The 56724-nt window shown below is 59.4% G+C and carries 54 protein-coding genes and 1 riboswitch (2 of these 55 only partly in view); of the genes, 33 read left to right on the top strand and 21 right to left on the bottom strand.

The features are described from left to right. Both HYZ49_09545 and lexA read right to left on the bottom strand, forming a co-directional pair. A protein-coding gene (locus tag HYZ49_09545; GenBank protein ID MBI3242523.1) for a hypothetical protein crosses the window boundary here: on the bottom strand, positions 1-239 show its 5' end (the start). Its footprint begins 418 nt before the window's first position; the window shows 239 of its 657 coding nt (coding positions 1-239); the start codon lies at positions 237-239; its stop codon lies beyond the left edge, outside the window. A gap of 92 nt (positions 240-331) precedes the next feature. Continuing rightward, a riboswitch (cyclic di-GMP riboswitch) is annotated at positions 332-420 on the bottom strand. Between the two features lie 86 nt (positions 421-506). Continuing rightward, positions 507-1163 carry a transcriptional repressor LexA gene (lexA, locus tag HYZ49_09540; GenBank protein MBI3242522.1) on the bottom strand — a complete coding sequence of 219 codons (657 nt, stop codon included), beginning with the start codon at positions 1161-1163 and terminating at the stop codon, positions 507-509. A 136-nt stretch (positions 1164-1299) separates the two neighbouring features. Here lexA and HYZ49_09535 point away from each other — a divergent pair, with 136 nt between their 5' ends. The 3 genes from HYZ49_09535 to HYZ49_09525 are packed head-to-tail and all read left to right on the top strand — an operon-like array spanning position 1300 to position 2629. Next, complete coding sequence (locus HYZ49_09535; protein MBI3242521.1) at positions 1300-1857, top strand: DNA-3-methyladenine glycosylase I; 558 nt, start codon at positions 1300-1302, stop codon at positions 1855-1857. Then, positions 1857-2162, top strand: a complete 306-nt coding sequence (locus HYZ49_09530; GenBank protein MBI3242520.1) for a hypothetical protein — start codon at positions 1857-1859, stop codon at positions 2160-2162. The genes HYZ49_09535 and HYZ49_09530 overlap by 1 nt, the downstream gene beginning before the upstream one ends. Positions 2163-2170: 8 nt before the next feature. Further along, positions 2171-2629, top strand: a complete 459-nt coding sequence (locus HYZ49_09525) for a hypothetical protein (GenBank protein ID MBI3242519.1) — start codon at positions 2171-2173, stop codon at positions 2627-2629. A 65-nt stretch (positions 2630-2694) separates the two neighbouring features. Here HYZ49_09525 and HYZ49_09520 read toward each other — a convergent pair whose 3' ends face one another. The 3 genes from HYZ49_09520 to HYZ49_09510 are packed head-to-tail and all read right to left on the bottom strand — an operon-like array spanning position 2695 to position 6184. After that, a complete protein-coding gene (locus HYZ49_09520; GenBank protein MBI3242518.1) occupies positions 2695-4128 on the bottom strand; it encodes a PDZ domain-containing protein in 1434 nt (477 codons plus the stop codon). Then, positions 4118-4996 (bottom strand): homocysteine S-methyltransferase family protein, encoded by an 879-nt coding sequence (locus HYZ49_09515; protein MBI3242517.1) that lies wholly within the window; start codon positions 4994-4996, stop codon positions 4118-4120. The genes HYZ49_09520 and HYZ49_09515 overlap by 11 nt, the downstream gene beginning before the upstream one ends. A gap of 42 nt (positions 4997-5038) precedes the next feature. Then, positions 5039-6184, bottom strand: a complete 1146-nt coding sequence (locus HYZ49_09510; GenBank protein ID MBI3242516.1) for a L,D-transpeptidase — start codon at positions 6182-6184, stop codon at positions 5039-5041. A gap of 52 nt (positions 6185-6236) precedes the next feature. On the opposite strand from HYZ49_09510, the gene HYZ49_09505 reads away from it, so the two are divergent. From HYZ49_09505 to HYZ49_09490, 4 genes are all read left to right on the top strand, one after another. Further along, a complete protein-coding gene (locus tag HYZ49_09505) occupies positions 6237-6500 on the top strand; it encodes a hypothetical protein (protein MBI3242515.1) in 264 nt (87 codons plus the stop codon). Positions 6501-6677: 177 nt separating this feature from the next. After that, positions 6678-7508 carry a hypothetical protein gene (locus HYZ49_09500; protein MBI3242514.1) on the top strand — a complete coding sequence of 277 codons (831 nt, stop codon included), beginning with the start codon at positions 6678-6680 and terminating at the stop codon, positions 7506-7508. Continuing rightward, positions 7508-8596 carry a hypothetical protein gene (locus HYZ49_09495; GenBank protein ID MBI3242513.1) on the top strand — a complete coding sequence of 363 codons (1089 nt, stop codon included), beginning with the start codon at positions 7508-7510 and terminating at the stop codon, positions 8594-8596. Before HYZ49_09500 ends, HYZ49_09495 begins: the two co-directional genes overlap by 1 nt. A gap of 68 nt (positions 8597-8664) precedes the next feature. Beyond that, a complete protein-coding gene (locus tag HYZ49_09490) occupies positions 8665-8883 on the top strand; it encodes a hypothetical protein (protein MBI3242512.1) in 219 nt (72 codons plus the stop codon). A gap of 248 nt (positions 8884-9131) precedes the next feature. Here HYZ49_09490 and typA read toward each other — a convergent pair whose 3' ends face one another. Next, positions 9132-10979, bottom strand: coding sequence for a translational GTPase TypA (gene typA / locus HYZ49_09485; GenBank protein MBI3242511.1), 1848 nt, complete (start codon positions 10977-10979; stop codon positions 9132-9134). Positions 10980-11316: 337 nt separating this feature from the next. Here typA and HYZ49_09480 point away from each other — a divergent pair, with 337 nt between their 5' ends. Next, on the top strand, positions 11317-11529 hold the full coding sequence (locus HYZ49_09480) for a cold-shock protein (protein MBI3242510.1): 213 nt from the start codon (positions 11317-11319) through the stop codon (positions 11527-11529). A 170-nt stretch (positions 11530-11699) separates the two neighbouring features. Here the strand turns inward: HYZ49_09480 and HYZ49_09475 are convergent, their stop codons facing one another. After that, positions 11700-13073: a hypothetical protein gene (locus tag HYZ49_09475; protein ID MBI3242509.1), complete on the bottom strand. Its 1374-nt coding sequence runs from the start codon at positions 13071-13073 to the stop codon at positions 11700-11702. A 44-nt stretch (positions 13074-13117) separates the two neighbouring features. On the opposite strand from HYZ49_09475, the gene HYZ49_09470 reads away from it, so the two are divergent. From HYZ49_09470 to HYZ49_09440, 7 genes are all read left to right on the top strand, one after another. Continuing rightward, positions 13118-13531: an acyl-CoA thioesterase gene (locus HYZ49_09470; protein ID MBI3242508.1), complete on the top strand. Its 414-nt coding sequence runs from the start codon at positions 13118-13120 to the stop codon at positions 13529-13531. 77 nt (positions 13532-13608) lie between these two features. After that, entirely contained in the window at positions 13609-15030 is a 1422-nt protein-coding gene (locus tag HYZ49_09465) for a cysteine--tRNA ligase (protein MBI3242507.1), read from the top strand. Positions 15031-15099: 69 nt separating this feature from the next. After that, positions 15100-15909, top strand: a complete 810-nt coding sequence (locus HYZ49_09460) for a histidinol-phosphatase HisJ family protein (protein ID MBI3242506.1) — start codon at positions 15100-15102, stop codon at positions 15907-15909. 22 nt (positions 15910-15931) lie between these two features. Further along, the gene (locus HYZ49_09455; GenBank protein MBI3242505.1) at positions 15932-16603 is read left to right on the top strand and encodes a dienelactone hydrolase family protein; all 672 of its coding nucleotides are present in this window, start codon (positions 15932-15934) and stop codon (positions 16601-16603) included. A 96-nt stretch (positions 16604-16699) separates the two neighbouring features. Further along, entirely contained in the window at positions 16700-17446 is a 747-nt protein-coding gene (gene lipB, locus HYZ49_09450; protein MBI3242504.1) for a lipoyl(octanoyl) transferase LipB, read from the top strand. Positions 17447-17459: 13 nt separating this feature from the next. Beyond that, positions 17460-18656 carry an acyl-CoA dehydrogenase family protein gene (locus HYZ49_09445; protein MBI3242503.1) on the top strand — a complete coding sequence of 399 codons (1197 nt, stop codon included), beginning with the start codon at positions 17460-17462 and terminating at the stop codon, positions 18654-18656. Next, on the top strand, positions 18634-19740 hold the full coding sequence (locus HYZ49_09440; protein MBI3242502.1) for a phosphotransferase family protein: 1107 nt from the start codon (positions 18634-18636) through the stop codon (positions 19738-19740). Before HYZ49_09445 ends, HYZ49_09440 begins: the two co-directional genes overlap by 23 nt. Positions 19741-19746: 6 nt before the next feature. Here the strand turns inward: HYZ49_09440 and HYZ49_09435 are convergent, their stop codons facing one another. Then, positions 19747-20730 (bottom strand): aldo/keto reductase, encoded by a 984-nt coding sequence (locus HYZ49_09435; protein MBI3242501.1) that lies wholly within the window; start codon positions 20728-20730, stop codon positions 19747-19749. Positions 20731-20832: 102 nt separating this feature from the next. Here HYZ49_09435 and HYZ49_09430 point away from each other — a divergent pair, with 102 nt between their 5' ends. The 5 genes from HYZ49_09430 to HYZ49_09410 all read left to right on the top strand — a co-directional run bounded on the left by HYZ49_09430 (position 20833) and on the right by HYZ49_09410 (position 24745). Next, positions 20833-21477: a Uma2 family endonuclease gene (locus HYZ49_09430; protein ID MBI3242500.1), complete on the top strand. Its 645-nt coding sequence runs from the start codon at positions 20833-20835 to the stop codon at positions 21475-21477. Further along, complete coding sequence (gene lipA, locus HYZ49_09425) at positions 21477-22430, top strand: lipoyl synthase (protein ID MBI3242499.1); 954 nt, start codon at positions 21477-21479, stop codon at positions 22428-22430. Before HYZ49_09430 ends, lipA begins: the two co-directional genes overlap by 1 nt. 91 nt (positions 22431-22521) lie before the next feature. Further along, entirely contained in the window at positions 22522-23508 is a 987-nt protein-coding gene (locus HYZ49_09420; GenBank protein MBI3242498.1) for a Gfo/Idh/MocA family oxidoreductase, read from the top strand. Between the two features lie 2 nt (positions 23509-23510). Next, positions 23511-23873: a response regulator gene (locus HYZ49_09415; protein MBI3242497.1), complete on the top strand. Its 363-nt coding sequence runs from the start codon at positions 23511-23513 to the stop codon at positions 23871-23873. A gap of 17 nt (positions 23874-23890) precedes the next feature. Further along, entirely contained in the window at positions 23891-24745 is an 855-nt protein-coding gene (locus tag HYZ49_09410) for a GNAT family N-acetyltransferase (GenBank protein ID MBI3242496.1), read from the top strand. Here HYZ49_09410 and mutY read toward each other — a convergent pair. From mutY to HYZ49_09360, 10 genes are all read right to left on the bottom strand, one after another. After that, positions 24663-25823 carry an A/G-specific adenine glycosylase gene (gene mutY, locus HYZ49_09405; GenBank protein MBI3242495.1) on the bottom strand — a complete coding sequence of 387 codons (1161 nt, stop codon included), beginning with the start codon at positions 25821-25823 and terminating at the stop codon, positions 24663-24665. The two genes, HYZ49_09410 and mutY, sit on opposite strands and share 83 nt — an antisense overlap. 69 nt (positions 25824-25892) lie before the next feature. Further along, the gene (gene fdhD / locus HYZ49_09400) at positions 25893-26696 is read right to left on the bottom strand and encodes a formate dehydrogenase accessory sulfurtransferase FdhD (GenBank protein MBI3242494.1); all 804 of its coding nucleotides are present in this window, start codon (positions 26694-26696) and stop codon (positions 25893-25895) included. Between the two features lie 6 nt (positions 26697-26702). Then, positions 26703-27827, bottom strand: coding sequence for an Mrp/NBP35 family ATP-binding protein (locus HYZ49_09395; protein MBI3242493.1), 1125 nt, complete (start codon positions 27825-27827; stop codon positions 26703-26705). Between the two features lie 82 nt (positions 27828-27909). Further along, positions 27910-28914: a formate dehydrogenase accessory protein FdhE gene (locus HYZ49_09390; GenBank protein MBI3242492.1), complete on the bottom strand. Its 1005-nt coding sequence runs from the start codon at positions 28912-28914 to the stop codon at positions 27910-27912. After that, positions 28914-29201 carry a hypothetical protein gene (locus HYZ49_09385; GenBank protein ID MBI3242491.1) on the bottom strand — a complete coding sequence of 96 codons (288 nt, stop codon included), beginning with the start codon at positions 29199-29201 and terminating at the stop codon, positions 28914-28916. Before HYZ49_09385 ends, HYZ49_09390 begins: the two co-directional genes overlap by 1 nt. Positions 29202-29417: 216 nt before the next feature. Next, complete coding sequence (locus HYZ49_09380; GenBank protein MBI3242490.1) at positions 29418-30071, bottom strand: DUF4386 family protein; 654 nt, start codon at positions 30069-30071, stop codon at positions 29418-29420. A 358-nt stretch (positions 30072-30429) separates the two neighbouring features. Further along, positions 30430-31341: a polysulfide reductase NrfD gene (gene nrfD, locus HYZ49_09375; GenBank protein MBI3242489.1), complete on the bottom strand. Its 912-nt coding sequence runs from the start codon at positions 31339-31341 to the stop codon at positions 30430-30432. 2 nt (positions 31342-31343) lie between these two features. Next, positions 31344-32231 (bottom strand): 4Fe-4S dicluster domain-containing protein, encoded by an 888-nt coding sequence (locus HYZ49_09370; GenBank protein ID MBI3242488.1) that lies wholly within the window; start codon positions 32229-32231, stop codon positions 31344-31346. Next, on the bottom strand, positions 32149-35460 hold the full coding sequence (gene fdnG, locus HYZ49_09365) for a formate dehydrogenase-N subunit alpha (GenBank protein ID MBI3242487.1): 3312 nt from the start codon (positions 35458-35460) through the stop codon (positions 32149-32151). Before fdnG ends, HYZ49_09370 begins: the two co-directional genes overlap by 83 nt. Before the next feature lie 186 nt (positions 35461-35646). Continuing rightward, positions 35647-36231, bottom strand: a complete 585-nt coding sequence (locus HYZ49_09360) for a cupin domain-containing protein (GenBank protein MBI3242486.1) — start codon at positions 36229-36231, stop codon at positions 35647-35649. A 584-nt stretch (positions 36232-36815) separates the two neighbouring features. Here HYZ49_09360 and HYZ49_09355 point away from each other — a divergent pair. The 3 genes from HYZ49_09355 to HYZ49_09345 are packed head-to-tail and all read left to right on the top strand — an operon-like array spanning position 36816 to position 38357. Continuing rightward, on the top strand, positions 36816-37607 hold the full coding sequence (locus HYZ49_09355) for an NTP transferase domain-containing protein (protein ID MBI3242485.1): 792 nt from the start codon (positions 36816-36818) through the stop codon (positions 37605-37607). Next, positions 37604-38119: a phosphatase PAP2 family protein gene (locus tag HYZ49_09350; GenBank protein MBI3242484.1), complete on the top strand. Its 516-nt coding sequence runs from the start codon at positions 37604-37606 to the stop codon at positions 38117-38119. Before HYZ49_09355 ends, HYZ49_09350 begins: the two co-directional genes overlap by 4 nt. A 13-nt stretch (positions 38120-38132) precedes the next feature. Continuing rightward, positions 38133-38357 (top strand): hypothetical protein, encoded by a 225-nt coding sequence (locus tag HYZ49_09345; GenBank protein ID MBI3242483.1) that lies wholly within the window; start codon positions 38133-38135, stop codon positions 38355-38357. A gap of 241 nt (positions 38358-38598) precedes the next feature. Here the strand turns inward: HYZ49_09345 and HYZ49_09340 are convergent, their stop codons facing one another. Beyond that, complete coding sequence (locus HYZ49_09340; GenBank protein MBI3242482.1) at positions 38599-39093, bottom strand: NYN domain-containing protein; 495 nt, start codon at positions 39091-39093, stop codon at positions 38599-38601. 56 nt (positions 39094-39149) lie between these two features. Between HYZ49_09340 and HYZ49_09335 the strand changes: the two genes are divergently transcribed. Continuing rightward, positions 39150-39908, top strand: a complete 759-nt coding sequence (locus tag HYZ49_09335; GenBank protein ID MBI3242481.1) for a LysM peptidoglycan-binding domain-containing protein — start codon at positions 39150-39152, stop codon at positions 39906-39908. Between the two features lie 91 nt (positions 39909-39999). Here the strand turns inward: HYZ49_09335 and tatA are convergent, their stop codons facing one another. After that, positions 40000-40185 carry a twin-arginine translocase TatA/TatE family subunit gene (tatA, locus tag HYZ49_09330; GenBank protein ID MBI3242480.1) on the bottom strand — a complete coding sequence of 62 codons (186 nt, stop codon included), beginning with the start codon at positions 40183-40185 and terminating at the stop codon, positions 40000-40002. A 150-nt stretch (positions 40186-40335) separates the two neighbouring features. On the opposite strand from tatA, the gene dnaX reads away from it, so the two are divergent. From dnaX to HYZ49_09285, 9 genes are all read left to right on the top strand, one after another. Then, entirely contained in the window at positions 40336-41877 is a 1542-nt protein-coding gene (gene dnaX, locus HYZ49_09325) for a DNA polymerase III subunit gamma/tau (protein ID MBI3242479.1), read from the top strand. Positions 41878-41952: 75 nt separating this feature from the next. Continuing rightward, positions 41953-42297 carry a YbaB/EbfC family nucleoid-associated protein gene (locus HYZ49_09320; GenBank protein MBI3242478.1) on the top strand — a complete coding sequence of 115 codons (345 nt, stop codon included), beginning with the start codon at positions 41953-41955 and terminating at the stop codon, positions 42295-42297. A gap of 86 nt (positions 42298-42383) precedes the next feature. Beyond that, entirely contained in the window at positions 42384-43007 is a 624-nt protein-coding gene (gene recR, locus HYZ49_09315) for a recombination protein RecR (GenBank protein MBI3242477.1), read from the top strand. 3 nt (positions 43008-43010) lie between these two features. Further along, positions 43011-43868, top strand: a complete 858-nt coding sequence (locus HYZ49_09310; protein MBI3242476.1) for an alpha/beta hydrolase — start codon at positions 43011-43013, stop codon at positions 43866-43868. 114 nt (positions 43869-43982) lie between these two features. Then, complete coding sequence (locus HYZ49_09305; GenBank protein ID MBI3242475.1) at positions 43983-45110, top strand: acyl-CoA dehydrogenase; 1128 nt, start codon at positions 43983-43985, stop codon at positions 45108-45110. An 8-nt stretch (positions 45111-45118) separates the two neighbouring features. Beyond that, complete coding sequence (locus HYZ49_09300; protein MBI3242474.1) at positions 45119-47197, top strand: hypothetical protein; 2079 nt, start codon at positions 45119-45121, stop codon at positions 47195-47197. After that, positions 47194-48225, top strand: a complete 1032-nt coding sequence (locus HYZ49_09295) for a zinc-binding dehydrogenase (protein MBI3242473.1) — start codon at positions 47194-47196, stop codon at positions 48223-48225. The genes HYZ49_09300 and HYZ49_09295 overlap by 4 nt, the downstream gene beginning before the upstream one ends. Before the next feature lie 67 nt (positions 48226-48292). Then, a complete protein-coding gene (locus tag HYZ49_09290; protein MBI3242472.1) occupies positions 48293-48676 on the top strand; it encodes a hypothetical protein in 384 nt (127 codons plus the stop codon). Between the two features lie 81 nt (positions 48677-48757). Further along, positions 48758-50302: an acyl-CoA carboxylase subunit beta gene (locus tag HYZ49_09285; protein MBI3242471.1), complete on the top strand. Its 1545-nt coding sequence runs from the start codon at positions 48758-48760 to the stop codon at positions 50300-50302. Between the two features lie 232 nt (positions 50303-50534). Here the strand turns inward: HYZ49_09285 and HYZ49_09280 are convergent, their stop codons facing one another. Further along, on the bottom strand, positions 50535-56724 hold the 3' portion of the coding sequence (locus tag HYZ49_09280) for a cadherin-like domain-containing protein (protein MBI3242470.1). 170 nt of this gene lie beyond the right edge of the window; only the last 6190 of its 6360 coding nucleotides appear in the window; the start codon falls outside the window, past its right edge — the gene reads right to left on this strand; it ends in the stop codon at positions 50535-50537.

Below are 56724 nucleotides of genomic sequence, written 5' to 3'. Positions count from 1 at the left end.
GGCGAGAGTAGCGCGCCGACAGCGTGAATGATCTCCAGCCGCGAAGTGACCGTGCCGCCGTAACGCTCGACGATGCCGCTGAGGCGATCAATATTGCCGCCCTGGACGATGTAGGATTGCGGGCTGGCCGAAGCAAGCGCGGGCGCGCGGGAGGGCGCGGCCAGCAACGCTGCGATGAGAGACAGGGCAATCATCGTTGATGCGATGCGTTTGAAATAACGAGAATGGTTTTTTGTCATGTAACCTCTCTTTCGAGCGCCAGGCACGATGTTTGGAAAATAAAACGGGCCTGGAATTTCCAGGCCCGTTGGAGCAAACAGCGCGTTTTCTCTTCGGAGGCCTGGCGGTCATAACCGCTTTCGCGGTGTTAGACCCATAGCTTTGCGTCTCCAGTTTTCACTGGATTTGCCTTTATCGGAGTTTATTCAGTTTTTACACTGAGCTTAGACTATCACTAACCCAAGTACTGTGATATAAGAATTCGGTACCAGTGCCAGCTCTTTGAGCTACTTCATCTGCCTTAGCACCAGCACCACTTTGCCTTGCACTTGCACGTTCCTCGGATCGGCGTAGATGGGGCCCATTGTCGGGTTGGCGGGTTGCAGGCGGACACGACCGTTTTCGAGATAGAAGTGCTTGAGCGTCGTCTCTTCACGATCATTCAGCCACACGGCCACCATTTCGCCGTTGCGGGCCTGCTCTTGCTTTCGCATCACCACAATATCGCCGTCGTTCACCATCGCGTCAATCATCGAGTCGCCGCGCACTTGCAGGGCGAACAGATTTTCCGGGTCTTTGACCAGGCCGCGCGTGATCTCAATGGCTTCGTCCGGGGCGAATGAAGTGGCGGCGCCCGGCACTGGCACGGGCTGGCTGGCAAAGATACGGCCCACCAGCGGGATTCGGACGACGGGGCCGACGACGTTGCTTAGCACCGCCTCGGCGGCTTCCACCAGCCGCAGGCCGCGCGACACTTTAAGATCGCGGTTGAGATAGCCGTCCTTCTCCAACTTGTTCAGGTTGTAGTTGACGACTGAGGTGGACGAGATGCCCACCTTTTCGCCGATTTGGCGGATGGTGGGTGGGTAGCCGTACTGGCGCTGAAATTCCCGAATAAAATCCAGGATGTCGCGCTGTCGTTCCGAAAGTTTGCCTTTAGCCATGTTACTCTCCAATCTCCAGACCGGATGGTCTATTGTTGATGCTCAGATTATATGCGAACGCAAGTTCTAAGTCAACCGGCAAATTTTAAGGCAGGGGTTGTTGACAGGCAGGCGAGATAGAACTAAAGTTCTAGCCATGAAAAGGTGCGCCTGGCCCGGCCAAAACCAGCTAATGATTGACTACCACGATACCGAGTGGGGCGTTCCCGTCCATGACGACCGGAGACTCTTTGAGTTCCTGATTTTGGAGGGGGCGCAGGCCGGTCTGACCTGGCAGACCATCCTCAACAAGCGCGAAAACTACCGCCGGGCGTTTGATGGGTTCGACCCTGTAAAAGTGGCGGCTTATACTGAGGCTGACGTGGCCCGCCTGCTGGCCGACCCAGGCATCGTCCGCAACAAACTCAAGGTGCGGGCCGCCATTAGCAACGCCCGCGCCTTCCTCGAAGTCCAGCGCGAGTTCGGCTCGTTCGACAAGTACATTTGGGGTTTTGTCGGCGGCCAACCCATCAAAAACAGTTTCAAGTCCTTGTCCGAGATTCCGCCCAAGACCCAAGAGTCGGACGCGATGAGCAAAGACCTCCTCAAGCGCGGTTTCAAGTTCGTCGGCTCGACAATTTGCTATGCCTTTATGCAGGCGGCGGGCCTGGTGAATGATCACGCGGTGGATTGCTTTCGCTACGATGCAGTCTGATGGATAAGAATACCTTTGTCGTGATTCGAAGGCGCGGCCCCGCCTGGGTCGCAGGCAAAACCATGCGCGAGCAAGAGGGCTGGCCCGAACACGCGCAGTTTATGAACCAACTGGCCGCCGAGGGCTTTGTTCTGCTTGGCGGGCCGCTGGCCGATACTGGTGAAATCCTGCTGATCGTCGAAGCCGAGAGCGAGGCTGAAGTCCGCGAAAGGCTCTATGATGATTCCTGGAGCGTCTCTGGCTTGTTGGTGGTTCAGAGTGTTCGACTCTGGAATATTCTTTTGGTCTCTCAACAGAAGCAATAGGAGAAGCTATGGACGACTCGCTCGTTGACACTTGGAACATCCACTGCCGCATCAACCTCTACCTGCTCGAAGCGATTCCTTCGGAAGCATTGGAAGACACGGCAGGCGGCAAGGGCCGGAGCGTGGGCGCGATGTTTACCCATGTTCACAACACGCGCTTGATGTGGTTGGAGTTGACGCCTGACTTGTCGAAAGGGCTGACGAAGATTCCGAAAGAGAAAACGGGCGACAAGAAGCTGTTGAAGAAGTCGTTGGAAGCGTCGGGCCAGGCGATGGCGAAACTAATAGAGGCGGGCGCGCAGGCGGGAAAAATCAAAGGCTTCAAGCCGCATCCAACCGCGTTCGTCGGTTATGCCATTGCCCACGAGTCCTATCATCATGGCGAGATTGGAGTCGCCCTGAGCCAGTCCGGCCACCCGCTGGACAAGAAAGTGGCTTATGGAATGTGGGAGTGGGGGGTGAGATGAGGACAACGGATTTGACGAATTCAAAGGATCAATCGCTATCCGTGTAATTCGTTGAATCCGTTGTCTTATTTATGCCCCAGCAATTCCACCGCCGCCGTCACCGCCGGATCATTTTCAAACGTAAACGTGTCCCAGTCGGCGAAGGCTTCCACGTCGGGCACAATGCCGGTTTGCTCCCAAAATTCATGCGACACGGGCGGGTCGAATCGTTCCTGCGCAATCCAGGCCCGCGAGCCATCTTCAAAGTCGTAGCCGTACATGGTCTCCACGTTGCCTAGCGTCGTCTGGCCGACAATTTTCGCCCGCCCGATGTCTCGCAGAATGCCGGAAAAAATTTCGCCAAAGCTCACGGTGTCCTCACCCACCAACACCACCAGCGGCACGGTCTGCGAGTTGTGAATGGGATTAGAAGCGACGTTGAACGAGCGCGAGTCATTGCGGCTTGCAAATTCACCCAGCTTGCCGGACGTGAAGTAACTCAAAATGGGTTCAACCACCAAACTTGATCCGCCGCCGTTCATCCGGTTGTCCAGAATCAATCCATCAAGATCGCCAAAATCCTGCAGGGCCTGCTCCACCTGGCCGGGAATGGTCTCGTCGAAGAAGGTGGGCAGGAAGATGTAGCCGATGCGCGAGCCGTCGGTCGTGTTCACCAGTTTGGCGTCAATGGGCTGAGGGTCGGTGATGCGATAACGAATGAATGCCAGGTCTCGCGGCGACTGCCCCGGCGACTCCACCGACAACACTACCGCCGAACATTCGGGGCCGCGCACCCACTGCGGATGCGCCTCGCCGTCCTGCGCAATCGGCGAGCCATCTACAGCCAGAATGCTGTCGTGGGCCTTTAACCCGCCGCGCTCTGCCGACGAGTTTGGAAAGACGGCCAGCACCGTCACCCGCCCCTTTTCAGGAAGCGACTGCACCAGGATTCCAATTCCCACATAATCCAACGCCCCTGACAAATCCGCGTTTGAGGCCGCGACTTCTGCCGGCGACTCAAAATGCGAATGTTCGTCGCCCAGATCGGCAATCATCGCATTCATTTCAATATAAAACGTCTCGGTGTTCAGCCCGGCTTCCACTTTGGCCCGATAGTTGTTGACGATGCCGGGCCAGTCCTTGCCGTTGTAATCGGGATAGACGTACACGCGCTCGATAGTGCCTACCAGCTTTTCAAAGATTCGTTTTTGCTCATCGGTCGAAATCTCCGGGTTGCCCGCCACCAGCGGGGTGGCCGTTGGCTCGGCCACAGTGGTGGCCGGTGGAACGGTGGCCGGTGGGACGTTTTGACAGCCGGGCGGCGTGTAGAGAATCGGTGGCGCGCCTTCAATGTCAATTGGCGTAAGCGGAGTCTCGGTGATAACCGGAATCGTCGGGGCGTCCGTCACTGCCGGGGGCGGCGCGAGAGTCGGCTCAACCGGAGTGAAGGCGCGGGTGAGGGTGTTGCACGACAGAGTGAGGAGCAGAAGGGCAACGAGTGATAAACGTCTAACTGGCATTGGCGATTCTCCGAATGTGTTCAGGCGTGGTTCCACAACATCCTCCGATAATGTTCGCTTTCCATTCTCTGGCGTAGTTGGCGTAAGCGTCCGGCTCGATGGCGTCGGTGCAAACCCAGTTGCCGTCGGCGTCGGCATAGCCGATGTTGCCGTAAGCGATCAACGGCAGGTCGGTGGCCGAGCGTAACTCTTTGAGGCAGTCGGCGATGACGGGTGTGGCTGTGCAATTCACGCCAACGGCGGCCACGCCGAGCGGGGTCATCACCTGCGCCGCCGCTGTGAGCGACTCGCCGGAGAGCAAACGCCCGTCTGCGCCGCACACAAAGCTGACGATAGTTGGCAGGCCGGTGATGACGGCCAGCCTGGCCGCAATCGCTGCCTCACGGATCGTGTTCATGGTTTCGATGAGCAGAAGGTCAACCCCGGCTTCGACGAGATGATGGACGCGCTCGGAATGTTCGGCCCGGCACTCGGCCTCCGGCGGCACAAGTTGTGGCTGGTAACAGTCCTCAAGCGGGGCAATGGAGCCGGCAATGTAGGACGATTTGCCCGCTTCGCGTCGTCCTACTGCCTCTTTTGCCACTGCCACCGCTCGCTGAGTCAGTTCGCGCGCTTGATCATGATAGGCGCTTTTCGCCAGCGCCCGGCGATGCGCGCGAAAGGTATTCGCGGTGATGATGTCGGCCCCGGCGTTGAGATAGTCGAGATGAACCTGGCGCAGAACGTCGGCGGCAGAGTCGGCCAGCAGGGCGTTGGCCGACCACAGCGGCAGGCCAATGTCCACACCCCGGCGATCCAGTTCGGTGCCGGTTGCCCCGTCGAGAATCAGAGGGGTGGATTGGGAAAGTTGGGAAAGGAAGGAAATCAAAGGGTTGGAGATTAGAGAATTGGAGAATTGGAGGTTGGAGATTCAGGGGCCGCCGCCGGCGGGCAGGTTGGTGGGCGTTTGGCCGCTGGGGTCGTAGACGAAAACGCTGGTGCCAAGCTCGGCCCAGTTGTAGAGCCAGAACGAGTCGATGGGTGAGAGGTTGACACAGCCGTGCGATTTGCGGAAGCCGTAGCCGTCGTGCCAGTATGCGCCGTGCAGGGCGATGGACTGATCGAAATACATCGTCCAGGGCACATCTTCGAGAAAATAGAAATCAGATTTGTCGGCGGCGTACGCGCCGCTCATCTTGGTGCTCTCCAGCTTGCTGTAAATTTGGAAGAGGCCGGGGCGGGTAGGCCATGCGCCCAGGCCGCTGGAGACGAGTGAGGCGTACACCATCTGCTCGCCTTCGTAAACGGACATCGTCTGCTCAAACAGGTTGACGGCTATCCACTTGCCGGTCACGCCCTCCGGCGGCCCGATGACTTCGACGACGGACAGGTTGCGCTGTTCCACCCACTGGTCATTGCCCACCAGATACCAGTCGTACTCGCCCGCGCGCCTTTTGCCGTAAATCTGGACGAGGTCGTAACGGTTGAGAACGGGGGCTTCAGGATTCTTCTGGCCGTTCGGAGTGAGGCGCGGCTGGAACTTGCGCACGACCCAGGCGAAGGGGCGCTGGGGTTGTTCGGCCAGCAGAAAGCCTTGATAATCGGATGGCGAGACCAGCGACAGGTCGGCCCGGCGCATGTATTCATCGCTGTTGATGCGGATGAACTCTTCGCCGTTGTATTCAACCGTCTTGCCAATGCTAACGTAGATGAAGCCTTTGCGGATGGCGCGTTTCACGACGCCCGCCGCCGCATCTTCCGGCCTGGCGAACACGGGCGCATCGGCAACCGTGACTCTGGCGTAAGCGCGGGTGATGGGCGGTTGGGCTGGCTCGAAGAAGGCGACTTCGAGCGCAGGCAGTTGGGCCGGCAGTTCGTAACGCTGGCGCAGTTCGGCCCGCCCGCCGGGGCCTTCCAGCGGGCACTGGCCCATGTGCGCCAACTGATACCCAGCCACGCACAGGTCGCTTTGGTCTTCGAGGGAAGACACGGGTGACGGCGCGTCCTCGGCCTTCGCCATTGGCGTGAGGGCGAAGAGCAGAACATATAAGACAATGCCGATGAGAGTGCGGCGCATGGCAGGATTATACACCGCTGAGGAAAACGGCAAGTGAGGCTGCGGCATTCGTGTGCACGTAAAACATGTCGGCCACGAATTGAAGATGCTCGGGGCGGGTTGCCCGCTTCGCGTCCGCACCACTCCGGCAGATTTGGCCCCGACAACCTTTGATGCTGTTGGCGAATTGTTGCGCCCACTACTGGCAACGGATTTTGTAACGGATGTAACGGATAGCGCGTCCATCCGCTACATCCGTTACCTCATCCGTTGCCGATTTCGCCAACAGTATCAATCTTTGCGCGCACACGGCATTCCAGGCAATCGCTGTTGTTGACAGGAAACAGGAGTGGCGTACACTTTAGCCATGATTGGCTGTTTGCGGCACATAGGTTTTTCATGCCGCAGCGGCCATAAAAATTTACGGGCGCACCGGTCATAACACTTTTAAGGGCGGTGCGGTTTAAAATAGAGTTGGCCCGCAGTTCATTACTTTCAACTCACAGGTTGAGCTATGTTCAATTTCCTGAGCTATGCCGGAGCTATCGAACGATTGATGAGCGAGTGGTATTCCTACTCGAGGGAAGCGCTACAGCAATCAACGGATTTAGGGTTTGCGCGGGAGCACTTCGTGAAGGATGTTTTATCAAGCTTTCTTCCAAAGAACATAGTTATAGGAAGCGGAGAGATCATCGATGGCCGAGGGCAAAGGTCAGGTCAACAAGACGTGATCATCTATCGCGGGGATTTCCCTGTTATCACCAGCTTGACGCCGGTCAACACCTATTTGGCTGAAGGGGTTATCGCCGTCATTGAAGTGAAGTCGAATCTCTCAACTGGTGAACCAATAAGCTTATTCTCGGCATTTAGAAGTTCTCAGAAGGTATTATTGCTTCAGAAAGGAGCCGGGATAGTCAATGGCACTGATGCTGAGGTGAGAAAACTTCAAAAACTGAGTAGCATAAGGGCGTACGTTGTTGGGTATGCTGGCTGGAAGGACACGAATGTGTTTCTTGAGCACTTCCGCAATGCTGGTAATCAGGTTGGTTGGGACAATGCACCGCATCTGATATACCAACCTGGACTATGTCTATTACAAAATGACGGCTTAATGGATTTCGGTAATGATGATGGTTCAACAAGGTTTTTCTTACACGACGAAGGGTATGCGTTTTCAGTGCTTTTACATCACCTCTTGAAAGTCATAATGTTCAACACCAACGGCTTGGTCGTTCAAGCTCAAGGGATCGATGCATCCATGCGTTACTACTTGGATCCGTATTTCAACTTCAACCCGCCATTGAAATTCACTAAACTCCGACTACAGGTTTCAGGAGATGCGTAGTGGATTTGTCGAGCATACCAGATTGCGGCCCAACAACCGCATGGAGCCGATTTGCTCCGCTGGCGCTCCGCAAACGGCTGATGTGTACCCGTTGGGCGCGCAGACTTAATTCGGCGGGTCAGTATCAATTCAAGTGTGACACGATGACAATAACTGGAGCAATCGCCCCCAATTTTCATGAAGGTACTCGCTCTGAATACTTGGCACAGTACATCTTCTCGGCGTTTGGCACTTCCACTCCTGTCCCGCATCCCGAGGATGCCGGAATCGATTTGTACTGTACGCTCGGCACCCGGATTGGGCATAGACTGCATGTGCAGAACTATTACTTTGTGCAGGTGAAAAGTGAGAAACGCGAAATTGGATATGAGGACTCGAAATCAGTGGAATGGTTGCTCAGCCACAAGTATCCTTTGTTAATATGCCTCATTGACAAAAAAGCCAATTCAGTTCAGGTGTATCAAACCCTGAGCATAACGACATGTTCCGCCAAGATTGGGATTAAGTCTCTCACGCTAGTTCCTGATTCCGATGAGCATCTGTTTGATGTCTTCCAGCCAGCAGAAAGTATGGAAGTGCCCCTTGGAAGGCCAATATTAGATTTCACTTCAGACAAAATGGCCGATCAACAGTGGGTTAATAACGCCATGGCTGTGATCAAGTCATGGGTCGAACTTGACCAGTACAATATTGACCAGAAGGCACTCGGCGTTCCTTTCTTCGTTGTTCCTGTCGGTTATAGGACTAATGAGCCATTAGAGCCTGCCACAAAGTTTATTGGAGCATCCCATGATCTTGGAGCAAGCTCTGAACAGCAAGCTAGACTTTCCGATGCTACCTTTAAGACACTTTCCTTCTTCGCCTTCCACTCGGCTATACTGAACGAAAGCAAGACTTTCCAACTCATCTACGATTTGACACTACAGCTCATGTCACGATACAGAATGACCGATACTTGGGGTATCCGGCTATTAGTGCTGGCTTTGAACACTGGGGCAGAGAAATTTGGCCTGCCGCACATTGGTATGCGAGAATCGAGCGGACAAGATATCGAGATACCCACAATCGAGATCCGCCCCGCAACGTAATCCTTCTAGCCTGGATCGAAAAGGGCCGCGAACTGTTTTGTGCCAATCCATCCATAGAGGCAAGAGCAATGAGCGCACAACCCAAGAGAAGCAGCGATCCCGAATGGCGAATCACACAGCACGATACACTAGGCTCGGTGGTAGTCTCACAGTTAGGCACTGTACTATTTCAAATCGACTCAGCAACGGGTGTCATGCAGTTTTGGGATAAAAAAGCGAAGCGCACAATATCAGTTAATATCGATGAGTTGAGAAAAGTTATCGGCAAACAAGATTCAAAAGAATAGCGCCACAGCGGTATATGATTTTGGCGCATGGTCACGTCGCCCAAGTTTCGGGCGGCAGGGAGATCACCCTCCCCGCCGCCGATTCAGAATCGTGCGTGAGACTCGTTTCGCGGCCTCACACGGCTCCTCAGTCATCGGGTCTTTGTCATAGATACCTAACCCTGCGCTGGTTGCCCCGCCTTTCGTACTCCTTCGTATGACTTCCTGGATCAAAAAAGGGGCAGACACACAGGTCTGCCCCTACAAAACTACGCCGTCTCGGCTTCCAACTCCTCTTTCGCCTTCTTCGAAAGCTTGCCACGCTCGTCGGCGCTGAGGATACGCTTGCGGATGCGGATGTTTTGCGGCGTGACTTCGAGCAGTTCGTCCTCGGCGATGTACTCGATGCACTCGTCGAGGCTCATCTTGCGGGCCGGGGTCAGGCTCACTAGAATTTCGGCGCGGGCGGCGCGCACGTTGGTCAATTGCTTCTTCTTGGCAATGTTGACGCTGAGGTCGCCGGGCCGCTGGTGCTGGCCGATGACCATGCCTTCGTACACTTCGGTGCCGGGTTCGATGAACAGGTAGCCGCGCTCTTCGGCGTTGCGGATGGCGAAGGCGGTGGCTGTGCCGGTCTCCCAGGCCACGAGCGAGCCTTGTGAGCGTTCGGGGATGGAGCCGGCCATAGGCAGGTAATCGTGAAAGAGGGTGTTCATCACGCCCATGCCCTGAGTGGCGGTGAGAAACTGCTGGCGGAAACCGAGCAGGCCGCGGGTGGGCACAACGTAGGTGAGATAAACCGAGCCGTCGCCGCCGTTGACCATGTTGATCATCTGGCCGCGCCGGTTGCCTAACATCTCGATGACGGTTCCGGTGTGGGCCTCCGCCACTTCCACATGAACTTCCTCAAAGGGTTCCAGCGTCTCACCCGCTTCCCCTTTGCGGAAAATCACTTCCGGCTTCGACACTTGAAACTCATAACCTTCGCGGCGCATTGTCTCAATCAAAATGCCCAGGTGCAGTTCGCCCCGCCCGGAGACGAGGAAGGTGTCGGCCTTATCCGTTTCTTCGACGCGCAGGGCGACGTTGTTCTTGAGTTCGTCGAAGAGGCGCTCGCGGATTTTGCGCGAGGTGCCCCACGTGCCTTCGCGTCCGGCGAACGGGGAGGTGCTCACGCCAAAGGTCATGCGCACCGTGGGAGCCTCCACCCGAATCGGCGGCAGGCCAACCGGATTTTCCGGGTCGGCGATGGTTTCGCCGATGCCAATAGCCTCGATCCCGGCCAGGGCGATGATCTCCCCGGCCTCGGCGGCTTCCACTTCCACTCTCTGCAATCCCTGAAAGACAAACAGGTAGCGGACTTTCGACATCGTCACCTGCCCGTGCAAGTCAATACGGGCAATCTCTTGCCCCAGTTGAATGCGCCCGGCAAAAATGCGGCCCACGGCGATGATGCCTTTGTAGTCGTCGTAGCTCTGGTTGGCGACGAGCAATTGCAGGGGCGATTCGGCATCCACTTCCGGCGGCGGGATGTGTTCGAGGATGGCGTCGTATAACGGCTGGTAGTCCGGCCCCAGTTCCGGGGTGAGGCCGGCCTGCTGGCTGAGGGCGTTGGTGTAGACGATGGGGAAGCTGGCCTGTTCTTCGCTGGCCCCGAGTTCGATGAAAAGGTCGAAGGTTTTGTTGAGGGTGTCAGCCGGGGTGGCGTCTTTGCGATCCACTTTGTTGATGACGACGATGGCCTTGTGGCCCATTTCCAGCGCCTTGCGCAGGACGAACCGGGTTTGCGGCATGGGGCCTTCGGCGGCGTCCACCACCAGCAAAACCCCGTCCACCATGCCCATCACCCGCTCGACTTCGCCGCCAAAATCGGCGTGTCCGGGGGTGTCCATGATGTTGATCTTGATACCGTTGTAGACGACGGCGGTGTTCTTGGCCAGGATGGTCATCCCGCGCTCGCGCTCCAGGTCGTTCGAGTCCATGACCCGCTCGGCCACCTGCTGGTTGTTGCGGAAGGTGTGGGCCTGCCGAAGCAGGCCGTCCACCAGGGTGGTTTTGCCGTGGTCAACGTGGGCGATGATGGCGATGTTGCGGAGGTTGGTGCGTTTTGTGAGCATAGCTTCAATCATCAATAACCAATAACCAGTAATTAGTTATTGGTTACTGGTTATTGCAAACAAAAACCCCGGCGGTGGTGCAGGCCGAGGTTGAGACTCGATAGTGCTAGGGAGATGATACCACGAAGGAGGCAGGGCGTAAAGATTTGGACTGATGGCCTAGTTGACGGTTTTTTTTCAGCATAGTAAAATCGCGGCCAATTAGGATGCAGTAAGTTCTCGGAGGTCTCACTTTTGATGGTCTGGGCGGGTCGTTGCTCAGGCCATTTTTCGTGAGCAAAGCGAGGGACGCTAGCGCCTAACAACCCTATTTTTTGTGCCATAGGAGGCAAGTCCAATGTCAGACGAACGTATTACCGGTACCGTGAAGTGGTTCAATGCCACCAAGGGCTACGGCTTCATTGCCCATGATGGCGGCGAGGACGTGTTTGTCCACTATTCGGCCATCGAAATGGAAGGCTACCGCAAGCTCAAAGAAGGCCAGATGGTAGAGTTTTCCATTGAGAAAGGCCCCAAGGGTTTGCAAGCCGCGAACGTGACTCTCAAATAACGCTCTCTCCAACAAACCAAACGCCTCTGCCAAGACCCGGCAGGGGCGTTTTTTTAACTCCGTTCCCGCTTGAGCACCGTTGTGGAAGAACATCACAACAGGGGAGGGAACTCCCTTCCCTTGTTGGGTGCAGTTTCCAACGGGGGAAGGGGTGGGGATGGGGGCAAGGCCTACGGCTCAAACGCCAAAATAACCAGCCCTCTCGTCAAGTCACTTGCATAAACACACGTAGTTTTCTGGCCGCCCACTTCGCAGGCGTGCAGGCGCACGCCCCAAACGCCGTCATAAATGTCGCTTCCAAAAACGCCCTCGGTTTTTTTCGAGCGCACTGCTTTAAAGGCGTAAGGCTCCACGGTCGGCGCGTTGGGGTCGCTCACGTCATATTTAAAGACTCGCACGCCGTCGGTGTACCAGCCCACGTAGAGCAGGTCGCCGTCCACCAGCATATTGTGCGGCGACGAAAACGGCCCGTCGAGGGCAACCTGCAACACTTCTTTCGGCTCGGAAAGATCGCGGATGTCATACATCCGAAGCTGGCTGGTTTCCCCGTCGTAATTCACCTCATCTTCGACAAAGACAAAATTGCCGTCAGCCGTTGGGTAAGCCTGGTGAATCTCCAGCCCGTCCGGGTCAATGCTGTTGGGCGGGTTGAGCGGCTTCACCTCGGCCCCCGACTCCAATTGCCCCCGATCCAAAATGACCAGCCCCGCCGCCCAGTAAGCCACGTACACCCGGTCACCGACAATCGTGGTATCGTGAACAAACGTGCTTTCACTGCGAAGCGGGTGGGAGTAATGCCCGACTTCGTAAACGTGAGTCAGGTCGCGAATATCCAGCACCCGCAAGTCGCCGGTGTTGACTGCTGACGCATAAATGTAAGCGCCGTCGCCGTTTTCGTCGCGACTGATCTGGGTAGTGTGCGTGTCACACCAGGCTGAAGACGAGCCGGTGTTTTTGCCCTCGTAGCGCCCAATCAAAATTGGGTTGGCCGGGTCGGTCACTTCCACAATTGCCACGCCGCACAAGTTGCTGGGGCTTGGCTCCAACGAGAGCGAGAGGAAACGGCGCTCGCCCTGCTTGAACGCCTTGACATCTGCCGTGTAAGTGTATTCGTTCCACTGCCACATGCCGGCGATGGCCGGGTTGGCTGGGTCGGTGACATCGGTGATGAAGAAGGCGGCGTTGAAGGCCAGAGACTGGGCGACGTACAGATGGCCGCCCGTCTCAAACAGATCAAGTTCGCCGTTGAAACAGAAGCCGCTGGGCACGTAGGCAACTTCGACGATCTTGTCGCCGTCCAGGCCGAGCGGCGACTCGCTGCACTCGGTGGGCGGGGTGGCGATTTTCTCCAGCGCCAGCACGAACGGCGTCGCCGTCGCGCGCGGGGGGAGGGTGGGTGAAATTGGGATGGCCCCGGACTCGGTCGGGGCCGGTGGCCGGGTGGGGAGGGGAGGCGGTGTCACCCCAAAACTTAGTTGACGGACGATGGCGTTGCAAGACAGAGTCAGCGGAATGAGGAGCAGGAGCGGGAAGAGTCGTTTCATGAGTTTGATATACTCCGTTATGATAAAGGCAGGATTAAGGGAAGATGACGACTTTCAACTTTTCCATTTCACTTGAGGTTCGCTACTCCGACCTGGACGCCCAGGGCCACCTCAACCATGCCCGCTACCTGTCGTTCATGGAGCAGGCCCGGCTTAAGTACATCATCGCCGCCGGTCTGTGGGCAGATGTGCATGATTTTAACGCAGTGGGCCAGATTGTGGCCGAGGCGACGTGCAGTTACAAACGCCCGGTTCTGCTGGGCCAAATGGTGGAGGTGGCGGTTTGCGTCTTGCGGCTGGGCAATAAAAGCATGGATATGGAATACAGGATGCTGGTGGACGGGGTGGAGGTGGCAACGGGCCGCACGGTGCAGGTGGCTTACGATTATGCCGCGGGGCGCTCAATTCTCATTCCAGATGAGTGGCGGGTGAAAATATCAGCCTTTGAAAAGCTTTGATATACAATTGAAACAACCTGCGTCCTATTCAGCGCGCTTGTTTGCGGGCGTACAATGGCCGGCAGGAGGGCTTCATTATGGACATTTATTTTTATAACACCCTGACTCGCGCCAAAGACAAATTCGAACCGCTCACGCCGAACGAAGTGAAGATGTACACCTGCGGCCCGACCGTCTATCGCTACGTCCACATCGGCAACCTGCGCACCTGGCTCATGGCCGACCTCGTCCGCCGGGTGCTGGAATACAACGGCCACTCGGTGACCCAGATCATGAACATCACCGACGTGGGCCATATGGCCGAAGACGACTCGCTCACCATCACCCCCGGCGAAGACAAGGTATTGGCCGCCGCCGCCGCCGAAAAGAAAACGCCCGCCGAGGTCGCCGCCTTCTACACCGCCGACTTCCTCGAGTCGCTGGCGGCCATGAACATCCAACCGGCCCAGCACTACCCCAAAGCCACCGACCACATCAACCAGATGCTCTCGCTCGTCGAAGAGTTGGAGAGCAAGGGGCTGGCTTACGAAAAGAACGGCTCGGTCTTCTTCGACGTTTCAAAGTTTCCCAACTATGGCCGCCTCTCCGGTCACGCCCTGGCCGACTTGCAGGCCGGCATCAACCGGGTGGAGATTGACGAGAACAAAGACGACCCCAGCGACTTTTTGCTCTGGCGCTCGGCGGGTGAGCACCGGCTGGTGCGCTGGCGATCAAAATGGGGGCCGGGCTTCCCCGGCTGGCACATCGAGTGCTCGGCCATGAGCATGGAATACCTGGGGCAACAGTTGGACATTCACACCGGCGGCGAAGACCTGGTATTCCCCCATCATGAAAACGAGATCGCGCAAAGTGAAGGCGCGACTGGCCTCCCCTTCTCTCGCGTCTGGATGCACGGCGCGCACCTGCTGGCCGAAGGCCGCAAGATGGCCCGCTCGGTGGGCAACGTCTTGCGCCTCAAAGACTTGCACGAAGAAGGCATTGAGCCGCTGGCCTTCCGCCTGCTCTGCCTCGGCATCTACTATCGCGGCCACATGAACGTCACCTGGGACTCGCTCCACGCCGCTCAAAGCTCGCTGGAGCGCCTGCGCCGCTACGCCAACGAATGGCGGGCCGACACCAGCACCACCGAAATGTCCAACACCGTCCTCAACAGTTATCGCGGCAAATTCCACACCCTCATCAACGACGACCTGGGCTTCCCGCAAGTCCTGCCGTTGATCTGGGAGATGGCCAAGTCTGACCTGCCGCCCTCGGCCAAAGCCCTAGTGTTGAACGAGTGGGATAGCGTGCTGGGACTCCGCCTCTTCGACGTTGCCGCCGCCTCTGCTTCCCCAACCGATCTCTCGCCCGACGAGCGCTCGCTCATTGAGCAACGCGCCGCCGCCCGCGCCGCCAAAGACTTTGCCACCGCCGACCGCCTCCGCGCCGAACTTCTCACTCACGGCCTCCTCGTCCGCGACGGAAAAGAGGGGCAAGTGTGGGAGCGAGTCCAAAAATAGAAGATAGATGTCGGAAGTCAGAAGTCAGATTTCCGACCTCTGAACTCCGACCTCTGACCTCTAATCTCTATGCCCATTCCTCACGACTACCACATGCACTCCGACTTCTCGTGCGATTGCAAATTCCCGATGGCCGAGATGTGCCGGAGCGCCGTTGAAAACAGCATCCCCGAAATTGGCTTCACCGAACACTACGATCTCCACCCCGGCGAAACCTGCCGCGACTGGTTCAAGCTGGAAGCCTGGGCCGCCGAGCTTGAGCGTTGTCGTCAAACGTTCGCCGGTCGGCTCATCATCCGCGCCGGAATCGAAATCGGCGAGCCGCATATTTATCAAACTGAAGCGCAGGCCATGCTCCAGCGTTACCCGTTCGATTACGTTCTTGGCTCGCTTCACTGGGTCGGCCCGGAGACGATCTTCGATCCCAATTACTTCCGCTCCCGCACCGCCGACGAAGCCTTTCGTCAGTTCTTTGAAGAATTAGAAGCCGTGACTCGCGTCGGCGGCTTCGACATCCTCAGCCACTTCGACGTGCCGGTTCGCACGGCTTCCGAGGTTTATGGCCCGCAAGCGTATGATCCTTGCAACTACGAAGACTGCATCCGCCCGGTGCTAAAAAACTGCATCGAGCGCGGCATCGCCCTCGACATTAATACCAAAGGCCTGCGGAGCAAGTGCAACGTTCTTACTCCGGGCCTGGACATTCTACGCTGGTATGTTGAAATGGGCGGCGAGCGCATCACCCTCGGCTCCGACTCCCACCAGCCCAAATTCGTCGGCGCCGACTGCGAAGTTGCAATGGACACCGCTCGCTCGGCAGGGCTAAAATATGTGATGCAATTTGAGAAGCGAGATGCGAGATTTGTAAAAATTCTCTAATTCTCCACCCAAGAGTCCCCTCATGCCCACCCTCACCCTCGGCCCCCTCTCCGGCTACCTCGCCCGCCCAACCTCCAGCGACGGCCCCTGGCCCGGCCTGATCGTCGTGCAGGAGTGGTGGGGACTGAACGACAACATTCGCAACGTCGCCGACCGTTTTGCCGCCGAAGGCTACCTGGCCTTTGCGCCCGACGTTTATCACGGTGAACTGGCCCAGGTTGGCGAGAACGAAAAGGCGATGGCCCTGATGCAGAAATATGGCCTGGACGCGCCGCAAGCCATTCATGGCGTTTACCCGGCGCTCAGAGCGCACCCGGACTGCAACGGCAAGATCGGCGCGGTGGGCTTCTGCTTCGGCGGGCGCATGGCCCTCAATCTCGCCATCCTCGAGCCGGGCCTGAAAGCCGCCTGCACTTTCTACGGCGGGCGCATGGAAATGCTCTTCGATAAGCTTGGCGCGATTCGCTGCCCGGTGCTCGGCCTCTTTGGCGACGCCGACGTTTCCATTCCCGTTGGCGCCGTCGAGCAATTTGATAAACTGCTCACCGGGCACAACATCCCGCACGAAGTCAAAGTCTATCCCAATTCCGGCCACGCCTTCTTCCGCGATGACGACCCGCAAAGCTATCGCCCTCAAGCGGCGGCAGATGCCTGGGAACGAGTCAGGAAGTTCTTCAAGGCCAACTTGAATTGACAACGATTTCCGTCAACGGATTTACCGGATTGAGCGGATTTCAAAAAACAAATTATCAAATCCGATAAATTCGTTCAATCCGTTGACGAATCTTTTATGCCAGCAACTATCTGCGAAGTTCGCCGTCTCGGCCTAATCCCTTACCAAGAAGCATGGGAACTGCAAAAGCGCCTGGCCGCCGAGCGCGCCGCCGATTCGATTCCCGACACGCTTCTCCTGCTTGAGCACCCGCACACGTACACGCTTGGCCGCTCCGGTCACATTGAGAATTTGTTATTGGGCGAAGAAGAAAGGGCAAAGCGTGGCGTGACAGTGGAATGGGTGGATCGCGGCGGCGACATCACCTATCACGGCCCCGGCCAACTGGTGAGCTACCCGATTCTCAGGTTGGGCCGCCCGGTAGATGGAAACGGCCACCTCCCTCAAGCCGATTACGTCGGCTACGTTCGCCAACTTGAAGAGGCGCTGATTCGCGCCCTGGCCCACTTTGGACTCGTGTCAGGCCAAATCGGCGGCCTGACCGGAGTCTGGGTGCAACCCGACGTGGCCTCGCGTTGCCCGCACTGCCCGCCGCACGCCCGGCTCGCCCCGTCCAAGATCGCCGCCATCGGTGTCAAAGTGGACGCTAAAGGAATCAGCCAGCACGGTTTTGCCCTCAACGTCGAGCCGGACATGACTTACTTCGACGGCATCGTCCCATGCGGCATCAAAGATCACGGCGTCGTCTCAATGGCCGACCTGCTGGCCGAGCCGCCGACGATGACTGAAGTGATGGATGAAGTTGAGGCGCAGTTTGGGAAAGTGTTCGAGAGAGAAATGGTGATAAGTCAAACGACAAAATGAAGGGTATGGCCCCATGACCGTTCAACTTTCGACTTTGCTGGAAGAGATACACGCCTTTGTACAGGAGCAAATCATCCCGCTGGAGGCGGCGCTGTTGAGCGACGGCTTCCGCGCTGTTCTGCCGGCGCTCACCGAGAAACGGCAGATGGTGAAAGAGCGCGGCTGGTGGGCGCCGCACCTGCCGGCGGAGTATGGCGGAATGGGGTTGCGCTTGCTGGAGTTCGCGCAAGTAAGCGAGGCGCTGGGGCGCTCGCCGCTGGGCCACTTCGTCTTCAACTGCCAGGCGCCCGACATCGGCAACATGGAATTGCTGATGACGCACGGCACGCTGGAGCAGAAGGAGCGATTTTTCCTCCCGCTCGCGCGCGGCGAGATTCGGAGTTGCTTTGCCATGACCGAGCCGGAACATGCCGGATCGAATCCGGTCTGGCTGAGCGCGACTGCGGTGAAAGATGGCGGCGATTACGTGGTCAACGGCCACAAGTGGTTCGCGTCAGCGGCGGAGGGGGCGGCGTTTGCCATCGTCATGGCCGTCACCAACCCTGGCGCGCCCAAACCCCATCAACGCGCCAGCCAGATCATCGTGCCAACGAACACGCCCGGCTTTCGAATCGTTCGCAACATCAAACTGATGGGCGAGGCCGGCGAAGATTACCTGAGCCACGCCGAAGTGATGCTTGAGAACTGCCGCGTGCCGCAGTCGAACCTGATTGGCAAAGAAGGCGCCGGCTTTGCGCTGGCTCAGGAACGACTGGGGCCGGGCCGCATCCATCACTGCATGCGCTGGATTGGCATCTGCGAGCGCGCGCTCGACTTGCTGTGCCGCCGCGCTGTGGCGCGCGAGATTGCGCCCGGCCAGCCGCTGGCGACGCGACAAGCCGTCCAGCACTGGATCGCCGAATGCCGCGCCGAAATCAACGCCTCGCGCTTGCTGGTGCTGGACGCCGCGCGCCGGATTGACGAGGTTGGCGCGCACGCGGCCCGCGTCGAAATTTCAGTTATCAAGTTCTACGTTGCCAACACGCTTCACAAAGTCCTCGACCGCGCGATTCAGGCGCACGGCGCGCTGGGCATCACCGACGACACCGTGTTGTCGTTCTGGTATCGGCACGAACGCGCCGCGCGCATTTACGACGGCGCGGACGAAGTGCACAAGAACGTCGTCGCCCGGCATATTTTGAAAGGCTATGGCCTTGACCTCTCCATCTGACTCTCCCGACCCAAAATGGATCGATCAACCCGCCAGCGTGCGCGCCGGCGAAGCCCTCGACCCGGCGCAGTTGGAATCTTATCTGCGTGAACATTTGCCCGGCGTCGGCGGCCCGCTCACCATTCAGCAGTTTCCCGGCGGCTACTCCAATCTCACGTATCTTCTCCGGGCAGGCGGCCACGAACTGGTTCTGCGCCGCCCGCCGTTCGGCGCGAATATCAAAGGCGGCCACGACATGGGGCGCGAGTATCGCATCCTGGCCGCGCTCCACCCCGCTTATCACAAAGTCCCGAAACCACTGGCTTACTGCGAGGACGTAAGCGTTATCGGCGCGCCGTTCTACGTGATGGAGCGCGTGCGCGGCGTCATCCTGCGCAACAACACGCCTGAGGGCCTGACGCTTGAACCGTCGTTGATGCGGCGCTTGTGCTTCTCTTTGATCGAGACATTGGCGGACTTGCACCGGCTGGATTACGTTGCCGCCGGGCTGGGAGATCTGGGCAAGCCGCAAGGCTACGTCGAGCGGCAAGTAGAGGGCTGGACAAAACGCTACGCGAACGCGCAGACGGACGACATCGCCGAAATGGAGCAGGTGGGCGTGTGGTTGGCCGCCAACCGCCCGCCCGACTCGGCCCCGGCCTTGATCCACAACGATTTCCGTTGCGACAATGTGTTGCTCGACCCGGCAGACCTCACCCGGCCAGTGGCTCTTCTTGACTGGGAGATGGCGACGATTGGCGACCCGCTGATGGACGTGGGCACGACTCTGGCTTATTGGGCAGAGGCGGGCGCCCCGGCCGTTATGCAGGATTTCAGCCTTGTTGGCCGGCCCGGCTTCATCAATCGGCAGGAATTCATCGAGCGATACGCCAGCCAGAGCGGGCGCGATTTGTCGAACATTCTGTTTTACTACGTTTGCGGCCTGTTCAAACTTGGCGTCATCGTTCAGCAGATTTATGCCCGCTATAAGAAAGGCCTGACCCACGACGAACGATTTCGCCCGCTTATTTTCGTCGTGCGCGCCTGCGGCCAAATGGCGGCGCGGGCCATCGAAAAGAATCGGCTTTACCGGCTTTCAGAGTGAATCGATTCAGTCATCTTCGGCCTTTGGCTTGTTCTGCAAAATCCCCTCAATCCGATCCCTCACCTCCGAGGTGAGTTTGGGCGCGACTTCCAACGCTTTCAAGTTCTCGTGAACTTGCGAGACGCGGCTGGCCCCGGTGATCACCGTGCTGACGTTGGGATTCTTCAAACACCAGGCCAATGCCATCTGGGCCATCGTACAGCCGAGGTCGTCGGCCACCGGTTTGAGCTTCTTCACGATCTCGACTCGCTCCGGCGTGATCACGCTCTCCTTCAACCACTCATAGCCTTTGAGGTTGGCCCGGCTGTCGGCGGGGATGCCGTCGTTGTATTTGCCGGTGAGAATGCCCGACGCCAGCGGACTCCAGATCGTCGTTCCCAGCCCGATGTCTTTATACAGACGGGCATACTCTTTTTCCACCCGCTCGCGGTGAAGCATGTGATACTGCGGCTGTTCCATTTGCGGCTTGTGCAGGTGGTGCTTGTCGGCTATCTGCCAGGCGGCCATGATCTCGGCGGCGCTCCACTCACTTGTCCCCCAATACAAAGCTTTCCCTTGAGAGACGATGTCGTGCATCGCCCAAACCGTCTCTTCAATCGGCGTCTCCGGGTCGGGACGGTGGCAGAAGATTAGATCAACATAGTCCAACTGCAGGCGCTTGAGCGAGGCATCAATGCCTTCCATCAGCCGCTTGCGGTTGAGGGTGTTCTCTTCGTTTGGCCCCTCGTGCAGGCCCCAAAAGAACTTGGTGGAGATGACGTAACTGGATCGCCGCCAGCCCAGCTTTTTGAGCGCCGCGCCCATGATCTCCTCCGACTTGCCCAGCGCGTACACTTCGGCGTTGTCGAAGAAGTTGACGCCGGCCTCGTAGGCGGCCTTCATGCACTCCGCCGCCGTCTCCTCGCCAAGCTGATTGTGAAACGACACCCACGAGCCAAACGACAGTTCGCTGACTTTGAGGCCGGAACTGCCCAGACGACGATAATTCATAGCTGTGCTCCTTGTTGAAGTGAAGTGCGCCGATTATACCTGCCCGGAACTCCTGACCGTCTAAAACCCAAAAGTGGCGTAAAATCTAACTGGAGCACCGCCATGACAACTTTAGCCAATCCTCCCGTTCGCCGTGTGGAAATGATGGAAACGTCGCCGCCGCGCCTCACCCATCAAGACTTTATTCGCCTCGCGCCAGAGGATCGAAAAGCAGAACTTATAGACGGGATACTCATTATCATGCCTACTCCCTCTGACATTCACGAGCGCTTGCAAGTGTTTCTTGTCAAAGTGATTGGCCTGTTTGCAGATTTTTTCAGTCTGGGTGAAGTGCGTGGCTCACGATCAGCAGTCCGTATTTCACTTCACCAAACTTATGAGCCTGATATCCTTTTCGTTCGCAAAGATCGACTCCATATCTTTGCAGACAACGAAATTATGGAGGCGCCCGATCTCGTCATTGAGATTCTTTCCAACTCAACCGCTCAATACGATCGTGGCGTCAAGCGCGAGAATTACGAGAAGGCGGGCGTCCGTGAGTTGTGGCTGATTGACCCTTACGGCCCGACAGGCACGCAGTTTTACCAGCGGCAGGGCGAGCGGCTGATTGAAGTTGCGCCCGTAGACGGTATCATCCACTCCGTTGCCTTGCCAAACTTCAAACTCAAAATCAACTGGTTGTGGCCGAATGAAAAGGACGAATTGCCCAACACAGTGGCTGTGCTAAAAGAACTTGGAGTCTTCTAATGCCCGTTACTGAACCCACGCGCGACCGCCTGATTCATCCCGAAGAAATTCAGGCCGTCCCCGCGCCGCTCCGCCGCCCGGAGTGGATCAAAGTCCGCGCCCCCGGCGGCGAGACCTACGAAAATCTAAAACAGTTGATGCGGGCCAAGACTCTGCACACCGTTTGTGAAGAGGCGATGTGCCCGAACATGGGCGAGTGCTGGGGGGCCGGGACGGCGACGTTTTTGATGATGGGCGATGTCTGCACCCGAACCTGCGGCTTTTGTGACATCAAACACGGGCGGCCATCGCCGCTCGATTTTGCCGAGCCGGAGCGGGTGGCTCAGGCGGTGAAGGCTATGAACCTGCGCCACGCCGTCATCACCAGCGTTAATCGCGACGAACGCAAAGACGGCGGTGCGCCAATCTTTGCGATGGTCATCCAACGCATCCGCGAAATTCACCCCGGCTGTTCCATCGAAGTCCTCATCCCCGACTTCAAAGGCAGCCTTGAGGCGTTGCAAATCGTGATGGAAGCCCGTCCCGAAATTCTCAACCACAACGTCGAGACCGTGCCGAGACTGTTCAAGAAAGTTCAGCCGCAGGACAACTACGAGTGGGCCGCCGCCACCCTTTCCAACGCCAAGAAGCTTGAGCCGGACGTGTTGACCAAGTCGGGCATCATGCTGGGGCTGGGCGAGACGATGGGCGAAGTGAAGGCGGTGATGCGCGATCAGCGCAGTTGGGGCGTGGACATTCTCACCGTCGGCCAGTATCTTCAGCCGTCGAAGAAGCATTTGCCTATCGAACGTTATTACACCCTCGACGAGTTCAAGGAACTCAAGCAGTACGGTTACGAAATTGGCTTCAAGTGGGTGGAGTGCGCGCCGCTGGTGCGCTCCTCGTATCACGCCGACCGGCAGGTGCGCGCCCTGAGCGCCGTCCATCGCCAGCTTTACGGCCAACCTGGATAAGTTTCACCACGAAGTCACGAGGACACAAAGACACAAAGAAAGGCTTTGTGCCCTCGTGACTTAGTGTCTTCGTGGTGCATTGCATTCCGTTATGCCAATCAAGAAACTTCGCTGGGGCCTCCTCAGCACTGCCAAGATCAATCGCGCCCTCATCCCGCCGATTCGCGCTTCGGCGCGGGGCGAACTGGCCGCCGTTGCCAGCCGCGACCGGGCCAAAGCCGACGCTTACGCCAAAGAGTGGAATATCCCGAAGGCTTACAGCAGTTACGAAGCCTTGCTGGCCGACGACGACATTGACATCGTTTACATCAGCCTGCCAAACAGCCTCCACGCCGAGTGGGCGGTGAAGTGCGCCGAAGCCGGCAAGCATGTGCTGGTGGAAAAGCCTTTTGCCCTCACAACTGCCGAAGTGGACAGAATGACCGAAGCCACAAAACGAACCGGCAAAGTCATGGCCGAAGCCTTCATGTATCGCCACCATTCGCAGACGCTCAAGGTGAAAGAGTTGATCGAGAGCGGGGCGATTGGCGACGTTTCGCTGGTGAAGGCGTCCTTTACCTTCAACCTGACGCGAGCTGTTGATGTGCGCCTCGACCCGGCGCTGGGCGGCGGCAGTGTTTGGGATGTAGGATGTTACCCGATCAGCTTGGCTCAATATGTTTTCGACGGGCCACCCGTCGAAGTGGTTGGGTGGCAGAAACAGGACTCTACCGGCGTTGACGGCTGGTTCGTCGGCCAGCTTCGTTATTCGGGTGACCGGTTCGCTCAGTTCGATTGCGGCTTTCGCTCGCCGTTTCGCACCCACGCCGAGATCGTAGGCCGGGCCGGCGCGATTATGCTTACTCAACCTTTCAAGCCGGACGCAACAGCAAAATTGATTCTGAGGCGGAACGACGCCGACGAGGTCGTTCCGGTGGCCGAGAGGCAACTTTACGAAGGCGAAGTGGAAGACTTGCACGACGCTATCTTGAATGGCAAGCCGCCGCGCGTGTCGCTGGCCGAGAGCCGGGGACACGTTGCCACCCTCGTCGCCCTGTACGAGTCGGCTAAAACGGGGAAACCCGTTCGGGTTGCCTGATCATGCCGCGAGTCCTGTTGATCGAAGATATTGAAGACAACGTTCTGCTGGTCGAGCGGGTGCTGACGGCCAACGGTTACGAAGTTCTCCACGCGCCAGACGGCGAGACCGGCTTGCAAATGGCAGCCGACGAGCGCCCCGACCTGATCCTGCTCGACCTGGGCCTGCCCGACCTCGACGGCCAGACCGTTGCCTCCCAACTGCGTCGCGCGCCCGAAACGGCGCACACTCCTATTGTCGTCGTTACCGCCTGGCCCGAAGAGACGGCCCGCCAGATGGTCAAAGCTTATGGTTGTAACGGCTACATCAGCAAACCTATCAAAGTTGCGACTCTTCTTGAGCAGGTCGCTTCCCATCTTCGCTGATTGTGTATCCTCACGACATGGCCCTGGCTCCCTCAGACAACCCGCTTGAGCTTATCCCAGCCAGCAAGTTCACACTTAAAGAACTGACAACCATTTACAACAAGTCTCGCGTGGATTATCTTGTGCCGATGCCGATGAACATCGCCAAGATGACCGAATACATTCACGTGTACGACATCAATCTGGAAAATTCTTTTGTGGCGATGGATGAGGGCGTGATGCAGGGGCTAGGGATGTTGGGCGTTCGCGCCGGGCGGGCGTGGATCACCCGGCTGGGCGTTTTGCCGACAAGCCGCCGTCACGGGGCGGGACGGACACTCATGGTTGCCCTGCTGGAGGCGGCTGAGCGTCTGGACATTCGCTTCACCATGTTGGAAGTCATCAAGAACAACGTTCCGGCCCAAAAACTTTTTCTAAAACTTGGATTTTATGAAACGGGCGAACTGCTCATCCTGCGCCGGCCTCCGGGGCCGCCGCCGGTTTACCCGTTTGGCGATGTTCAATGGATGGCCCGCGCCGAGGCCCTGGCCCTGCTTGAGACTCGAACAACTCTGCCGCCGTGGACGAACCAGACCGAGTCGTTGCACAACGCAACCGACGTTTTTTGTTTGACCGTGACCTTGCCCGGCGGTGACCGCGGCTGGCTGGCCTTCCAGCGCCAGCGCTACATGCTCTCGCGTTTGGTCATACAGACCGAGCAGGGCGACCCGGCGATAGTCGGTCGGGCCTTGCTGGCTCACCTGCACGACAAGTATTTTGACCTCGACACCCAGACCGAGAACATCTATGTCAACGATGCACACCTGCCCGCGTTTTACGAGATGGGCTATGTTGAGTCGTTTCGCCGGGTTGAGATGTATCGGCAGAAATGAATGCCGCAATCGCCCGATCCGTTTTGCCCATCGGGTAAGCCGCTAGCTCGCGGGGGAGCGCCCACTTAAAATCGGCCACTTCAAGCGCCCGCGCTTTGCCGCTCGCCCATTTTGCTTCAAACACATGCAATGTGATCTTGAAATGGGTGTAAGCGTGTTTGAGCGTGAGCCGTTGCTCGCCCGCTTCGATTTTGATTCCTAACTCTTCCTGAATCTCGCGCCGCAGGCAATCGGGCAAACTCTCGCCCGGCTCGACCTTGCCGCCGGGAAACTCCCACAAGCCGCCGAGCAATTTGTCTGCCGGGCGCTGGGCGATCAGCACTCGCCCGTTCTTTCGGATGATGCCAGCGGCCACATCATAGTGCGGCGTGGGCGGCTTCTTCTTTGCTACCGGGCGTTCGTTTTGCAGGCCCAACTTTTGCGCTTCGCACAAGCCGAGCAGGGGGCAAAGCAAGCACGTTGGGTTTTGCGGGCGGCAGATGGTCGCGCCCAAATCCATCACGGCCTGGTTGTAATCGCCGGCGTTGCCCGGCGGCACCAGGCTTTCGGCCAGCGCCCACAACTTCTTTTCGCCTGCCGGACTTTTCACGTCATCGGCGAGATTGAAGACGCGGGCGAGGACACGTTTGACGTTGCCATCCAGCACGGCGGTATCAGCGTTGAAGGCAATGGAAGCGATGGCCCCTGCCGTGTACCGCCCAATCCCTGATAACTGCCTCAGCCCTTCCACTGTCTTTGGCAGTCGCCCATCGTGTTCAGCCACGAGCTTCCGGGCGGCTTTGTGTAAATTTCGGGCGCGCGAGTAGTAGCCCAACCCTTCCCAGATCGCCAGCACGTCTTTGAGCGGCGCTTCGGCTAACGCCTTCACCGTCGGAAATTTTTTCAGCCAGCGGCGGTAATACGGGATGACGGCTTCCACCTGAGTCTGTTGCAACATGATCTCGCTGATCCAGATTCGATACGGATCGCGAGTCTTGCGCCAGGGCAGGTCGCGGGCGTTGGCGGCGTACCAGTTGAGGAGAGGCCGGCTTATTTCGTCAACGGATTGAACGGATTTAGCGGATTGTTTCTTTGTCATCGAACGGAATGCGCCACCTGGTCTTGCATTCGTTCCTTTCCCCAATTCGTTGTTGTGTTTGGTTGGCGTTCAGGCCGGCGCAACGGTTTGGGCTTCGAGGGCGATGCGGTGCAGGGCGGTGTACACACGCAGGCTGTTGCGGCGCGCGTAGCCGACGACGGTGATATTCCACGCCCGGCCCAATTCTACCGAGAGGCTGGTGGCCGAGGTGCGCGAGACAACAATGGGGACGCCCATCTTTGCCGCCTTGCCCAGCATCTCCGAACTGATGCGCCCGGTTGCCAGCAGGATGTTGCCTTCGGTGGAGATGTTTTGCTTGAGGGCCTTGCCCCACAGCCGGTCAATGGTGTTGTGGCGGCCCACGTCTTCGGCCACCAGCAGTAGCCGCTCGCCGTCGCTGAGGGCCGAAGTGTGAATGCCTTGCGTGACGCTGTACAGATCGCCGGCCTGATACAACTCGCGCATCCGGGCGAAGATTTGCTCAGGGGTGACCGTCGCGTTTGTGTTGAGCGGGGTGTGCCGGGCGCGCATGTCGTCGAAGGTGACGCCGCCGCCACAGCCCGAAGTGATGATGCGGCGTGCCGGCAGTTCAACAGCGTGATCCAGCCAGACATCCACGCACCGGCCGTCCTCCGAGATCGTCAGGGCGCGCACTTCGGCCAGGCTGTGGATGAGTCCTTCGGCGCGCAGAAAGCCCAGGGCCAGTTCGTCCGGTTCGCGCGGCGTGCACATGAACGTCGCCAGTTCGCGGCCATTGAGGTGAATGCACACCAGGGCTTCTTCGGTGATGGCCCCGGCCATCGCCTGCCACGCGCCGTTTTCGTAGAGGGTGTAATCGAGAGGGTGAATACCGTCGGTCTTGGTTTGAGACATAGGTTATCAACTGATGATCCTTAGATCGGGATCAGGCATATACACATAAGGAATCTCACGCGGGGGCAGGGCTTTGACTTTAGTGTTGACGGCCTCCGCCGCCTGGCTGAATGCCTGGCCCGCCCGTGAGTCGGGCGCGGCCAACACCACCGGCGTCCCGCTGTCGCCGCTGGCGCGCACCGCCGAGTCGAGCGGCACTTTCGCCAGTAGAGTCGTATTCAATCTCTGACTCAACTGTTCGCCGCCGCCCTCGCCGAAAATGTAATCCGGCTGGCCGCAGTGCGGGCAGATATAGTAACTCATGTTCTCGATTAAGCCCAACACCGGCACGTCGAGTTGGTGGAACATTTCTCCGCCTTTGATGACATCGGCCATTGCCACGTCCTGAGGCGTCGTCACCAACATCGCCCCGGCCAGTGGCAGGGATTGAGTGAGCGTCAACTGAACGTCGCCGGTGCCGGGCGGCAAGTCTACGATCAGGTAGTCAAGCTCGCCCCACATCACGTCGCGCAAGAGTTGGCGGATGGCCTGGTGCATCATCGGCCCGCGCCAGATGACGGGCGCTTCGGCCGGAACCAGGAGGCCCATAGACATGACGGTGACCCCGTGGGCGGCGGGCGGGAGAATCTGTTCGCCGAAGGCAAAGGGGCGCTGGTCGGCAATCCCCATCATCAGTGGCACGTTGGGGCCGTGAATGTCGCCATCCAACAGGCCGACGCGCTGACCCATTTGCGCCAGCGCCACCGCAAGATTCACGGCGACGGTGGACTTGCCCACGCCGCCCTTGCCACTGGCGACGGCGACGACGGCTTTCGCGCCGAAGTTGAGCTTGGAGGTGTCGCGCAGTTGCGAGCGGGGGCCGGTTTCAAAAGTGATGTTGACATCTTTCACGCCGGGGATGGCCAGCACAGCGTGCCGCGCCCGCCGCTCGATGGGCACTTGCAAAGGACTGCCCGCCTCACGCAGGCGGACGGTGAAGCTAACCACGCCGTTGCGGGCGGCGACGTTCTTCACCATGCCCAGCGAAACCAGATCGCGGTTGACTTCCGGCTCCAGCACTTTGCCGAGAGCAAGCATGACCTGATCAGGTGTGACGACGGGCGAGCGATTCAAGAATCCGAACAGGTTCATCGTAGCATGAAACCTTTGCTGTTGATCCACGAAGACCACGAAGCTGAGATTTCTTTTCGTGGCCCTTCGTAGATCACTTCGCTTATCGCGCCGGTGCGCGGGTGTACTCGCGCTCGGCGGCAATCAGGTCGAGATGCAGAGTCGCCAAATCTTCCACCGGAAGTTGAGCGACCGGGATCGGATCGTAGGTGACGACGACTTTCAGATAGCCCCGGCAGGCGTCGCAGGTTTGCAGGCTGTATTTTTCTTCTTCGCCCTCGACCGTGATGTAGCCGAGTTGTTTGTAGTTTTGGTTGTTGCAGAGCACGCACTGCAAGCGCGGGTAGTGCCAGCTTGCGCCGCACACGCCACAGCGCAGGCGGCGCTCGCCCTCTTTGCCCTGAATTTCGGTGAGGAGGGGCGGACTGCCGCACAGAGGGCATTGGCCGCGCCGCCAGTCATCCAGATCAACATTTTTGAGGCCTTGCGCCCAAACGCGCATGGCAGGCTTGAGGCTGTTTTGAGCCAACAGTCGCAGTAGCTCGGCGTCGAGTTTGAGGCTGGTGGCGATGAGTTCGAGCCGCCGCCAATCGCCGAGGGCGAGCGCGGCCCAGATCGTTGAAAGGTCAAGTAGGGGGCGGCCACTCGTGCCGCCCTTACCTTCGACGGCGCGGCGGATTTGTCCGGCGGCGGCGGCGCGTAGGGCGGCCCCGTTTCCATTTCGAGCCTGCTCGATCAACTTGAGTGAATCGGGTTGGCCGCGTTTCGCCAGGCGGAGGCCCCAGCCGGGGCGGCTGGCTTTGGCTTCTTCCGGGGCGGTATTTTCGACAATGCGGCACAGGCGCAGAAAGAGGTCGCGGGTCGCTTCAACGTCGAGCGGCAAGTCTTCGCCGACAAGCAAGGGCAGGCCGGATTCAAGTTTGCGCTTCGCGGCCTCGGCATCGAGCGTGAACGGCTCGATGTTTTTTTGCGCCGCCCGCAAGGCGGGCAGGGCCGCCCGATAAAAGGCGGCCGGCTCGGCCAGGTCGGGCCAGCGCTCGACGAGGTCATCCAGCCGTTTCAACAGAGCTTCAGTTTGCGGATCGGCTTTAGCCTGGCGCGTTGCCATCAGGCTTCCTCCTGCGCCGCCAGCGTCCGCAGGGCGTTAATGGTTTCTTGCAACTCGTCGCCGCCGAGGGCGATGAGTTGATCGATCTCCTGCCGGAGGTGCGTCAACATGCCGTGAAGCATGGCGGCCTCCAGCGGATCAGCCGTCTGCCGCCACACATTTTCCTGTTTGGCGGTTTCGAACCACGCGGCCAGCCGCTCCATCGTCTTCAAGGCATCATCTATCGTGCGATCATACTTGCGTGAACTCGGAACAAATTTTTCACCTTTGCCATCACGACCAGCCATACTTGACCTCCTTCTGCTTATCCTTGCATGACCATGAAGATAGATAGCCGCCCAACGGCGCGCATCACCCGCGCGGCGGTGAACTAACGACTCCTTCGCGAGGAAGACCCGCCGGAACTGCCCGAAACTCCGCGAGGGCGCGGCGGTAGCCGCGTCGGGTTCATGCCGTGTTGGGCCGCGCCCTTTGCCCGAAAAGAGAACGTTGATGCCCATAGCTTATGCCCGCAGTAGCACCACGCCTAACCAGAGACACCAAACTAATCCGACAAAAACCCCGAGAAAGCCCAAGGGCTGTATTAAGATAGCTCCGATACCCGCCAGGCCAAATAGTATCCCCAAGTAGTTCAAGACCTTAGGGAATGTTCCTGCCCGCAGGGCGACCCAACTGACCAGCACCGCCCACCAACCATAGGCGAAGATGCCACCCGTGAGAATCCCTGCCCCATTGGATGAGACCAAGGTGAGCGTCAAAAAGGCTGTCTCGACAACTTCACGGTTTTGGGGATAGAGACGCGCCAGTTGAAAGAGGCTGCTACCGATTGTACCGTTAGCCAGGATGGACGCCGTTGTGATCAGCCCTGCCGCCGTTGCCAGGCGCACGAGGGCCGGCGAATGAGTTTGTAATCGCTCATACAGACCCATCACGGTCAGGATGAGAAAGACGGCGAAGAGAATGTCACCGGCGAACAACCGAAATGCCAACAGCGACTGGCTGGCGATAAAGGGTAAAGCTTTCGCTGGATCGGCAAAGTCGTTTGGCCCTTGAAAGCCGAAGCCGGGCAATACCGCGAAGATAAGTACCAGCACGATGACAAAGGATAGCCCTTGAAGCAATGCCCCAATGCCAGCGGCTTTTTGTGAAGTGTTCATGGCTTATCTCCTTGTCAACTGAACTTGTTTGCTAACACTTGCTGATGCGGCGATGAGCGGCCCAATCATTAAGTGAGCGGAATTTTCCGTCTAATATCCGTCGTGTTAGAAGGCAAACCGTTTCCGTCTAAATACCGCCAAAGTCCCAAAAGGCGAAAAAAATTCTGTCTGATACTCTCCAGGGGGATAAATTATGGCAAGGGTTTTTCCGTAATTTGGGGCATCCCAACACAAACGTGAGGCGCAATGGCGTCATTACGCCTCACGTTTTACAGCGTTGCACACTCATTACAACAGCCCTTGCGGGGCCATCACGATCACCGTCCCGCTTTGCGTGACGCGAAGCGGGACGCCCACTCTACAACAGCCCTTGCGGGGCCATCACGATCACCGTCCGCATGATGAAGCCCCCCACCAGGATCAGGAGCGACGTCACTAGCGTGACGTTGGCACTGGCCTTGACGCCCTGGAAACCGGCGCGGAACTGCATCGCTAGCGGGACGATCAGCCCGACCAGCAATGCGCCGCCGATCAGCAGGATGCCGTTCAGCCCGCTGAGGAGAGGCGCGGCGGCGCTCCCCAGCCAGACGAGCATCACAACCAGCAAGGCGATCTCCAGGATCATCGCCATGTTGTCGGCCTGCTTGAGCTTCGCCCACGACTCGCCTATGTCCACTCCCTGCGGGGTTAGCGCCAGACCGAGGGCGATGGCGGCCATGCCGGTGGAGGCCCCGGAGGCGACGAAGAGCGCGCCGAGCAGGGGCGTGTCCGCCCAGGCCGGCAATTGGGTATGAGCCAGCAGGACGCCGGTGTACGAGGCGAGGAAGAATCCGTTCAGCCCGCCGAGGATCGAGTAGATCATGCGCGGCATACCGGAATACTTCTCGCGGAAGGGTGCCCAGGGCAGGCGGCCCGTCTCCACCAGCGCGTCGAGGAACGACAGGAAGCTGAACCCGCCGAAGAACAGCAGGGCGTACGCGCCGACCGAGACCGGCGAGTCCCATTTTGGCATGGGCAGGAACGTCCTGCTATAGACAACCATGTGCCAAAATCGTGCCGGGCTTCCCAGGTCGGCAATGAGGGCTACCGCAGAGACCAGCGAGAGGGGGAAGGCGATGTAGTAGCCCATGCGGGCGATGGGCCGGTCTTCGGGTCGGCCAACCAACTCGATGATGGCCGAGGTGAAGTAGGCCCCGCCCGCGATGCCGCCGACGAAGAAGTAGACGACGATCCACCATTCCCAATTAGGGATTTGCAGTTCACCGGGCATGGCTAGGCCTCCTTTGCTGTGACGCCGTTCCGGCGTGACCGGAAGGCGATGAGGGCCGAGAGGCCCAGCACGAGTGCACTGCCGATGCTCCACAACGAGCCGGAGACCAGGTTTCTCTGAGGCAGTTGTGGGTTGACCGGCTGGCCGTACACTTCGGGGTCGTCGAGCAGGAGATAGAACACGTTCAACCCGCCCAGCACGTCAGTGTCGCCGTACAACTGCGCTTTGGTGTGGCCGAGCGATTTCAGCGTCTCCACCCGCTGGCGGGCGCTGACGCGCAGTTCATCCACTTCGCCGAAGACGATAGAGTCGGTCGGGCAGGCTTTGGCGCAGGCCGTCTCCAGCCCCTGGCTGATGCGGTCGTCGCACAACGTGCATTTGTTCACCCGGCCCGTCTGCTTGTTGTAGCTGATCACACCGAACGGACAGGCGGCGACGCAAGCCCGACAGCCATTGCATACGTCCTGGTCCACTACCACGTTGCCCAGGTCGGTGCGCCGCAAGGCGTGGGTCGGGCAGACTTCCAGGCAACCGGCCTGAGCGCAATGCTTGCACGAGTCGCTCATCATGTACCAGGCCATGTTGCCTTCGAGTGACGAGCCGCGTTCGATGAAGCGCACGTGCCGCCAGTTGGTGGCAGTGAGCCGGCCGGTGTTATCGTAGGAGTTGCCGGTGAAGTTGACGGCCTTGAGCCGGCCCTCTACTTCCCGGAAGTCCTCCGGCTCGCCGCCGAGTTCGTTCCATTCCTTGCAAGCCACCTGACAGGCTTTACAGCCAATGCAGATGGAAGTGTCAACGAACATTCCCTTAGGCATTGCACACCTCCCCAAGCGAGTCGTTGCACTGGAGGCTGGCCAGCGTCGTCGTCGGCCCCTTGTATTGGGCAACATTTTGCTTGTAGAGTTCCGGCGCGGGCGCAGTGCGGCGGCCCAACCGGAGATCGCCCGAGAACACCTTGCCTTCGTGGATGGTGACGTTCGGATCGGCCACCAGCGCGCTGATGTCGTTGGTCACATCGCCGCTCGCCAAACCCTGATAACCCCAGTGCCAGGGGATGCCGATCTCGTGAAAGGTCTTGCCGTCAATGACAAACGGCATCATGCGCCGCGTCACCAGCGCCCGGCCTTCCACCTCGCCCCGGGCGGTGACGACGGTGACCCAGTCGCCGTTGTTCACGCCCTTCTCGTCCGCCAGTTCATGGCTCATCTCGACGAACAACTCCGGCATGAGCTCGGCCAGCCAGGGCAGCCAGCGGCTCATCGTGCCGGAGAGGTAGTGCTCGGTGAGGCGGTAGGTGGAGACGATGATCGGATACTTCGCTGAATCTTCGGGGTTGTGGTAGGGGTTGCCCGGCACTTCCCAAATCTTGGCAACGGGGTTGCGCTGTTGCTTGTAGACCGGATTTGTCACCGGCGACTCGTACGGCTCGTAGTGGGTGGGCATCGGCCCATCCACCGCGCCGCTCGGCGCAAACAGCCAGAACTTGCCATCAGCCTTCATCAGGGCCGGGCTGGCCCCGTCGTGGAACGCCAGGCCCACACCTTCGGCTCCGGCTTTCGCGGCGGCCCCGGGCTTCTTGGTGAGCGGGAAGTCAATGCTATCACCGCCTGCGTTAACCCAGGCGCCGATGATGGGATTGCCGTTGGCGTCTTTCGTGCCGGAGTCCTTGGCCGGGTCGAAGTAGGTGTACTTCTTGCGGTCGCTCCACGGGTTGCCGGCCGCATCGGCAGAGGCGCGGCTGTAGAGGATGTGGCGGTTGGCCGGCCAGGCGAAGCCCCACTTGGGGCTGACCCAGTCGTCGCCCTCACGCTCGGCGGCGCGGTTCCGGCCTTCTTCCGGGTAAACACCGCTGTAAATCCAACAGCCGCAGACCGTTGAGCCATCGTCCTGAAGAGCGGCAAAGCCAGGCACGAGTTTCTTGTCGGCCCAGATGTAGCCGTTGATCTCGCGCATGATCAGGTCGGCGCTCGGCTCATCTTTGATCTGCCATGCGGCGTTCTCGTCGGGATTCAGGTAATCCCACAGCAGATTTTGGATCGCCCAATCGCGCGGATTGGTGCTGTCTTGGTAAAGCTCCTTGAGGCGGCGGCCCAAATGGAAGGTGAACCATTGATCGGTGCGGGCATCCTCCGGCGGGTCAACGGCCTTGTCGTGTTGTTGCAGGAGGCGTTGGGTGTTAGTGAACGTCCCTTGCCCCTCGGCAACGTGGGCGGCGGGCAGGAAGAAGACTTCGGTGCCAACGGTCGCCGGGTCCACGCCGGGCCGTTTCCAGAAGGCGGCGGTCTCCGTCTCGAAGTAATCGCGCACCACCATCCATTCCAGCTTGCCGAGCGCCTGGCGTTGGAATTCGGCGTTCTGGCCGCCCACCGCCGGGTTCTGCCCGATGGCGATGAAGCCATTGATGCCGCCCTGATTCATCAGGACGAACATGGGGATGTGCGAGTGGTCGCCGGTGATCTTCGGCAGGTAGTTATAGCCGAAGTCATTCTCCGGGGTGGCCGCCTCGCCGAACCAGGCCTTGAGCATGCTCACGACGAACTTGGGTGTGTTCGACCAGAAGGCGGTCGGCACTGTTTCGGTCAGGATGAAATCCTTGAGGGTGTCGTGGTTCTTGCGCGCGTCGGCGGCGTTGATGTACCCTGCCCAGGAGTGATAGAGCGTGGGGATGTCGGTGGAGCCTTGAATGGTAGCGTGGCCGCGCAGGGCCAAAATGCCGCCGCCGGGGCGGCCGGCATTGCCGAGAAGCGTCTGTAACATGCCGGCAGTGCGGATGAACTGCACGCCCACCGTGTGTTGCGTCCAGCCGACGGCGTAGGCAATGGCGCTGGTGCGCTCGCGGCCCGAGTTCGCCAGCAAAGTCTCGGCCACCTCGACAAACTTCTCCTTCGGGCAACCGCACACGTTCTCTACCATCTCCGGAGTGTAGCGGGCGTAGTGCCGGCTCATAATCTGGAAGACGGTGCGCGGGTCTTGCAGGGTGGGGTCAGTCTTGGGGCGGCCCGGCACGCGGGCCGCGATCATCTCGGCGTAAGTCTTCTCCTCGCCGGTCGGTTGCACCAGGGCGTCTTCGCGCTGATAGGCCCACGACTTGGTGTCGTAGCGGCGATTCGCGGCGTCGAAGCCGGAGAACACGCCGTCCATGTCTTCGGGGTCCTGGTAGTCGGCGGAGATGAGGGTGGCGGCGTTGCTGAAGTTGACGACGTACTCTTTGAAGAAGGGGTCGCTGTTCCACTTGTCACTGTTGATGACGTAGTTGATGAGCGCGCCGAGGAAGACGATGTCGGTTCCGGCGCGGATGGGGGCGTGGATGTCGGCCATGGCCGAGGTGCGGGTGAAGCGCGGGTCCACGTGCATCAACTTGGCGCCCTTTTCTTTGGCCTTCATCACCCAGCGGAAAGCGACGGGGTGGCACTCTGCCATGTTCGAGCCCATGATCATGATCGCGTCGGAGTTCGCCAGATCGCGGGCGAAGGTGGTGGCCGCGCCGCGGCCAAACGTTATCCCCAGACCGGGGACAGAGGCAGAGTGTCATATGCGGGCCTGGTTTTCAATCGAGACCACTCCGGCGGCCCGCAACAACTTTTGGTGCAGGTAGTTCCACTCGTCGTCAATCGTCGCGCCGCCGAGGGAAGCGATGGCAAGCACCTGGTTGATGGTCTTCTCCTTGTCGCCCACTGTGGCCTTCTCGATGAAGTTGGCATCGCGGGTCGCCTTGAACTTCTGGGCGATCTTGTCCATTGCCTCTTCGAGCGAGATGTCCTCCCAGTGGTCGGAATTGGGAGCGCGATATTTGGCTTTGGTCCAGCGGTGGTCGTTCTTGGCGAGTTGGTAGGTGGCCGCGCCTTTGGGGCAGAGGGTGCCGACGTTGATCGGGCTGTCGTAATTGCCCTGGATGTCCAGGATTTTGCCGTCGGCGACGGTGACGATCTGGCCGCAACCTACGGCGCAATAGGGGCAAACGCTTGGCACTTCTTTGCCCTGCTTGATCTGCCTGGCGTGAGTTCGGGCATGAACGCGCGTGGCGTCGAAGCCAAGCCCGGCCATCTCGCTGGCCGCCACGCCGCCCATCGCCCCGGCGGACAGTTTCAAGAACTGCCGGCGAGACATTTGTTGTGTCATATAAGGCTCCTCCTCTCTCAAATGAGTTGATTGGATACGATCACAGAGACGAGCAAGCACTGATGTTTCTCGCTGACCGAGGACTCACCTCCTTTTGGAAGACTCCGTAAATTGGCGGGCATCAGGCGCGGCGCTGAAGCGAAGTGGAAGCGCCGTTGTGCTTGAAGGAGCGCAGGATGGTTTGTGTCACTCCGCTCCGCCGGCCTGCGGATAACGCGCTGGATAGCCCAGCCAACCGCCCAGACGCGCCAAGCCTCCAAATAAGGTGTCTACTGCGCCCATCGGAATGCCGGCCGGATAAGCCAGCGGGCTGGCGGCTACGGCCAAAACGGCGAATTGCAGGAAATTGGGCAGGCCATCCTTGCCCACTTTGCCATCTCGCGCCAGGGCGAAGAGTGACTCGAAGAAATCTTCGGCGGCGCTGAGCATCTTGAGGTTAGGCTGGGCCAGTTCGATGACATGACGCATATGCAGTCCTTCATCACTCGCGCTCCACGGATGCAGATGCGTGCTGGAGGTCGGTATGTTCACCACGTCTCCCGGCTGGGCAGGATACTCTTGACCGTCCAACCGATAGCGGGCCGCGCCCGACAGGATTTCAAATCGCTCCCCGAAGACCGGATGAAAATGCTCCGGCGGGAATTTCCCCAGATGAGGCTTGATGAACCACTCGACTTCCCAACGGGTTCCGCCATTTTCTTTGGCGGAAGTCAGGAAGAGTATCCGCTGGCCGGTGACCGGGTTTTCAATCGTCTGACCTGTCTTTGCCATGTAACACGCTCCTTCTTGTTTGCGGCACGGGCTGTCAGAATAGCGCGCTTGCTGTGTTGATCTGCGGCCCACTTACTTGAACTTCGTTGGTAGGGAACGCCCAACACTTGCCGTTTTCGTCGCTGGTGGTGAACGCAGTTCATGACGACTACTGAGACTTGGAGTTTTTGAGGGCAGGCTTCTGTCTCACCGCCAAAGATGGATGACAGCGAACTAACTAGCGGGCTATGCTGGCCCCTCTTCTGTTGTAGGGTGTAGTACGGTTGTCGAAAATAACAGGTTACGGAGAAGGAAATCTAGATACTATTATTGTCATTCTCAGAATTAAGTCAATAATTATCCGAATTGAGCAGGGCGATTGCAAGGTTACGCCGTGCGAGCGCGGTTTGTAGCCGTGACCGCCCGTCAGAAGGCGGCGGCGCGCTCCCCTGCGCTTGCCCCAGGTTGAGGTTTTATGTTGTGTGATCGAGCTGTCAAGTGTTAGAATCTGGCCGTTGCACGTAAGCGCCTTTTGCCCACAACTCGCGAAACGCGCGGGCGCGGCAACACACCTATTACAGCAAATTCCTGATAGAGGGCAATCCATGACTCAAGTTGACGCGATGGTGGCGGCGGGCGGGGAGATCGCGCCTGACGATCCGTTGTATCCGCTCACAAAGGGCGGGCCGAAGGCGCTGGTTTCGATTTCTGGGAAGCCGATGGTTCAGTGGGTGTTGGATGCGCTGGCCGGGGCCGACCGAGTTGGTCGGGTGGTCGTCGTCGGCCTCACCCCCGCGTCCGGCCTGAGGTGCGGCGACAAGCCGTTGGACTTTATCCCCAGCGCGGGGAGCATGGTGGCGAACGCCCGGGCCGGTCTGCAATATGGGCTTCAACTCAACTCGTCGGCCACGCGCATGTTGTGGGTGAGCGCCGACATTCCCACCGTTCGCGCCAAGCATTTCAACTGGCTGGTGGACGAGTGCTTGAAAACCGATGTTGACTTTTGTTACAGCGTCATCGAACGCCCGGTGATGGAGAAACGTTTTCCGGGGTCGCGGCGCAGTTACACCCGCCTCAAAGGGGCAACCGTGTGCGGCGGCGACTCCGGCTTGCTGGCGACCCGGCTGGTGAAGGGCGATAACCCGGTGTGGGAAAAAATCACCGACGCCCGCAAGAACGTGTTCAAGCAGGCGTCGTTGATCGGTTACGAGACCTTGTTGCTGTTGGCTTTGCGCCAACTCACAGCCGAACGGGCGGTGCAGTTGGTGGGCAAGAAGATGGGCATCACCGGCCGCCCGGTATTCTGCCCTTACGCCGAAATCGGCATGGATGTGGACAAGCCGTTTCAGTACGAGATTGTGGCGCGGGATTTGGAAAGGATGAAGACAGAAGGATGAAGGATGAATTGGCAGAGGTTGATGCTCGCCTTTCATCCAGATTCAGGGTCGCCGAACGGCCCGGCCCGCTTCGCAACGTTGCCATTCTGTTGGCGCACTCCGGCGACAGCCCACTGTGGCTGGTCGGCCTCTTGCTCACCTTGTGGCTCGGCTCCGATTTCTGGAAGTTCGAAGCGTTGCTTGGTCTTACCGGGGTGGCGGCCACGGCAATCCTGGTGCAGGCTCTCAAATTGTCTTTTCGCCGCCAGCGCCCGGCAGGCGAGTGGGGGCAAGGGTATCGCAAACTCGACCCGCACTCGTTTCCATCCGGCCACGCGGCGCGGGCAGCGATGCTGGCGGTCGTGGCGGTGGCGCTTGGCCCGATCTGGTGGGCGGCCCTGATGCTGGTCTGGGCCCCGCTCGTGGCCCTCTCGCGGGTGGCGATGGGCGTGCATTATTTTTCAGATGTGGCCGCCGGGGCGGCCTGTGGCCTGGTTTGTGGCGCTATCGTTTTGACTCTTCTGCCAGGCTAGAGTATCCTTGACGGTGGCTGAATTCAAAAAGCACAACCAGCAGTTCGAGAAGTTGCACGCCGCCCAAAAATTTCCCATTCTTCCCGCCGTGCTAAACGCCCTGGGCGCGGATGGCTGGGAGTTGATTGACGACATGAACACCGGCATGCTCGGCGGCGAGGGGCTGGTGTTCAAACGCCCGCTGGCGGCCAAACCGGCGACGGCCAAAAAGCCGGCAAAGAAGAAAACTCGCAAGTAGCCTTGCCGATGCCTGGAGACAACGAATTTCAAATCCGCTCTATCCGTTTCATCCGTTGTCAAATAAAACGAAACCGCCAGTGTGAGGGGGGCACACCGGCGGTTTCTTTTATAGGCCACTCCATGTCAGGGACGCGCGAGCTGATGGGTTTTGCGGAGGGCCGTTATTGACCTCAGCATAAGCCGGCTGAATGAAGGCGCTCTTAACTGATGGTGAGAGACAAATGAGAGAGCCGCCAGCCTTAGCCCGATTTCCTCTGCTTAAAAAACTCTTCCCATTCCGAAAGTTCGTTCTGAGTCAGGCCGCGCTCTTTTTCCGAAGCGCTGGCCGAAGTTGCCGTTTGCGTCAGGGCGCGGCCAAACTCGGCAGAGGGCCGGACGTTGATTCGGCGGCGTTGCGCCGCGGAGACGATTTTCTGATCGGAGGTGACCACGATGAGGCCGGATGGATTCTTCTCGCCGCTGATCCGGTTGAGGATCAAATCGTCGGCAGTGGTGTGACGATCCGAGGCGAAGATGACGGCCACATCACTCGTAGACAAGCTGGACACGCCGCCGGGCAGGCCGCCGTCGAAGATCAGGGTAGCCTTGCGTCTCTCGCGCAAACAATGGCGGCGGATGAGGAGAACCAGCTTCACTTCGTCGTCCGGGTCGTCAAGCGACAGGCCGGGTGTCTGGCCGATCACGTTGTGGCCGTCAATCAAGTAGGGCATCGCTCCGATTGTAACGCGGGACAAGTTGACCTTGCCCGACGATTGCCAGACGCTTGGCTTCCGAGTATGATCACCGCATTATGAATTGGCGGCGATTGTTCTTCTATTTGATTTTGAACGCGATTGTCTCGGCGGCGGTGACGTTCTCGGTGCTGGCGATCTGGGATGCCACCCACTCGGAGCCGGCGGCGATTGCCACCCACACGCCCATTCCTCAGCCGCCGTTGGCCGCCACTCAGGTAGCCGCACAAACCCAGCCGCCACTCATCCAGGCAACGGTGACCCCGACGCTTTACGAAGTGAAAGGCGGCGACACGTTGGGAAGCATCTCGCTCGACTTCGACGTGTCGGTGGACGACATCCTGGCCGCCAATGGCTTGACTGATCCCAATGCGTTGAGCGTAGGGCAGATATTGGTGATCCCGGTCGGCGGTTTGCCGAAGGTGACGGCGACGGCGGAAGCGTTGATCAACCCAGAGGGCACGTCGGTGACGCCGCCGCCTACGGGCACCTCGGTCGTTCAACAGGGCGTGCCGCAATTGGCGATCCGGGCGGTGGTGGACCCGGGCAACCTGGCGACCGAGAAGGTGACGCTGGTGAACCTGGGCGGGCCGGTGGAACTGGCCGGCTGGACTCTGCGCGACGACCAGGGCAATGTATACCCGTTTCCGGTGCTAAGTTTGTTTCAAGGCGGGGCCATTAATATTCACACCGGCCTGGGGCGCGACACGGTGACGGATTTATATTGGGGACAGGGCGGGGCGATGTGGCAGGCTGGCGAGACGGCGACGTTGGTGGACCCGCAGGGCCAGACTCACACAACGTTCTTGATACCTTAGAACCGCTTCCGGTTTGACTTATGGCTTCGCGGACACCAAGTGTCTCCAAGACACTTGGTGTCTGCAAGTGTTAGACTGCCATAAGTCGGTGTTATTGTTCTTTCGTGGGCGTTTCTTCTTCTTTCTTCTTGGCCTCGTCACCGCCCATTCCTTTGCGGAATTCACGGATGGCCGCGCCCAGGTCACGGCCAATCGTCGAGATGCGGCTGGTGCCGAACAGGACGATGACGATGACCAGGATAATAATCAACTCAGGTGCGCCTAATCGAAAAGGCATGGCAAACTCCTCTGTGTAAGTTGTGCAGGCGTACTCTTGTCTGCACTGCGGCTATTATAGCATCCCTCACTTTGCCGGATAATTAAGAAGCCGGCAAGTCGTCTTGCGTGAAGGCAGTTGGAATGTTAGACTCGCCCTGAGGCAAAAACTTTGGCAGAACAAGCGTTATATCGCAAATGGCGTCCCATTGCTTTTGATGAGGTGGTGGGGCAGGAACACGTCGTCAAAACGATCCGCAACGCGCTGGCGTCGGGGCGGGCCGCCCACGCCTACCTCTTCTCAGGGCCGCGCGGCACGGGCAAGACCACGACCGCCCGCCTGGTGGCGAAGGCCCTTAACTGCACTCACCCCGACCCGGCCCAGCGTCCCGACAACACCTGCCGCAACTGCGTTGCCGTCAACGAGGGCCGCTTTCTCGACCTCATCGAAATTGACGCCGCCTCCAACACCGGCGTGGACAACATCCGCGACCTGCGCGACAAGATCAACTTTGCGCCGGGCGAGGGCCAATACAAAGTCTATATCATTGACGAAGTTCACATGCTCTCAATGGGCGCTTTCAATGCTTTGCTCAAGACGCTCGAAGAGCCGCCGCCGCACGCCGTCTTTATTTTGGCGACCACCGAACTGCACAAAGTGCCGCTCACGGTGGCCTCGCGTTGCCAGAAGCACACCTTTCGCCGCATCCCTGCCGCCGAAGTCGCGGGCCGTTTGGGCGCCATCGTCGAGCGCGAAGGCTTGAGCGTGGAACCGGCGGTGCTGGACTTGCTGGCCCGCCAGGCCACCGGCAGTTTGCGCGACGCTATCAGCCTTCTCGATCAGTTGATCATCTCGCCCGATGAAAAGGTGACGCTCGACGGCACGCTCAAGGTGCTGGGCACGGCCAGCGGTCAGGCGGTGCAGGAGTTAGCCGAAGCCATGCTGGCTCAGGACAGTTCGCGCGGCCTCGACCTGATCAACAACATGGCCGAGGACGGCATTGACTCGCGCCAGTTCGCCCGGCAAATGGTGGACTATTTGCGCGGCCTGCTGTTGACGCGGCTGGGCAATGCGGCGCTGGTGGATGCGGGCGCAGAGACGCGCAAAACCATGCATGGCCAGGCGGCGCGATTCGACCCGGCGGGTTTAGTGCAGGCGATCAAAGCCTTCAACACGGCGGCCAACGATTCGCGGAGCGGGTGGCTGGCGCAGTTGCCGCTGGAACTTGCCTTTGTGGAATGTTTGCGAATAGGTTCAACCGGGGACGGTGTTGCACCGGCCGCGGGTACAGAGGCCGGGGCAACACCGTCCCCGCGCAAGGCCGCCCCTCCCTTGCCGCCTCCACCCTCAACCTCCGCCAAACCTCAATCAGGCTCTGACGTCAACTTGAGTCAAATCACCGCGCGCTGGGCGGATATTGTGTCGGTCAGCGGCCGCTCGCACCGCAACTTGCCGGCTCTGCTGCAGTGGTGCAAACCCATAAGCCTTGAAGGCGAAATAGTAGTGCTTGGTTTTCAAAACGAAGTTCTGCTTTCGAAGACGAACACCGATCAGAATCGTCAGTTAATCGAAGCGGCCCTTCAGCAGGTGCTGGGCCGGTCCTTCAAAGTGCGCTGTGTTCTCAACTCGGCGCAGACCGAGACCTTGCCCGACGTAAGCAGTGACGGGCCGGTGGCCGAGGCCATTCGGCTGGGCGGGAAACTACGAAAATAACATTTCCTTCTTTTCCCTGATTTCCTTCATCAAAGGAAACGAGGGAAATGAAGGAAACACATCAAGGAGACTAATATGGCAAAAGGTAAAGGGTTGCGCATGCCGGGCAACGTGGGCGGTGGCAACAACATGATGGCAAGACTGGCGAAGATGCAGGAAGAGATGGCGAAGACGCAGGAAGCGCTGGCCGGCGAGCGCCTGACGGTGACGGCAGGCGGCGGCGCGATCACGATTGTGATCTCTGGCGCGCAACGGATTCAATCCATTGCCGTCTCGCCTGAGTTGATGGCTTCGGGTGACGCCGAGATGTTGGGCGATATTCTGGTGGCCGCCGTCAACGAAGCCATCGAACGCTCGCAGGTGCTGGCCGCCGAGCGTTTGCAATCGGTGACGGGCGGGTTGGGTCTGCCGGGGATGTGACAGGATGACAAGATGAGTGGATGACAAGATGGGCGGGTGAGATTCACCGTGTCATCTTGCCACCTTGTCATCTTGTCAGGTGCTTCATGCCTCCTCCCACAACTGTCATCCCCGCCTCGGTGCAGGCCCTCGTTGATGAGTTCTCGCGCCTGCCGGGCATCGGCCCCAAAACGGCCTCGCGCCTCACTTACTATCTTTTGCGCCAGCCGCCGGAGCAAACCCAGTCGCTGGCCGAGGCGCTCACTCAAATGAAGGAGCGCACCCGCTTCTGCTCGACGTGCTTCAATATGACCGAGGCCTCAGCCGACCCGTGTGGCCTGTGCCGCGACGAGACTCGCGACGTTGCCCAGCTCTGCGTCGTCGAAGAGCCGCTGGACGTGATTGCCCTGGAGCGCACGCGCTCGTATCGCGGGCGTTACCATGTTTTGCATGGCGCGATCTCGCCTGTCGAAGATGTTGGCCCGGATGATCTGCGGATCAAAGAATTGATGACCCGCCTGCGCGAGAGCAAGCCGCCCGTGCGCGAAGTGATCCTGGCCACCAACCCCAGCTACGAGGGTGAAGCCACGGCCATGTATTTGCAGAAACAGATCGCGCCGTTGGGAATCCGGGTCACCCGCCTGGCGCGTGGCCTGCCCGTCGGCGGCGATTTGGAGTACGCCGACGAGACCACCCTGGCCCGCGCCCTCGAAGGCCGAAGCGACATGTAAGCCGTGACCGGCAAACCCCTCTCCCGATTTGTCACGGTTGGGCCGCATCGCCTTCACTACGTTGAATTTCCAGGGGCCGCCGACTCTCACAATCGGCCCCCGGTTGTTTTAATCCCCGGCCTGTTTTCCTCGCACCGGCAGTGGGCGCGTCTCGTCCCTTTCCTCAACCCGCCCTTTCGCGTTCTGGCCTTCGATTATCTTGGCGTGGGCCGCTCGGATAAGCCGGCTGATTTTTCGTACACGGCGGCCTCTCAGGCGGAAGTTCTATATCAAGCATTCCAGGAATTGGAAATAGAACGCGCTCATCTCATCGGCGCTTCTTATGGAGGCGGCATCGCCCTGACACTTGCCGGCGAACACCCGGAGAAAGTTGTCACCGTCACTGCAATCGAGGGCGTTTTCTATTGGTGGGGCTTGATGAGGGTCTATCATGTCTTGCGTCTGGCTCTGGCCACGCCGTTGATAGGTCCGCTGATCTTTCGCCTCTTCATCCCGTTGCTGATCGTTGTTGCCTGGGTTCGCGGCCTGCTTATTCTGCGTCATTCACCCGGAGAGGAATTGCGGGCGTTGAAAGACTGTTATCTTGAGCCACATGCCGAGCGCCGTGCCTGGGTAAATCTGCTGCGCACGGTTGGCGAAGACTTGCGCCCCAATGTTGGCCGTGTTCGCGATCCGATCCTGTATTTGGTTGGGCAGATGTCTCACGTTCGCCCATTTCTGACCCCGGCCCTCGACTTTCTGCGCCAGGCCCAACCCTCGGCGCGCATCCTCTTTATTCCTCGCGGCATGCACGATTTGAATGTCCAGCTTCCTGAGGCCATTGCCCCCAAAATCCTAGCCTTTTGGCAGGAATGCCGCTAGAGTCCCCATGCTATAATCCTCGCAACCTGCGCTTGTTTTCTGGAGGATTCCCCAATGAACGTTGCCGAACTGCAAAACAACGGCCTGAGTCTGACGCTCACGGCTGAGCACGAAATGATCCGCAACACCGCCCGCGACTTTGCCCGGAAGGAGATCGCCAAAGTGGCCGCCCACCACGACGAGACGGGCGAGTTTCCCTTTGAGACGATCAAAAAAATGGGGGCGCTCGGCCTGATGGGTATCGAAGTGCCGGAAGAGTACGGTGGCGCCGGCCTGGATACGATTTCTTACGTTCTGGCGATGGAAGAGGTCTGCAAAGTGGATGCGGCGCACGGCACGATCATGAGTGTCAACAACTCACTGGTCTGCCACGGCCTGTTGAAGTTTGGCACGGAGGCGCAGAAGCAGAAGTATCTTGCGCCGATTGCCGGCGGCGAGAAGATCGGCGCTTACTCGCTCACCGAGCCGATGTCCGGCTCGGACGCGGGGACGATGAAGTCGCGGGCCACACGTCAAAACGACGGCTACACCCTCAATGGCCGCAAGTCGTGGGTCACCTCGGCCCCCGTGGCCGACATCATCATCCTCTTCACCATGACTGCCCCGGAGAAAAAACACAAAGGCATCACCGCCTTCATCGTCGAAACCGACAAGCCCGGTTTTTCGCGCGGCAAGCACGAGCCAAAGCTGGGTATTCGGGCCTCGGCCACCAGTGAAATTGTATTTGAGGATTATCACTGCCCTGTTGAAAACCGGCTGGGCGAGGAGGGCGAGGGTTTCAAGATTGCGATGACGGTGCTGGACGCGGGCCGCATTGGCATTGCCTCACAGGCGCTGGGCATCGCCGAGGCCGCCTACGAAGCCAGCATCGCTTACGCCAAAGAACGCGAGGCCTTTGGCAATAAGATCGGCGAGTTTCAGGGCATTCAGTTCAAGATTGCCGATATGAAAACCCGCATCGAGGCCTCGCGCCTGCTGATCTATAACGCGGCGCTGACGAAGGAGCGGAGCAAGCATACCGGCGAACGGTATTCGCTGGAAGCTTCGATGGCGAAATTGTTTGCCTCGGAGACGGCGATGTTTTGCGCTCATCAGGCGGTGCAGATTCATGGCGGCATGGGTTACAGCAAGGAACTGCCGGTGGAGCGTTACTTCCGCGACGCCAAGATTACAGAGATTTATGAAGGCACCAGCGAGATTCAGCGGATGGTGATTGCGCGGAATGAGTTGGGAATGCGCTAATACCAGCTATGACACTCATCAACCTTGTTGCTCTGATTTTTATCATGGTTGGATTGGCGTTGGGGTGGCTGGCTTTCAGCCGCGCCACTTTTCAACCTGCTGACGATAATATGCAAGTGCGCCTGTTCGGCGTGTACTCGCCACTGTTGACGTGGTTGAGGTACAGGCGGATGCCGGTGATGAAGCAACAAGTACAGGTGAGCTTGCTGGAGTGGTTGCGCGCCCACGCGGGAACGGTGGTTGAGCTGGGCATCATTGCGGGCTGGGCGATGTGGGTGGGGCGGGCTTACCTTGACTTCGACCCGTTCATGTGGCCCGTGTCGAGCGAGATCGGCGGGCAACTCAACACCCATTATATTTGGGTGCAATTACAACGTTGCGGCCTGTGCGCTTTGTGGGACGGGACGATCAACGGCGGCATGCCAGCGCTGGCCGACGCATTTGGCAGTAAGCTCCACCCGCTGGTGATGATTACCACCCTGTTGTGGGGTGTGATGGCCGGGGCCAAAGTGGCGCTGGTGATCTGTTTCATCATCGCCGGTTATGCTCAATGGTGGATCGCCCGCCTGCTTAAACTGGGGCGGGTGGCCCGGGTGTGGAGCGCCATGCTTATCGTCGTCGGCGGTCACCTGTCAGCGCGTATGGCCACCGGCCAATTTGGCATCGTCCTCTCCACCGCCTCATGTAGTTTGGCGCTGGCGGCGGCGATAGACCTCGCCCTCACCGGAAAGCGGCGCTCCACCCTTGCCTTGGCCGTCACCGGCGCGCTAGCGATCGTCTCCGGCCAGGGCTATCTGCAACTTAGCCTGCTCAGTTGGGCCCCCGCCTTCCTCTTCCTTCTTCTTGATGATGAGTTCCACCTGCGCCCGGTTTGGAAAGAGTATGCGCTTGCCGTCGGCCTCAGTGTTTTGATGGCTGGTCTGTTTCTCATCCCTGCTGTCCATTTCCTCCCCAACTTTGCCAAAGAAACCGACCCTCTCTTTACTCGCGCTCAACCGCTCGAATACGCGCCTCTCAACCTGGTCATCCGCGACCTGGCCTTCATGAACACTAATGTTCTCGGCAAGTTCGTCGCTCCTGAACTCTTCACCATTTACATTGGCTGGGTGCCGGTCCTGCTGGCCATTATTTCTATTCGCTTTATTCGTCGCGACAATGCCCGCCTGGCCCTTTGCCTGATCGCGGGCATGATGATGAGTTTCCTGATGGGCAGTGCCATTCCGCTAAAATGGCTTGCGAAACTATCCACTTACTTCGACGGCTTTCGCCATCCGTCGTTGATGAGCATTCTTGCTGTCCCACCCATTGTGGCCCTAGCTGCTTATGGCTTCGACCAATTGCTGAAGCTCAACTGGCCGAAGCTCACTATTTCTTTCACCACAGCCAAATCAGCCACTCTCTCGGTGGCATGGGTGCTGGCCGTTCCTCTCTACTGGTCGTTCAGCACCGCCTATGATCTGAGCCAGGTTTTTATTCGCACTAGTGATGCCAGCCCTATTTACCAGTCTTACCAGCAAGTTATATCAGACCTTTACCTCACTGGTGATCGTTGGATTGCCCTGCCTTTCGGCGAGCATTTTTGGATCGAGCCTGCGGTGGCAGCGCAACTAAAAGTGACTAACGTTGTTTGGGCATGGAAGTGGAAAAACAGGGAGCCTCCCAAACCATATTTGATTGCCAATCGTACTGGTGCTCCGCCCGATACCGAGGTGGTTGGCCTTTTGGGCGACATCCCTATTTATCAGGACGCTCAGGCTGAATATGCCTACATAGCTTCAGGTGCTCAAAAAGTGCCATGTCAGGCCGCTGGTAGCGGTGGCGACTTGACGGTGACTTGCTCCACCGATCGCGCTGGGCAACTTGTCGTGGAGGAAAACTCGTGGGTTGGCTGGTACGTTTGGCGAGATGAGAAACCGGAGCCGCTTAAACAAGATCGCTGGCTTGCCGTCACTGCCCCCGCCGGTCAACATACCTACGAATTCCGTTATCGCCCGTGGGATGTGGCTGTTGGCCTTGCCGCCACCCTGATCGGATGCGGCCTTACTCTCTGGCTGTGGCGGCGGGCATCCTCAACCGAACCTCAATGAAAACCGCATTCTTCCCTCAACACGGCGGCCCGGAAGTGATGACTTACGGTGAACTGCCAGTGCCCGAACCCCGGCCCGGAGAAGTCCTGGTGCAGATCAAAGCCGCGGCCATGAACCGGGTGGACAAGTGGGTGCGCGACGGCTGGCCGGGAATCAAATTGACCCTGCCGCACACCCTCGGCTCGGATGGAGCGGGCGTCGTTGCCGCCTCTTCGACTTCGCTCAGGGCCGGCTTTTCTGTGGGCGACCGGGTCGTTCTCAACACCAACGTCGGTTGCGGCCACTGTGAAATGTGTGTGGCCGGGAATGATAACCTGTGCTTCAACTGGCACCTGTTCGGCGAGACGGTTGACGGCACGAATGCCGAATACGCCGCTATTCCCGAACGACAGCTTTTGCGCTTGCCCGACGGCTTCCCCTTTGAACAAGCCGCCGCCGCCGGTCTCGTGTTCCACACCGCCTGGCACTCGCTCATCACCAAAGGCCGGCTTCAAGCGGGTGAGACGATTCTGATCGTGGGCGCGGGCGGGGGCGTGAACACCGCCGCCATCCAGATTGCCAAACTGGCCGGTTGCACCGTTTACGTCGTCGGCTCGGACGAAAAGAAGCTGGCCCTGGCTCAGTCGCTCGGCGCGGACGTGTTGATTGATCGCTCCAAAGAAGATTGGGGCAAGAAGATTTACCAGTTGACGGGCAAGCGCGGCGTGGACGTGGTGGTGGACAACGTGGGCGCGGCCACGATGATGACCAGCCTTCGTTGTGTGCGAAAAGGAGGCCGCGTGCTGACAGTGGGCAACACCGCCGGACCAAAGTTTGAGATAGACAATCGCTTTATGTTTGGCAAACATATCAGCCTGATTGGCTCGACGATGGGAACGCGCGCCGATTTTGCAACGGTCATGGGGCTGGTGTTTGCGGGCAAGCTTCACGCGCCCATCAACTCGACGTTCCCGCTTTCCGACATCCGGGCCGCGCACGAGAAGATGGAACGGGGCGACGTGTTTGGGAAGATTGTGTTAGCCATCTGATTCGACGAAAGACGACGGACAATGACCTTCGTCATTCGTCATTCGTCATTTGTCATTCGTCTTTCCAATGCGCCGCTCGCTCAGTGTAACCTGGCTGTCCCTTCTGGTGTTTATATTAGGGTTGATGCAGTGGACGCGGGCCGCCGTGCTCTTCGCCCGCCAGCCTTTGTTGATCCAACTTGACGTGTCGTTACCCTTGCCTTACGCCATCCTCTCGGCAGCGATGTGGGGCGGGGCGTTGGTGGCGGCCTCAGTTGGGTTGAAGCGGCTAAACCGGTGGGGCTGGTGGCTGACCCTCATCGCCGTCACCGGCTCCCAGGCGCAGGCCTGGCTCGACAGGATTCTGTTCTCACGTTCCGATTACGCGCAACTTTCCACCGGCTTTGCGCTTGGTCTGACGGTGCTAGTGCTGGCGCTGGTTTGGGGCGTGTTGGGACGCAACCGATTTTAGATTTCCGATTTCGGATTTTGGATTGATGATTGAGCAATCTAAAATCGCAAATCCAAAACCCAAAATGGAGATGAGATGGCAATTGACCAAAAAATCGAACATTTGCGAAGTTTGCGTGAGGAAGCGAAACTCGGCGGCGGGGCGGATCGCATCGAAGCCCAGCACAAGCGCGGGCGGCTCACCGCTCGCGAGCGGCTCGAACTCTTGCTCGACCGCGGCTCGTTCCGCGAAGTGGATGCCTTTGTCACCCACCGCACGCACGACTTCGGGCTGGACGAGAAGCAGTTTCTCAGCGACAGCGTGGTGACAGGCTGGGGCACGATTGACGGGCGGCTGGTTTACGTCTTCTCGCAGGACTTCACCGTTTTCGGCGGGAGCCTGGGAGAAGTTCACGCCGAGAAGGTATGCAAGATCATGGACATGGCCGTGAAGACGGGTGCCCCGGTGATCGGGTTGAACGACTCGGGTGGGGCGCGAATCCAGGAAGGCGTGGTCTCGCTCGGCGGCTACGCCGATATCTTTCTCCGCAACACCCTGGCCTCGGGCGTCATCCCGCAAATCAGCGCCATCATGGGGCCGTGCGCCGGCGGGGCGGTGTACTCGCCGGCCCTCACCGACTTCATCTTCATGGTCAAAGGCTCGTCGTACATGTTCGTCACCGGGCCGGACGTGGTGAAGAGCGTGACCGCCGAAGAAGTGTCGTTTGAAGATTTAGGCGGGGCCAGCGTTCACAGTTCGGTGTCGGGCGTGTGCCATTACGTGGCCGAGAACGAGGCCGACTGCCTGTTTCTGATTCGCAAGCTGTTGGGCTACATCCCGCAGAACAACATGGAAGACCCGCCGTTTGTGAAGAGCATTGACGATTCTCTGCGTGAAGATGCGGCGCTCGATTCCATCGTTCCCGAAAACCCGAACAAGCCCTATGACATCAAGGATGTGATCACCCGGATTGTGGACAACGGCGAGTTTTTTGAGATTCACGCCGACTACGCCCAGAACATCGTCGTCGGCTTCGCCCGGTTGGGCGGCCACAGTGTGGGCGTCATCGCCAATCAACCGGCGGTGTTGGCCGGAGTGCTCGACATCAACGCTTCGGAGAAAGGGGCGCGTTTTATTCGCTTTTGTGATTGCTTCAACATTCCACTGGTTACGTTTGAAGACGTGCCGGGCTTCCTGCCGGGCGTGAAGCAGGAACACGGCGGCATCATTCGTAGTGGCGCGAAACTGCTTTACGCTTACTGCGAAGCCACCGTGCCCAAACTCACAGTGATCACCCGCAAGGCTTACGGCGGCGCTTACGACGTGATGAGTAGCAAGCACATTCGCGGCGACCTCAACCTGGCCTGGCCGACGGCGGAGATTGCGGTGATGGGGCCGGACGGGGCGGTGAGCATCATCTTCCGCAAAGAACTGGCCGAGGCTGAAGACCCCGTTGCCAAAAAAGCCGAACTGGTGCAGATGTACCGCGAGAAGTTTGCCAACCCGTACGTGGCCGCCTCGCGCGGCTACATTGACGACGTGATCGAGCCGCGTGAAACCCGCCCGCGCCTGATCAACGGCCTGGAACTGCTGGCCCACAAACGCGACAGCAACCCGCAGAAGAAACACGGAAACATTCCGTTATAGAAAAAATCTTATCAGGAATAACATTATGACGCTCCCCAACCGCGTCCTTCGCGAAGCATCCCGGTGGGGCGCGGTTGCCCGAAGGGGCCCGCGAGGACGCGGGCTATGAGCTTATTTCCGATAAGGTCTAAAATAAAAACCCGTTTTCCGTAGCCAGGAAAACGGGTTTCGAGACGTAGCTCTGCCAAGACCTGCCGGGTCGCTTGCGCGAAGACCCGGCAGGTCTTACCCGTTAATTAGGCCAGGCCAGACCTTCCACGTCGTCGTAGGGGATGGTGATGTTCTCGCTCGTGACCACTTGCTTCAAATTCACGTCATAAGCGTAGATCGTGAACCCGTGCACGCCGAGCGCCAGCAGGCCGTCGGGCCGCATGTCAACAGCCTCGGTCTTGCCGGGCAGGTTGCTGGCGATCTTGGTCACGGTGTTCCCGCTCGGGTTGTAGACAAGCAGGTCGCGGTTGGCAACCATGTACAACAGTGTGCCATCGTTGTTCCAGGCAATGCCTTCCACGTTCTTGGTTGCCATCGTTGAGGCAAAGACCAATGTGCCCTGGCCGGTGGCAGGATTGATCGTGATCAGCCCTTGATTCTTGGCCCAGCCCCACAGCGTCCCGTCAGGTTTGAAGGAGAGGCCCGGCACGTTGTTGAAGCCGGTCGGGCCGACGAGCGTCAGCAGTCCGGTTTGCTTGTCTACAGTGTAGAGCCGCCCGCCGTTTTCAGAGCTGGCATACAGAACGCCGGTGGTCGGGTGAAGGTCAAGGCCTTCGATGTCGTAACCAACTTGCACCGGGCCGAGCGGCATGACAACGTGGGTGATCCGGTCAACGGTGAAGAACTGCACGCTCTCGCTCATGTTCTGCACGCCGTAGATCAGGGTTTCCACTTCGTTGACGGTGATGGTGACGATGGCCGTGTTGCTGTTGGTGAAGCCGTCGTTGGCGGCGTAGGTGAAGGCGTCTGTGCCGTGAAAGTCGTCGGCTGGGGTGTAAGTGAAGGAGCCGTCGGTGTTGAGCGTCACCGTGCCGTGAGTCGGGGCGTCCACCAGAATCGCGGTGAGGGGATCGTCGTCGGCGTCACCGTCGTTGCCCAGCACGCCCGGAGCGGCCACTGTCAGCGAGTCATTCTCGTCCACCTCGTAAGCATCATCCACCGCCGCTGGGGTGTTGTTGATCAGAGCCAGCGAGCCGGTGGCCGTCGAGGGCGTGTAGCGCGCATCGTCGAATACGAGCGTTTCTTCGGTGCTGAGGGTGATCGCGCCGCTGAAGTAGGCGTTGACGGTGTAACTGCCAAACGGCAGTGGCACGTCGCTCAAGACGGCCTGACCGGCGTAGTCGGTGATGACGGCGGTATTGTACGATCCTGACTCGCCGGTAATCACAAAGAACACGGTCTCTTCGGCCAGATGGTTGTCGGCGGCGTCGGTGAGCGTTGCCGTGATGAGCGGGCCGTTGCCCAGGTGGCTGGTCGCCGAGGCCGGGTTAAGCGTGAGCGAAGTGGCCTGCTTAGTGATGGTGAAGGTGAGCGGCCCGGCGAAGGACGGTTGGTAGAGTTCGGTTCCGAGGAAGGAGGCGCGCAACTCATCATCGCCGGGGAGGCCGTTGAGGAATATGGTGACGGTCGCCCGGCCATTTACGTCGGTGACGGCCCGCCGCCCCTGGCTGCCAAGATTGAACTTGACCAACTGCCCAACCAGTGGCGCGCCGTTGTTGGTGAGCACGGCGCTGAAGGTGGCCGAGGTGCGGTACGGGCCGGACGAGGCCGCCGGGGTTTCGAGGACGAGCAGAGTTGGCTCGGTGGGGGCCAGGTTGATGCTGTAGTAACGGCCCAGGTTTGTCATCAACGTCACCAGGCCAACGCCGTTGGCGGCTTGCGCCACGAAGCGCACGTCTCCGGGCGGAGTGCCAACGAGGTCGAGCGTGCCCTGCCACGTCTTCGAGTCAGTGGCGCTTCGAGTCAAATCAAGCGATTGCCAGGTTCCGGCAAAGGGGCCGCTGAGGGCGGTGTAAGTGACCCAGACTTCCTGAACGCCGGCGGCAGGCTCGCCCGTGACCTGGGCGCTAAAGATCATGTTCCCGCCGGACACGGTGGCAACGATGTTGGTGATCGAAGGCGGCTCAGACAGCGCTGGGACGTTGCCGGAGAAAGTCTGGGTGTTGTTGCTGTAGTACAGCCGGAAGTTCATGTTGCCGAACTGCCGCAACGTGCCTCTGCCGATCAGCGAGGCCGGGTCGGACTGGAACTGGGCCGGGGTGACGATGAGGCGGGTGGCCCCGTTGACGTTCGTCAGGGCGGCGAAGTAGTTGGCGCGCCAGGGCTGGATCGGGTAGAACACATCGTAGAAGGCCGGGGCATGAACGCCGCGCAGTTCGGTGGATGCCGCGCCGGTGAGCGGCAGGATGTTCGCCAGGTCGGAGTAGGAGCCACCCCGGAAGCCCACGCCGCGCAGAACCGTGCCGGGCACAGTGACGTTGCGAACTTCGGCGGGCAGAACCGGCTCGGCCGGGTTTGACACCACGCCGTTGCCGCCAGAAAGATAAGTGGCGTCGTAGGTTTGCGTGGCGTTGGTCGGGTCTTTGAGGGTGACCGTGTGCGGCGTGAGCGTCGAAGTCACGTTGACATCGGCAAACTGCAAGCCAAGCGTCGCGCCGGGGTTGACGGCGAAGGTGTTGGGCGCGGCGACGATGGAAGCGTCACTGCTCGAGGGCAGGCGTTGGCCGGGCATGTTCACGCTCAACATGGGCAGGCCGAAGAGGGTGGCTTCGAGCAGGGCCTTCTCGTGGATGCCGCGCAGTTCCGGCGTGCCCGCCAGGTACGCCTGTTTGGCCGCCACCAGCGCCTTGCCCACCGCCACCGGCCCGGTTCCGGTTCGCAACGCCTGGCTGAATTCCAGGTAGAGCCGCTCGCTGTATTCGACGAAGTCGGTGTCGCCGTATTGATAGCCGGTTCCGGCGATCAGGGTTGCGCCTTTTCGGGCGAACGTCTGCGCCCAGTCTGGCTCGGCGGTAACGCCGGCCACGTTGTGCTCGTTGACGATGTTGTAGCCGGCGTGACAACCGGCGCTGAAGATGATGCTGTTGGTGAAGTCGGTGCTGGAAGCCGCCACCTCCGTCGTCAACAGCCGCGTCTTGTAGTCGGCGGCCAGGGTGCTGCTGGCGCTGAAGTGGCCGGCGAGGAAGATCAGATCGTGGCGATTGGTCAGAAGCGCCGTCTTCAGTTGAGATGCCGTCCACGAGGCCGGGTCTGTCGGGGAAAGCGCCCGGTCGGCAATGAGCGTGTCGGTGGTCGCCCCCAAACCCAGCCCGGCGGCCAGTTCACTCTGAACCGCATTCGCGGCGTCTTCGAGGAAGTCGTAGCCGGTGACGAGCGACGAGGCCGGTTGCGGCGCAACGCCGCCGCTCGTGGCGAGATAAGCGTCGAGCATCGTGGCGGCATCAGCCGCCGTTTCCACCAGGCGGCCAATCGCCAGGCCGGGCAGCGGGAAGGTGTTGACCTTCGTCGAAAGTTCGAACGGCGCGCCGTAGCCATCCTGGCTGAGCACGTAACCCAGCTTGAGGCTGGCCTGCGAGGAGGTGGCATCCTTCACCGGCGGCACGTAGTTCTGCTCGTTCGCCAGCAACGCCTGATCGGGATAGCGGAAGAACGGGATGGTGTTGTCGTGGCCGACGATGACCACATACTCCAGCGTGTTCAAGGCGCGGTAGCTATCAATGATGTTCTTGATGGAAGACGCCACCAGATTCTTAGCGTAGGGGCACTCAGGGTGAGCGTCGGCTTGAATGTTGGCGGCGGCCACGCGGGCATCGGCTCCCACGTCCACGATAACACCAGCCACTTCAGGATGAAGCGTCGGGTTGGCAAACTCGGCCAACTTCGCTTGCAGGGCGTTTTTCTCGTCCACCGTGCCAGCCGTGCGGGCCAGGTCGGTGAGGATGATGGTCTTGTAGCTGCCAGCCACGCCAGCCAGCGAGTTGGCCGGGAGCGTCGGGCTGACGGCGCCGCACGAGCCGGTGAGCATGATTACTTGCAGATGGAAGGGCGCGGTCAGGCTGAACGCGCCGTTGCGGCCACGCACGCGCACGTAAAAATCGCCGGCGTTGTTCCAGGTGTTGAGGCTGAGTCCCTCGCCGCTCGTGCCGTCAAACGCCGAGACGCCAATGAGACTGCGGCTCTGGGCGCTGGAGAAGGCCGCTGGGTCGGGGCTGAAGGTGTCCGGGCTAAACGTATCCGGGCTAAACGTATCCGGGCTGAAAGTATCAGGACTAAACGTGTCGGGGCTAAACGTATCCGGGCTGAAGGTGTCTGGGCTAAACGTGTCCGGGCTGAACGTGTCGGGACTGAAGGTGTCCGGGCTAAACGTGTCGGGGCTGAAGGTGTCGGGACTGAATGTGTCCGGGCTAAACGTGTCGGGGCTAAACGAATCTGGGCTGAAGGTGTCGGGCGCATACTCGGCGCCGAGCCGCACCAGGTCTTGCGGTGAGGCGATGGTTTTGTATGCGGTGGCGATGTCTTTGTAGAGGGTGAGGTCGTAGTTGGCGGGCAGGCCGGTGAGGGTGACGATCACCTTGCTCCCCGGTTGCACCGAGAACTTGTACCAGCGCGACTGGCCGGGCAGGTCAACAAAGTGATCGGCTGGCGCTGAGAGCGGGTCGCCGCCGAGCGTCAGGCGAGAAGCGCGCGTCCAGACATCGTTGCCCAGGCCGGCGACCACACACTGCGAGAACTCGGAGGTGTTGCCGCCAGGATCGGTGGCAGTGGCCGTGACAAACTGGCCGACGGCGACCGTCGAGGCAATGGAGGCGCTGAAGGTGGCGTCACCCGTCGCGTCGGTTGTGGTCGTCGTTGAGCCGAGGAAGGTTTGGCCTTCGCCAAAGTTGGAAGACTCGCAAACCGGGCTGGCGAAGAATTCAATCGTGAAAGCAGTGTTGGCGGCGCTGTTGAGGCGGCCTTCGATGCCAATGTTGCCGCCGCTGGGAATGGCGCGAGTGAGGGTGGCAAAGTTTTGCAGGCCGTTCGCGCCCGAGTCGGCGTCATTGGTATCGTTGGCCGTCGGGCCGTCGCCACCCAGGTCAATGCCCGAAGCGCCATTGTCGAAGATGCTGTTGGCGCGCAGGGCGTTGCCTACGCCGGAGCTGACGCGCACGCCGTTTCCGTTGAAGCGGGTGATCGTCAAGTTGCGGATAGTGCTGTTGCTGGTGGCGAGGATGAAGCCGTTCGCGCCGGTTCCAGCGTTGAAGCCGTCCAACACGACTGCGTCGGTCGTGCCGTCAACGACGACCGGGTCGGTGATCGTCGGCAGGGCCGAAGTTGGCTGAATAGTGTGCGGGCCTGCGCCGGGGATGTTGAAGGTGATCTGATCGGGCGTTGCGCCGTTGGTGCGGATGTTGGCGGCGGCAATCGCTTCGCGCAGAGAGCAATGATTGAAGGCGCACAGGCCGTCGCCGGGGTCGTCGGTGGTGTTGACGACGAAGGTGGGGCCAGGCTGGGCGGGGTTTTCAAATTCGTAAGCGCCAATGTCGCATTTTGCGCCCTGAGGCCGGGTCACGCCGCGCTGGTCGGTGGCCGGGCAACCGGTGTTCGTTCCGGCGTCAATCGCCGGGCTACCAGCGGGCAAAGCATGAGTGGCGGTGTTGCCGCCGTTGTTTTGCAGGGGGCCGAGGTTGGGGTTCACGCCGAGCAGGTTGCCGGTGCTGACTCCGGTGAGGGTACAGCCAGTCGTGAATTGAATCAGGTTGTTTCCCTGAGAGGCGATTGAACCGGAGCAGTCGCGATGTTTGGTCGAGGCGCTGTTGTCGTTGTTGCCGGCGATGATCACATTCTTGATGTAAACCGTGCCGCCGTAGCGGGCCAGGCCACCGCCGTTGCCGGAACCGTTGGCGTCGAGGTCAGCGGTGTTGTTGGCAATGGTAACGTTGGTGAGAGTCGCCGTGTCGCTGTAATTGAAGAGACCGCCGCCGTCGGTTTTGGCGGAGTTGCCGCTGATGGTGTCGTTGATCAGGGTGAGAGTTCCGGCGTTGAAAATGCCGCCGCCTTTGCCCCCGGATTTATTGCCCGAGATGGTGCTGTTCTGAAGGATGAGGACGCCTTTGTTATGGATACCGCCGCCGCCATCATCATCGGAGATGTTGCCGTTGCTGATCGTGACTCCCGAGATGGTGACGGTCTTGCCAATGTGAATTTGAAAGATGCGGTCGGTAAAGCCGCTGGCGGCGGTGATGGTGGCCGGGCCGGTGGTGGTGATGGACAGGTTGCTTTTGATGTCCAGGTCGCCGGTTGAGGATGCATCTTCGCTACCGGAGTCGGTGCGGGTGAGGGTGTAGGTTCCCGTCGGGAGGACGATGGTGTCTGTTCCGCTCCCGGCCGGGCATTCGCCGGGTTGACTGCTGGAGGCCAGGTCCTTGTTGGCGGCAATGACGGCCTCGCGC

It is taken from the genome of Chloroflexota bacterium (assembly GCA_016197225.1).
Classification (GTDB): Bacteria; Chloroflexota; Anaerolineae; order Anaerolineales; family VGOW01; genus VGOW01.
Note: the sequence above shows the minus strand (reverse complement) of the source record. Positions and strands in the feature narration are given on the sequence as shown.

What these genes read in the sequence shown, in the direction of transcription:
- lexA (MBI3242522.1), bottom strand. Translation starts at nt 1,163, where the DNA reads ATGGCTAAAGGCAAACTTTCGGAACGACAGCGCGACATCCTGGATTTT.
- HYZ49_09535 (MBI3242521.1), top strand. Translation starts at nt 1,300, where the DNA reads ATGAAAAGGTGCGCCTGGCCCGGCCAAAACCAGCTAATGATTGACTAC.
- HYZ49_09530 (MBI3242520.1), top strand. Translation starts at nt 1,857, where the DNA reads ATGGATAAGAATACCTTTGTCGTGATTCGAAGGCGCGGCCCCGCCTGG.
- HYZ49_09525 (MBI3242519.1), top strand. Translation starts at nt 2,171, where the DNA reads ATGGACGACTCGCTCGTTGACACTTGGAACATCCACTGCCGCATCAAC.
- HYZ49_09520 (MBI3242518.1), bottom strand. Translation starts at nt 4,128, where the DNA reads ATGCCAGTTAGACGTTTATCACTCGTTGCCCTTCTGCTCCTCACTCTG.
- HYZ49_09510 (MBI3242516.1), bottom strand. Translation starts at nt 6,184, where the DNA reads ATGCGCCGCACTCTCATCGGCATTGTCTTATATGTTCTGCTCTTCGCC.
- HYZ49_09500 (MBI3242514.1), top strand. Translation starts at nt 6,678, where the DNA reads ATGTTCAATTTCCTGAGCTATGCCGGAGCTATCGAACGATTGATGAGC.
- HYZ49_09490 (MBI3242512.1), top strand. Translation starts at nt 8,665, where the DNA reads ATGAGCGCACAACCCAAGAGAAGCAGCGATCCCGAATGGCGAATCACA.
- typA (MBI3242511.1), bottom strand. Translation starts at nt 10,979, where the DNA reads ATGCTCACAAAACGCACCAACCTCCGCAACATCGCCATCATCGCCCAC.
- HYZ49_09480 (MBI3242510.1), top strand. Translation starts at nt 11,317, where the DNA reads ATGTCAGACGAACGTATTACCGGTACCGTGAAGTGGTTCAATGCCACC.
- HYZ49_09475 (MBI3242509.1), bottom strand. Translation starts at nt 13,073, where the DNA reads ATGAAACGACTCTTCCCGCTCCTGCTCCTCATTCCGCTGACTCTGTCT.
- HYZ49_09470 (MBI3242508.1), top strand. Translation starts at nt 13,118, where the DNA reads ATGACGACTTTCAACTTTTCCATTTCACTTGAGGTTCGCTACTCCGAC.
- HYZ49_09465 (MBI3242507.1), top strand. Translation starts at nt 13,609, where the DNA reads ATGGACATTTATTTTTATAACACCCTGACTCGCGCCAAAGACAAATTC.
- HYZ49_09460 (MBI3242506.1), top strand. Translation starts at nt 15,100, where the DNA reads ATGCCCATTCCTCACGACTACCACATGCACTCCGACTTCTCGTGCGAT.
- HYZ49_09455 (MBI3242505.1), top strand. Translation starts at nt 15,932, where the DNA reads ATGCCCACCCTCACCCTCGGCCCCCTCTCCGGCTACCTCGCCCGCCCA.
- lipB (MBI3242504.1), top strand. Translation starts at nt 16,700, where the DNA reads ATGCCAGCAACTATCTGCGAAGTTCGCCGTCTCGGCCTAATCCCTTAC.
- HYZ49_09445 (MBI3242503.1), top strand. Translation starts at nt 17,460, where the DNA reads ATGACCGTTCAACTTTCGACTTTGCTGGAAGAGATACACGCCTTTGTA.
- HYZ49_09440 (MBI3242502.1), top strand. Translation starts at nt 18,634, where the DNA reads ATGGCCTTGACCTCTCCATCTGACTCTCCCGACCCAAAATGGATCGAT.
- HYZ49_09435 (MBI3242501.1), bottom strand. Translation starts at nt 20,730, where the DNA reads ATGAATTATCGTCGTCTGGGCAGTTCCGGCCTCAAAGTCAGCGAACTG.
- HYZ49_09430 (MBI3242500.1), top strand. Translation starts at nt 20,833, where the DNA reads ATGACAACTTTAGCCAATCCTCCCGTTCGCCGTGTGGAAATGATGGAA.
- lipA (MBI3242499.1), top strand. Translation starts at nt 21,477, where the DNA reads ATGCCCGTTACTGAACCCACGCGCGACCGCCTGATTCATCCCGAAGAA.
- HYZ49_09420 (MBI3242498.1), top strand. Translation starts at nt 22,522, where the DNA reads ATGCCAATCAAGAAACTTCGCTGGGGCCTCCTCAGCACTGCCAAGATC.
- HYZ49_09415 (MBI3242497.1), top strand. Translation starts at nt 23,511, where the DNA reads ATGCCGCGAGTCCTGTTGATCGAAGATATTGAAGACAACGTTCTGCTG.
- HYZ49_09410 (MBI3242496.1), top strand. Translation starts at nt 23,891, where the DNA reads ATGGCCCTGGCTCCCTCAGACAACCCGCTTGAGCTTATCCCAGCCAGC.
- mutY (MBI3242495.1), bottom strand. Translation starts at nt 25,823, where the DNA reads ATGACAAAGAAACAATCCGCTAAATCCGTTCAATCCGTTGACGAAATA.
- fdhD (MBI3242494.1), bottom strand. Translation starts at nt 26,696, where the DNA reads ATGTCTCAAACCAAGACCGACGGTATTCACCCTCTCGATTACACCCTC.
- HYZ49_09395 (MBI3242493.1), bottom strand. Translation starts at nt 27,827, where the DNA reads ATGAACCTGTTCGGATTCTTGAATCGCTCGCCCGTCGTCACACCTGAT.
- HYZ49_09390 (MBI3242492.1), bottom strand. Translation starts at nt 28,914, where the DNA reads ATGGCAACGCGCCAGGCTAAAGCCGATCCGCAAACTGAAGCTCTGTTG.
- HYZ49_09385 (MBI3242491.1), bottom strand. Translation starts at nt 29,201, where the DNA reads ATGGCTGGTCGTGATGGCAAAGGTGAAAAATTTGTTCCGAGTTCACGC.
- HYZ49_09380 (MBI3242490.1), bottom strand. Translation starts at nt 30,071, where the DNA reads ATGAACACTTCACAAAAAGCCGCTGGCATTGGGGCATTGCTTCAAGGG.
- nrfD (MBI3242489.1), bottom strand. Translation starts at nt 31,341, where the DNA reads ATGCCCGGTGAACTGCAAATCCCTAATTGGGAATGGTGGATCGTCGTC.
- HYZ49_09370 (MBI3242488.1), bottom strand. Translation starts at nt 32,231, where the DNA reads ATGTTGCCCAATACAAGGGGCCGACGACGACGCTGGCCAGCCTCCAGT.
- HYZ49_09360 (MBI3242486.1), bottom strand. Translation starts at nt 36,231, where the DNA reads ATGGCAAAGACAGGTCAGACGATTGAAAACCCGGTCACCGGCCAGCGG.
- HYZ49_09355 (MBI3242485.1), top strand. Translation starts at nt 36,816, where the DNA reads ATGACTCAAGTTGACGCGATGGTGGCGGCGGGCGGGGAGATCGCGCCT.
- HYZ49_09350 (MBI3242484.1), top strand. Translation starts at nt 37,604, where the DNA reads ATGAAGGATGAATTGGCAGAGGTTGATGCTCGCCTTTCATCCAGATTC.
- HYZ49_09335 (MBI3242481.1), top strand. Translation starts at nt 39,150, where the DNA reads ATGAATTGGCGGCGATTGTTCTTCTATTTGATTTTGAACGCGATTGTC.
- tatA (MBI3242480.1), bottom strand. Translation starts at nt 40,185, where the DNA reads ATGCCTTTTCGATTAGGCGCACCTGAGTTGATTATTATCCTGGTCATC.
- HYZ49_09320 (MBI3242478.1), top strand. Translation starts at nt 41,953, where the DNA reads ATGGCAAAAGGTAAAGGGTTGCGCATGCCGGGCAACGTGGGCGGTGGC.
- recR (MBI3242477.1), top strand. Translation starts at nt 42,384, where the DNA reads ATGCCTCCTCCCACAACTGTCATCCCCGCCTCGGTGCAGGCCCTCGTT.
- HYZ49_09305 (MBI3242475.1), top strand. Translation starts at nt 43,983, where the DNA reads ATGATCCGCAACACCGCCCGCGACTTTGCCCGGAAGGAGATCGCCAAA.
- HYZ49_09300 (MBI3242474.1), top strand. Translation starts at nt 45,119, where the DNA reads ATGACACTCATCAACCTTGTTGCTCTGATTTTTATCATGGTTGGATTG.
- HYZ49_09295 (MBI3242473.1), top strand. Translation starts at nt 47,194, where the DNA reads ATGAAAACCGCATTCTTCCCTCAACACGGCGGCCCGGAAGTGATGACT.
- HYZ49_09290 (MBI3242472.1), top strand. Translation starts at nt 48,293, where the DNA reads ATGCGCCGCTCGCTCAGTGTAACCTGGCTGTCCCTTCTGGTGTTTATA.